Here is a 57,671-nt window from a genome sequence, read left to right as displayed (position 1 = left end):
ACCTTCCGGCCGACGGCAAGATCGTGCCGATGGTTTCCGACTTCTTCGATTTCTCGATCTACATCGATGCCGAAGAAGAACTGATCCACAACTGGTATGTCACACGCTTCATGCGTCTGCGCGAAACCGCCTTCCGCGATCCGAATTCCTATTTCCATCGCTATGCCTCGATCAGCGAGAAGGACGCGCTTTCGATCGCCGAAGGGCTTTGGGCCAACATCAACCTGAAGAATCTCCGGCAGAACATTCTGCCGACCCGCCCACGGGCTGATCTGATCCTGCGCAAGGGTGAAAACCATCTCATCGAGCAGGTCGCGCTAAGAAAACTTTAGCCGGATTCACGGATCCACACGCCTTAACGTCAGGTTGATCCGCCCGCCATTCTTGAGCAGCGTGGAAGTCGCCGGATAGATGCGGTCGACGCCGTGAAAGCGTAGGCGCCCTTCGCCCCCAAGCACCACGATATCGCCGCTGGCGAGTTTGACCGACTGCGTGCGGTCTGTGCGGGAGAGCCCGCCGATGCGGAAAAGACAACTGTTGCCGAGAGAGATCGAGACGACAGGCGCCTTAAAATCCTGCTCATCCCTGTCTTGATGCAGACCCATTCTTGCGTCGTCTGAATAGAAATTGATCAGGCAAGCCTGCGGCGGTTTTTCGTAGTCGGAAACGTCGTTCCAGATGTCGAGCAAGACGTCCGGCATCGCTGGCCATGGCCTGCCGGTGACAGGATGTGTCGATTGATAGCGGTAGCCGCGCTCCTTATCGGTGACCCAGCCCAGTGGTCCGCAATTGCTCATCCGGACCGACATCGGTTTGCCCGTGCTCGGCATTACGGGCACGAAAAGCGGAGCCTCAGCGACAATGCCGCGGATCGTTTCGACGAGCGCTTCCTGCCGGGCCCGGTCCAGATATTCCGGGAAGTGACAGACGCCCGTCGAAAGCTCCGGCATATCATTCTCCACCGGGACGGCTGCGCATCTTCTTCACTTCGGCGCGGCCGGATTTTTCCTTCAGGCGGCGTTCGATCGAGCCTTTGGTCGGTTTCGTTTTCTTGCGCGGCGGCGGTGGGGGTTTGGCAGCCTCAAGGATCAGGTCCTTGAGGCGTTCTCGCGCATCCTCGCGATTGCGATCCTGACTGCGAAAGCGGCTTGCCTCGATCATGAGGGCGCCCTCTTTCGACATGCGCCTGCCGGCAAGCTTTATGGCATTGGTCTTGACGCGATCGGGAAGCGAAGGTGAATTCGGGATATTGAAGAACAGCTGGACGGCCGTCGATACCTTGTTGACATTTTGGCCGCCGGGACCGCCAGCCAGAACGAATTGTTCCGTCAGCTCCCATCCAGCGATGGTGATCCCGTCGTTGATATAGAGCGCGTCGCTGGCCATGCGGCTTCTATCTCATATCCGTGGGAATTTTAAAACACGCAAAGAAAAACCCGGCAAATTAGGCCGGGTTTCACGTGAATCATCAATACTTTGGAACCTATTCGGCCGCAGCCTTGATGCCGGGCGCCGCATCGCGCACGCCGCCGTCGACATGTGCCTCGAACTTCGCGAAGTTCGAAATGAACATGGAGACGAGCTTTTCTGCCTGAATATCGTAGGCTGCACCGTTGGCCCACGTAGAGCGCGGATCGAGAATACCGCTTTCGACGCCAGCGACAGTAACGGGCACCGCGAAACCGAAATTCGGATCAATGCGGAAATCTGCCTTGGCCAGATCGCCGGAGAGCGCTACCGACAGCAAAGCACGCGTGGCCTTGATCGGCATGCGCTTGCCAGTACCATAAGCACCACCCGTCCAACCGGTATTGACAAGCCAGCATTCAACACCGTGGCGATGGATGAGTTCTTTCAGCAGATTGCCATATTCGGCCGGATGACGCGGCATGAACGGCGCACCGAAGCAGGTCGAGAATGTCGCTTCCGGTTCCGTCACGCCCTTTTCCGTACCGGCGACCTTTGCGGTGTAGCCGGAAAGGAAGTGATACATGGCCTGATCCGGCGTCAGACGCGCGATCGGCGGCATGACGCCGAAAGCATCCGCCGTCAGCATGATGATCGTCTTCGGATGAGCGGCAAGGCCGGACTTCGAGGCGTTGGGAATGAAATCCAGCGGATAGGCGCAGCGCGTGTTTTCCGTCAACGAGCCATCGTCGAAATCCGGTTGGCGCAGTTCGTTGAGCACGACGTTTTCCAGTACCGTGCCGAAACGCTGCGTTGTCGCGTAGATTTCCGGCTCCGCCTCCGCCGAAAGGCGGATTGTCTTGGCATAGCAGCCGCCTTCGAAGTTGAAGATGCCGTTTTCGCCCCAGCCATGCTCGTCGTCTCCGATCAGGGTGCGCGACGGATCAGCCGACAGCGTCGTCTTGCCGGTGCCGGAGAGGCCGAAGAAAACCGCAGAATCGCCATCCGGGCCGACGTTCGCCGAGCAATGCATCGGCATGACACCCTTTGCCGGCAGCAGGTAGTTGAGTACGGTGAAGACGGATTTCTTCATCTCTCCAGCATAGGACGTGCCGCCGATCAGCACGAGACCGTTCGTGAGGTCGCATGCAATGACCGTCTCGCTGCGGCAGCCGTGACGCTTCGGATCGGCCTTGAAGCTCGGTAGATCGATGATCGTCAGTTTCGGCACGAAGGATGCAAGGGCAGAAAGCTCCGGACGGATCAGAAGATTGCGGATGAAAAGCGAGTGCCAGGCAAATTCCGTCACGACACGCGTCGGCAGCGAGTAGTTCTGATCGGCGCCGCCGATCAGGTCCTGGGCGAAAAGCTCCTTGCCGGCGGCATGCGCCAACATATCCTGATGCAGCAAGGCAAAATGCTCCGGCGACATCGGCTTGTTGTTGTCCCACCAGATTTCGCCGTCCGTCTTGGCATCGCGCACGACAAATTTGTCGCGTGGCGAACGGCCGGTATGTTGTCCAGTCAATGCACGAAGGGCGCCTTGGGCCGTCAGTTCGGCTTCACCGCGGCGAATCGCTTCTTCATAAAGGGAGGCGGCGGTAAGGTTATAGTAAGCGCTCTTTGCGTGTCCCAAACCAATCGTCGCCAGCGTTATCGCCGGGTTGTGAATTCCGAACGTCTCCATGGCTTTTCCTTTCGTCCAAGGCTCCCGCCGTTAAAACCAAGAGGAAAACTAAGGTGGCCAATTTTAAAAAGCAATAGTGCAAAATGGCGAAAATATAATGATATCAAATAATTAATCGATTTAAATTTCTTTCGTGTATTTTAAATCGTTTGAATTACACGTTTTGGATTGGTTCTTGCCGCGCCATGTGCGACCACCATTCGCACATTGCAGCAATGCCTGCCCTTTATCTTTGCCACAATTTGTTCCACCTTTATCCCCCATAAGCGCATCCGGTCGTAGGGCCGGCCTGGGGACATCAAAAATTCCTGGAGATGCGCATAGATGACGGAGACGAACACCATGGCGACAATCGCGCTCGTTGACGACGACCGCAACATCCTCACTTCCGTGTCGATCGCACTGGAAGCCGAAGGATACAAGGTCGAAACCTATACGGATGGCGCCTCGGCCCTCGATGGCCTTATCGCGCGCCCGCCGCAACTCGCTATCTTCGATATCAAGATGCCGCGCATGGATGGAATGGAGCTCTTGCGACGGTTGCGGCAGAAATCCGATATGCCGGTGATTTTCCTCACCTCCAAGGACGAGGAGATCGACGAACTGTTCGGCCTGAAGATGGGCGCCGATGACTTCATCACGAAGCCATTCTCCCAGCGACTGCTCGTGGAACGGGTCCGCGCCGTGCTTCGCCGCGCTTCCAGCCGGGAAACAACGACGGTTGCCGGCGCTGGCGCCGCGCCAAAAACGGGCGCTGCCCAGCTCGCGCGCTCACTCGAACGCGGCCAGCTTGTCATGGACCAGGAACGCCATACCTGCACATGGAAGAGCGAACCGGTGACGCTGACGGTAACCGAGTTCCTCATCCTTCATTCGCTCGCACAGCGCCCGGGCGTGGTGAAAAGCCGCGACGCGCTGATGGACGCGGCCTATGACGAACAGGTCTATGTCGACGACCGTACCATCGATAGCCACATCAAGCGGCTTCGCAAGAAATTCAAGATGGTCGATACCGACTTTGATATGATTGAAACGCTTTACGGAGTGGGATACCGCTTCCGCGAAGCAGCCTGACGCCTGTCGGCGCGGCGCATGAGTATTGTCGAGGGCTGGAGGCGGGAGACCGCCACGCCCTCCGAAAGGGCCTGTCGTTGGCACAGTTGGTGCAGGAAAGGGACTTGGATGACGCGGAAGGCTTGAGCGGCCGCCGTGTCAGGGGAAGGCGCTGGTCGCATCCCTTCACCATCATTCGCCGCATCTTCGGCAATGCCGTCTTTTCGAGCCTGACGCGCCGCATCCTCTTCTTCAATCTCGCAGCACTGCTCGTCCTTGTAGGCGGCATTCTTTACCTCAACCAGTTTCGCGAGGGCCTGATCGACGCCCGCGTCGAGAGCTTGCTGACGCAAGGCGAAATCATCGCCGGTGCGGTTTCGGCATCGGCCTCCGTCGATACGAACTCGATCACCATCGATCCGCAGAAGCTTCTCGAGCTGCAGGCCGGACAGAGCATTACGCCCGTCCCGAATGATGAGGATCTTGAATTCCCGATCGATCCGGAAAAGGTAGCACCGGTTCTCAGACGGCTGATTTCGCCCACGCGCACGCGTGCCCGCATCTTTGATGCCGATGCCAACTTGCTTCTCGATTCGCGCCATCTCTATTCGCGAGGTCAGGTCTTGCGCTTCGATCTGCCGCCGGTGGAGGAAGAGAAGCAGACTTGGGCTGAATGGCTTACAACACTTTTCAACAAGGCGCTCCAGCCTGGGAATCTGCCGGTCTACAAGGAAGCGCCGGGTGGCGACGGGTCGATCTATCCGGAAGTGATGAATGCGTTGACGGGAGTGCGCGGCGCCGTTGTACGCACCACTGACAAGGGCGCACTCATCGTCTCTGTAGCTGTCCCGATCCAGCGTTTTCGTGCCGTTCTCGGCGTTCTGCTGCTTTCGACGCAGGCCGGTGACATCGACAACATCGTCCATGCCGAACGCTTGGCGATCATGCGCGTCTTCGGTGTGGCGACACTCGTCAACGTTCTGTTGTCGCTGGTTCTCTCGTCGACGATCGCCAATCCGCTTCGCCGTCTCTCGGCTGCGGCGATCCGCGTCCGGCGCGGCGCAAAGGAGCGCGAGGAAATTCCGGATTTCTCAGCCCGCCAGGACGAGATCGGCAACCTTTCGATCGCGCTCCGCGAGATGACCACCGCACTTTATGACCGTATCGATGCGATCGAAAGCTTTGCCGCCGATGTCAGCCACGAGCTCAAAAACCCACTGACCTCGCTTCGCAGCGCCGTGGAAACGCTGCCGCTGGCCAAGTCGGACGATTCCAAGAAGCGGTTGATGGATGTGATCCAGCACGACGTCCGCCGCCTCGATCGTCTCATCAGCGATATCTCCGACGCCTCGCGCCTCGATGCCGAACTTGCCCGTGTCGATGCCCGATCCGTCGATCTCGAGGTATTCCTTAGCGATCTGGTTGAGGTTTCAAGGCAGATTCGCCACAAGAACAAAGAGGTGCAGATCGAGCTCGCGATCGAACGCAAGCCCGGCGTCAAGACGCGTTTCGTCGTCAATGGTCATGATCTCCGTATCGGCCAGATCATTACCAACCTCATCGAGAATGCCCGCTCCTTCGTTCCGGATGAGGGCGGCAAGATCACCGTTCGGCTGTTCCGCACACGGTCGCGCTGCATTGTCTATATCGAAGACAATGGTCCGGGCATCCAGGCTGAAAATATCGACCGCATCTTTGAGCGCTTCTATACAGACCGACCCGAGTCCGAAGGGTTCGGGCAAAATTCCGGTCTTGGCCTGTCGATCAGCCGTCAGATCGCGGAGGCGCATGGCGGCTCGTTGCGTGCCGAAAACATCATCGATGCAGAAACGGCAGAAGTGCTTGGCGCCCGCTTCATTCTCGCCCTGCCCGCAGTCTCGGTGTCATGATGACGGGTGCAACTTTCAACATCAACGCCACGGCGATCGTCGTCAATAAGACCGGCCTGCTTTTTGTTGGCCCCTCCGGCTGGGGTAAGTCCATGCTGGCATTCACGTGCATCACTGAGGCCAAACGGATGGGGCTGCCCGCCTCACTGGTCGCCGACGATCAGGTATTTCTGTCGAAACGCGATGGACAGGTGATCGCTGAACGACCTTCCGCAATCTCTGGTTTGATCGAGCTGCGCGGTACCGGCATCGTCAAGTGCGAAAGCGTTCCGCTCGCCCCGATGCATTATGCCGTGCTGCCCGGCAGTCCGTCGGGCGAAAATCGTCTGCCGCCTGACAACGACGTCGCGCAATTCGCAGAAGGCTTTTCGCTGCCGGCTCTGCGCTTGCTGCCAAACGCTCCAGTGCCTCTCGCGATTTTGATGGCAAAGGCACCGGACATCGGCCTATAATGCCTGCTGCATAGGCGCATTCGCCGCATATGTCTGCATTTTTATCTTGCACTTCGGCTTTTGATGGCCAAGATGTGCCCCCACCGGTGGACGCGATTGCTGCGTTGCGATATTGGGGCCACCGTTTATATGCCATTGGGAGCAGTTGAATCATGATCGGACTTGTGCTTGTCACTCATGGCAAGCTGGCTGAAGAGTTTCGTCATGCTGTAGAGCATGTCGTCGGTCCTCAGAAATTTATCGAGACGGTCTGCATCGGCCCCGAAGACGATATGGATCAGAGACGGCAGGATATCCTGCAGGCGGTCTCTAGCGCGGACGATGGCAACGGCGTCGTCATCCTGACCGATATGTTCGGGGGTACTCCTTCCAATCTCGCTATTTCGGTCATGAGCAGCGGTCATACCGAAGTGATTGCCGGCATGAACTTGCCGATGCTGATCAAGCTTGCCGGCGTGCGCGGCGAAAACAACATGGAAAAGGCGCTCATCGAAGCGTCGGAGGCCGGGCGGAAATACATCAACGTCGCCAGCCGCGTTCTGAGTGGAAAATGATGAAAACAAGTCCCGCCATGACCTCGTTTTCCCGGGAACTGCTCATCGTCAACAAGCGCGGCCTTCACGCGCGCGCCTCCGCCAAATTCGTCCAAATGGTCGAGACATTCGACGCTGCCGTTACTGTCTCCAAGGACGGAATGACGGTCGGCGGCACCTCGATCATGGGGTTGATGATGCTTGCCGCGAGTCCGGGCACGACCGTTCTCGTTTGCGCGAGCGGCAACCAGGCCGCCGAAGCGCTGAACGCACTGGATCAATTGGTCCAGGACAAGTTCGGCGAAGAAATGTAAGCCTTCCGGGCTTCATATAAACATATAAAGACTTCTTTATATCCTTATTGCCATCGCCTGCGAAGCCTGCTACACGGCGAGCATGGCCGTGCGTCAATGCACGCGTTCGAGCTATCGCGCCGTCAACTGCGCGCTTGATTATGAGACGCTTTTCAGCTGGAGACCTCGATGAGCACTGAGAAAGATTATGTCGTCGCCGATATCGGTCTGGCGGATTTCGGCCGCAAGGAAATTTCGATCGCCGAAACTGAAATGCCGGGCCTCATGTCTTGTCGCGCCGAATTCGGCCCGTCAAAGCCGCTGAAGGGCGCGCGCATCACCGGCTCGCTGCACATGACGATCCAGACGGCCGTTCTGATCGAAACGCTCGCGGCGCTCGGCGCAGAAGTCCGCTGGGCTTCCTGCAACATCTTTTCGACCCAGGACCATGCCGCTGCCGCAATCGCCGCATCCGGCGTACCGGTTTTTGCCGTCAAGGGCGAGTCGCTCGAAGATTACTGGGTCTACACCGACAAGATCTTCCAATGGGCCGATGGCGGCCTCTCCAACATGATCCTCGACGATGGTGGCGATGCCACCATGTACATCCTGCTCGGCGCGCGTGCCGAGGCCGGCGAAGATGTGCTCTCCCACCCGCATTCCGAAGAAGAAGAGATCCTCTTCGCACAGATCAAGAAGCGGCTTGCCGCTTCACCAGGCTGGTTCACGAAGCAGCGCGATGCGATCAAGGGTGTCACGGAAGAAACCACCACCGGCGTCAACCGCCTCTATCAGCTCAGCCAGAAGGGGCTGCTGCCCTTCCCGGCGATCAACGTCAACGACTCGGTCACCAAGTCGAAATTCGACAACAAGTATGGCTGCAAGGAATCGCTGGTTGACGGCATCCGCCGCGCCACCGACGTCATGATGGCCGGTAAGGTTGCCGTCGTCTGCGGCTATGGCGACGTCGGCAAGGGTTCGGCGGCATCGCTTTCCGGCGCCGGCGCCCGCGTCAAGGTCACGGAAGCCGATCCGATCTGCGCGCTGCAGGCAGCGATGGACGGTTACGAAGTCGTGCTGCTGGAGGACGTCGTCTCGTCGGCTGATATCTTCGTCACCACGACCGGAAACAAGGATGTCATCCGCATCGACCATATGCGTCAGATGAAGGACATGGCGATCGTCGGCAATATCGGCCACTTCGACAATGAAATCGAAGTCGCGGCACTCCGTAACCTCAAGTGGACGAATGTAAAGCCGCAGGTCGATCTGATCGAGTTCCCGAAGGGCAATCGCATTATCCTTCTCTCGGAAGGCCGCCTGCTCAATCTCGGCAACGCAACAGGCCATCCGTCCTTCGTGATGTCGGCCTCCTTCACCAACCAGACGCTGGCGCAGATCGAGCTCTTCACCAAGCCCGGTCAGTATGAAAACCAGGTCTATATTCTGCCGAAGCATCTCGACGAAAAGGTTGCCCGCCTGCACCTCGACAAGCTTGGCGTGAAATTGACGCAGCTTTCTGAAGAACAGGCCGCCTATATCGGCGTTTCGCCGAAGGGTCCTTTCAAGTCCGACCACTACAGATATTAATCTCGGCAACAATATCCACAACATCTTGGGGATGCCGCATTGACAAATGCGGCATCCCTATTTTTTGGAACCCACCTTCCCGCCGATTCCCTTCCGAAGTATTGTTCTAGAACTCGATTCGTGGCGCGGAGTTATCCGGTTTGCCCGAAAATGGGATGTCTTGTCGTGATGCGGCACATTGAAGGACGGAGACATACCGCTGATGTCGGAAATGAATCGCAGCCTGCCGGGACAGGCGGACGAGGGCGCTTGGCCTGATATCCGTTCACACGAGGCAGGCCAAAAGCATACGGCCAGAAAAGCCGTGAAGCAAAGCTCGGGGTCACTGACGCGACTCGCAAGGATTTGCGCAGGCGGAACGGCAATCGCAGCATTGGCGCGGCCGGTGCTGGCCCAAGTCGAATCCGAAGCAGCAGCATCCGCACATCTTTTCACGTCATCGCAGGTCGTTGGCTTTTCCGTCGTGATCGGCGTCATTTCCGCGGCCCTGCTTTCGACTCTCTGGCTCGTGCGCCAGCGTGGTAATCTTGAAAACGAAAGCCGTGAAATCCGGTCCGCCCTTTCCGATGCGCATCAGCGCATTTCGCAATACCAGGCGCTGATCGCCGACAAGAATCGCCGCATCGTCGTCTGGGACGGCAATGAGCGGCCGGAACTGCTTGGCCAGCTTCCAGCCGAAACCGGTGCGCCGCAGGACAGCGAATTCCTGGCGTTCGGCCTCTGGCTGAAACCCCGTTCCGCTACAGAGCTCGAAAGGGCGATTGATCGTCTACGTGGTGTTGCACAGAGCTTCGATATGGTTGTCGAAACCAGTCGCGAAGAAATCCTCGAGGCGCAAGGCCGGGTTTCCGGTGGCCGCGCCTTCGTGCGTTTCGTGGCGCTGAACAATCTGCGCGCCGAGCTTGCCGAATTGAAGATCGAGCGCGACCGGCTGATGTCCTCGATCTCGGCCTTCCAGAACCTGCTCGATGCGATCGACCTGCCCGCCTGGCAGCGCGATACCGAAGGGCGCCTCACCTGGGTCAATCAGGCCTATGGCGATGCGGTCGAGGCGACGTCGCCCCAGCACGCGATCAATGAAGGACGGGAAATCCTGACGACGGTCGCACGCGAACACATCCGCGTTGCGGCGACGCCCGAATCGCCCTTCCACGACAAGATTTCGACGGTCGTCCGTGGCAATCGCACCTTTTTCGACGTCGTTGACGTGAAGTTGCCAAGCGGTTCCGCCGGCATCGCGATCGACGTTTCTGAAGCCGCATCCGTCCGCGCCGAGCTTGAGCGGACGCTGAAGAGCCACGCCGAGACTCTCGACCATCTTGCGACGCCTGTTGCGATCTTCGATGGCGACCGCCGTTTGCAGTTTTATAATCAGGCCTTCGTCGCTCTCTGGGAGCTCGATATCGCTTTCCTCGAAAGTAAGCCCGACAACGCCGAGTTGCTGGAGCGTTTGCGCGCCGCAAAAAAGCTTCCCGATCAGCTCAACTGGAAAAGCTGGAAGGAAACCGCACTTTCCGTCTATCGGGCACTCGATACGCAAACGGACCTCTGGCATCTGCCGAACGGTCAGACACTGCGGGTCTTTGCGACCGCACATCCACAAGGCGGCGCAACCTGGGTTTTCGAGAATTTAACCGAACAGGTCGCTCTCGAGACGAGATACAATACATTGGTCAAGGTCCAAGGCGAAACGATCGACCATCTCTCCGAAGGCGTCGCCGTTTTCGGAGCCGACGGTCGTATTCGCCTTTCGAATCCGGCCTTCCGTATGCTCTGGGGCATTACCGAAGCCGAGGCCAAGCCGGGAACGCATATTCGTGCGATTGGCGAAACGTGCTTACAGTCCTATGACCGGCCGGACGGCTGGAAGACCTTTGCGGAGCTGATTACCAGCTTCGATGATGAACGCCGTTCCAGCCAGGGAACACTGGAATTGCTCTCTGGCCTCGTGCTGGATTACGCCGTCATTCCGTTGCCCAACGCCCAGACGATGCTGACTTTCGTCAACATGACCGACAGCGTCCGCGCTGAACGTGCGCTGACTGAGAAGAACGAGGCGCTGCGCAAGGCCGACGAGCTGAAGAACGATTTCGTCCAGCATGTCTCCTATGAGCTGCGCTCTCCACTGACCAATATTATCGGTTTTGCCGATCTGCTGCGCACCCCGAGTGTCGGACCGCTGAACGAGCGTCAGGCCGAATATATCGACCACATTTCGACCTCCTCGTCCGTGCTGCTGACGCTGGTCAACGATATTCTCGATCTTGCCACCGTGGATGCCGGCATTATGAGGCTCAACTATTCGGAAATCGATCTCAACGATCTTCTCGATGACGTCTCCATGCAGATTGCCGACCGGCTGCAGGAAAGCGGCGTGACGCTGGAGATCACAGCGCCTGCCTATCTTGGCTCGATCGTCGCCGATCCCCAGCGTTTGAAACAAATCCTGTTGAAGCTGCTTTCCAATGCTGCGAATTTTTCACCGGAAGGCGCGGGAATCTCTCTCGAATGCCATCGCGAAGGCACGGATTTCGTCTTCTCCGTCAGCGACCGCGGCCCCGGTATTCCGCAGGACATGATCGCGACAGTCTTCGATCGTTTTGCCACGGGCGCAAAAAGCGGCAAGCGCGGCGGTGCAGGCCTTGGCCTTTCGATTGTTGACAGTTTCGTCAGCCTACATAACGGCAGGGTTTCGATCGATAGCCAGCCGGGCAAAGGAACGAAGGTTATTTGCCGGATTCCCTCGATCAACCTGCCGCACTCCGTCGCAGCAGCAGAATGATCACGAAGGACGGCACAATCTCCCTTTTCCTGGAAGACGAGGCGGCAACAATCCGCCTTGGAGAAGATTTGGCGCTCGCGCTGAAGGCTGGTGATTGCCTGGCATTTTCCGGAGATCTCGGCGCTGGAAAATCATCCCTTGCCCGTGCGTTTCTGCGTGCCATGGCGGATGACGAGCGGCTTGAGGTCCCGAGCCCGACATTTACGCTGGTTCAATCCTACGATTTGCGGATTCCGGTTTCGCACTTCGATCTCTACCGTCTCGCTGACGGTGCGGAGTTGGAGGAACTCGGCTTCGACGAAGCGCTTCAGAACGGTATCTGCCTTGTCGAATGGCCGGAAATGGCAGAAGACGAATTGCCCGCCGATCGTATCGTGATGAAACTTGAGCATGCAGACAGGGGCCGGCGCGCAACGATTTCTGCGCCGTCCGCACAGATGCAGAGAATCCGCCGCGTTCTCGCAATCCGCGCTTTTCTCGCGAAAGCCGGGCACCCGATCGCAAAACGCCGCTTCCTGACGGGTGATGCGTCGCTGCGCGCCTACGAAGCGATCTATCCGGATCGCCAGGGCCGCAAGATACTGATGGATTGGCCGCCGCTTCCCGAGGGACCGGCGGTACTCGACGGAAAGCCTTATCCGAAGGTTGCCCATATTGCCGAGAATGCCTATCCCTTCGTTGCAATTGCCAATGTGCTGCGCGAAAGAGGCTTTGCAACGCCAGAAATCTATGAGGTCGACTATGCTCAGGGCATTCTGCTGATCGAAGATCTCGGCAGCGATGGCGTGCTTGACGAGGGCGACAAGCCCATCGCCTCGCGTTACCGACAAAGTGTCGCCTGCCTTGCGCATTTGCACGGGATGAAGATTCCGCAGGATATCCGCGTCACCGATAGCCACATCCACCACATTCCCGATTTTGACCGCACCGCCATGAAGATGGAAGTGCGCCTTGTTCTCGACTGGTATCTTCCCTGGAAGCGCGGGACAGCTCCCAGCGATGCCGAGCGTGAGGAATATCTGGCGATCTGGGACAGGCTCATCGATGAACTCGCATCGGCAGAAAAAAACCTGTTGCTCCGGGATTTCCATTCCCCAAACATCATCTGGCGCGAAGGACAAAAGGGTATTCAGAAGATCGGCCTCATCGATTTTCAAGACTCCATGATTGGCCCGACCGCCTATGATCTTGCATCCATCGTGCAGGATGCGCGCGTCACCATCGAACCTGCCCTGTTCAGGCAGCTCATGGACGACTATTTGGCTTTTCGTCGCGCACACGGCAATTTTGACGAAGCCGGCTTCCTGAAGAGCTGGGCGATCATGTCGGCTCAGCGTAACTGCAAGCTTGCCGGTCTCTGGGTGCGGCTGTTGCAGCGCGACGGAAAGCCCGGCTATACGAAACACATGCCCCGCACGCTCTCCTATCTTAAGGTGGCGCTTGAACATGAAGCGCTTGCCCCCTTGCGCGATTGGTGCGCAAGGGCTGGAATAGGTTAGAGCGAATCATAAGTTCCGGATCAGATGACCATCAAACAAGCCATGGTGCTGGCTGCCGGCCTTGGCACCCGCATGCGCCCAATCACCGATACAATCCCGAAGCCGCTGGTGAAAATCGACGGCAAGCCGATGATCGACTATGCACTGGATTCGCTTGCGGAGGCAGGCGTTGAGAAAGCGGTCGTCAACGTCCATCATCTCGCCGATCAGATGCTAAAGCATTTGAATTCTTACAAAGCGCTCGATATCGTCATTTCCGACGAGCGCGACCGACTGATGAACAATGGCGGCGGCCTGGCAAAGGGCCTCAAGCTCCTTGGTCGCGGCACGGTTTTCGTCACCAATGCCGATCTTTTCTGGATCGGTGAACGGGCTGACCGGCCGAGCAACCTTCGACGTTTAGCCGGATTCTTCGATGCAAACCGCATGGATATGGCCATGCTCTGCGTCAAACTTGCAGATACGACCGGCCACAATGGCAAGAATGATTTCAATCTCGCCCCGGATGGCAGGCTTACCCGCTATCGTGAAAGGGGTCCGAACCCCGTCGTCTATGCCGGCGCAATCGTCATGGACACCTCGTTTTTGGACGATGCTCCCGCCGATGACCCGTTCAATATCAACATCTACTTCGACAAGGCGATAGAGCGCGGACGGCTTTTTGGCATGATGCTCGAGGGCCATTGGCTGACGGTCGGCACGCCGGAGGCGATCGGCGAAGCGGAGGAAACGATCCGGCGCTTCCGGACGTTTGTGTAACGGATGGCCGAACGGCACCAGCCTCGCGTTCTCACGATCCCGGCAGGTCTGCCTTTCCTGAAGACGCTTGCCGCGACGCTCTGCAACGGGGGACTGACGCCGCTCTTCCGGCACGATCCGAATGATCCGCTTTCGCTCTCCAAAGTTACGATCTACCTGCCAACGCGACGCGCCGCCCGCGTGCTGCGTTCGGAGTTCGTCGATCTTCTCGGCGGCCGGTCGGCGATCCTGCCGGTTATCCGGCCGCTCGGCGAGACGGATGACGACAGCGGCTATTTCGAGGAGGCGCTGCCTGCAACCCTCGATCTCGCGCAGCCGCTTTCGAATACGGCGCGCCTGCTGGAGCTTGCCCGCCTCATCCTCGCCTGGCGCAACAGGCTGCCAGAGATCGTGCGGCGTATCCACGCCGATTCGCCCTTGGCTGCGCCGGCGAGCCCGGCAGACGCGATCTGGCTCGCACGCAATCTTGCCGAACTGATCGATTCCATCGAGACTGAGGATCGCGAGTGGTCGGAACTCACGAAACTCGATGCCGAAGATCACGCTCTGTGGTGGCAGTTGACGGCCGAATTTCTGCAGATCGCCATCGCTTTCTGGCCGGAACGGCTTGCCGAACTCGGAAAATCGTCACCGGCACGCCATCGCAATGCAATCCTGCGTGCGGAAGCCCACCGGCTCGCAATGGCAAAACCTGCCGGACCGATTATTATTGCCGGGTCCACTGGCTCGATGCCGGCAACGGCCGACCTCATCGCTTCCGTCGCCAATCTGCCTGAGGGCGTGATCGTCCTTCCGGGCCTCGATCTATCCATGCCGGATGCGCATTGGCAGATGGTTGCGCCAGAGATTACCGCTTTCGAGCGGACCAACCCCGCGAGCCGAAGCCACCCGCAATATGGCCTTTCGTCCCTCCTCAAACGGCTGAACCTCACGCGCGGCGACGTCGTTGCGATCGAGGGGGCGGAACAAGATCTGCATCGCCGCGCAGAAATTCTTTCCCGTGCGCTCGCTCCGGCGGAAGCCACGAGCAATTGGGGCGAATGGAAGAAAGAACTCCCGGACGATGCATTGGCGGCTGCCTTTGCCAATGTCTCGCTGATCGAAGCCACAAACGAACGTGAAGAAGCGACGGCGATCGCCATAGCCTTGCGGCTGGCACTGGAGCAGCCGGGACGAAACGGCGACAGCCAGACAGCGCTGATCACACCGGACCGCAATCTCGCCCGGCGCGTGATGGCAGAGCTCTCCCGTTTCGGCATCCTGGCCGACGACTCGGCCGGTACGCCACTTGCCGCCATGCTGCAGGGAACACTCCTTCAACTGCTCCTCGAGGCAACCCTCCGGCCCGGCGATCCAGTCACAATCGTAGCATTGCTCAAGCATCCGCTGGCCCGCTTCGGCCTCGAACGCGGCGCGCTCACGCAAGCCGTCGAAGCACTCGAACTTCTCGCCCTGCGTGGCGGTGTTGCCGCGGTTGATATCAGCGCGTTGGAGCCTTTGCTGGAGCATCAACTTTCAGAGCAGGCAAGGGACAGACACGCGCCGAATTGGCGAAGGTCGCTGCCACCGGAAGCAGTGGAGCAAGCGCGCAATCTTGCCCGGCGGGTGTCCAATGCGACCGAACCGCTCGCATCCGCGCTCGTCCGGCACCGGCCGGATGGCCGTGGACTGACGGCCAGCTTCACTCTTTCCGATTGGGCGGAGCGGACCGGACGTGCACTCGAAGCCGTGGCAGTCGATGAACGCGGCAACCTCGCCAATCTCTGGGCTGGTGAAGCGGGCGATTCGCTTGCAAGCCTGCTTGGAGAGGTAATCGAGACGCAGGGCGAGATCGAAGCCGATGGGCCGCAATGGATCGATATCATGGCGGCGCTTTCGGCCGGCCAGGCAGTCAAACCGCGCGCACTCAGCCATCCAAGAGTTTTCATTTTCGGCACGTTGGAGGCGCGTCTGCAAAGCGTCGACACGCTGATCCTGGGTGGACTGAACGAAGGCTCCTGGCCCGGCCAAACGGCCAATAATCCCTTCATCTCGCGCACGATGAAGACGGAAATCGGCCTCGAGCCGCCGGAGCGGCGCATCGGCCAACTGGCCCATGACTTCGTAATGGCGAGCGGAACACGGCATCTGATCTATTCGCGCTCGCTGCGGCAAGGCTCGACGCCGACGGTCGCTTCGCGCTGGCTGCAGCGGCTTCTGGCGCTGGGCGGCGAGGCTTTCGAAAGGCAACTGAAAGCACGCGGCGACCGCTTCGTGCATTGGGTAGGCCTTCTGGACGAGAGCAAGAGCCAAGCACCCGCGCAACGGCCCTCGCCTACACCGCCCCTTGAATTGCAGCCGAAATCCTATTCCTTCAGCGAAGTTGGCCGCCTGCGGCGCGATCCTTATGCCGTCTATGCCCGGCGCATCTTGCGGCTGGACCCCGTGGATCCCTTCAATCGCGATCCAGGTGCTGCGGAACGCGGGACGCTCTATCACACGATCATCGACCGCTTTGTCCGTGAAGGTCATGCTGCAGGTACGCCGGAAGCCGCGCAAGCAATGGAAACCATTCTGATGGAGCGCTTCGACATGGAGCACCTGCCGTCGCACATTGATGCGGTATGGCGTCCGCGTTTCAGGGAGGTGGCGCGCGCATTCCTCGAATGGGAAGCCGAACGCCGACCGGCGATCCGCAAGACTTATACGGAAGTGCGCGGCGGCGTGGAACTCGAACCGATCAGTATCCGGTTGACAGGCGTTGCGGATCGCATCGATGTGACGGGGCCAAACACTGCCGACATCATCGACTACAAGACCGGCTACAATCCATCGCCCGCACAGGCGCGCGCGCTTCTCGACCCGCAGTTGGCGCTCGAGGCCGCGGCGCTCAGCGCCGGCGCCTTTCGCGACGTCGGAAGCCTGACACCGCAGGATCTCATCTATGTGCGCCTTCGGCCCGGCAGCCGTTTCGACACCGATGTAGTCAACAATGAAACTTCCACGCGAAGCGACAAGGCAAAATCGGCTCTCGATCTGGCAGGGGAATCGATCGATCAGTTGGTCAAATTCGTGTCTCTTCTGCAATCCGGCGAACGTGGCTTCACGTCACGGTTAATTCCGGCGCAGCAGTTCGATTTCGGAGGTGATTACGATCACCTTGCGCGCGTTTCCGAATGGTCGACGGCCGAAAACGAAGAAGGGGGCGGCGATGAGTGATCCGACCGCACTTCCGGAAGGCGACGATCCGGGCATATGGATCAGCTGGACGACGATCCAGCAGTCGATTGCCTCCGACCCGTCGCGGTCAGCCTGGGTTTCGGCCAATGCCGGTTCCGGCAAGACGCATGTGTTGACCCAGCGCGTCATCCGCCTTCTGCTTTCCGGTGCGCGGCCCTCGGCCATCCTCTGCCTCACTTATACCAAGGCTGCCGCATCCGAAATGTCGAATCGTGTCTTCGCACGTTTGGCCGAGTGGTCGGTGCTGCCGGACGAGGAACTCAAAAACCGGATAACGCAGATCGAAGGCGAAACGCCGGATCGGCTCAAGCTTGCCGAAGCGAGACGGCTTTTTGCCAAGGCGCTGGAAACGCCGGGCGGGCTGAAAATCCAGACCATCCATGCCTTTTGCGAGGCCTTGCTGCATCAGTTTCCACTGGAGGCCAATGTCGCCGGACACTTCTCGGTTCTCGACGATCGCGCCGCAGCGACGTTGCTCGCCGATGCCCGCCGCTCGCTGTTGACCGCGACGACACCCGGGCAGGATCCCGAGCTTGCCGATGCCTTCTCCTATATTCTCAATCTCGGTGACGAGACCGGGTTGGAGACATTGCTTGGCGAGATCGTCGCCAACCGCAACGCCATTCGCCGCTTCAGTTCCGCGGCTGAGCAACAAGGCGGGATTGCGGCCACGCTGCGCAGGGAGCTGCAACTTTCGGCCGACGAAACAGAGGCCCAGATCACCTCGCGATACTGGCCGCTGCCGGGTCTCTTCGGCCTGACGCTCGATCTTTACCAGACATTGACAGCCCAAAAGGGCGGCGCGAAAGCGCAGGAAGTCGCCTATGGCTTGCGGCAGGCTTCCAATGAGCGGAATGCGGCAAAGCGGGCCGAATTGCTGGAAAAGATATTCCTGACGGCAAAGGGCGAACCTAAGTCGGGCTCGCAATTTACCGTCAAAGCCATGCTCTCCGATGCACCTGAGCTTGCTGATGCGATCGCTGAAGCGCGCGCGCATATCGTCGCCTGCCGCGACCGCCTCAAGATCATGCGGATGTTCAATGCCACACATGCAGCGCTTATCCTTGCCGACCGGCTGAACCGGGATTATGAGGACCTGAAAAAGCAGCGCAGTCAGCTGGATTTCGAAGATCTCATCACGCGCACCGCGGATCTGCTGACGAAGAGCGGCGTCGGGCCCTGGATCCACTATAAGCTCGACCAGGGTATCGATCACATTCTGGTGGATGAAGCGCAGGATACGAGCCCAATCCAATGGAGCGTCATCCAGTCGCTGGCGGAAGATTTCTTTTCCGGCGAAAGTGCGCGGCCCGTCGTGCGGACGCTGTTTGCCGTCGGCGACGAGAAGCAATCGATCTATTCCTTCCAGGGCGCGCGCCCGGAACGTTTCTCCGAGGAGAGCGAACGCACAAGGAGGCGGGTTTCGGCAAGCGGTCAAATGTTCTCGTCCGTGCGTCTGCCCCTTTCCTTTCGCTCGACATCCGACGTTCTCGCTGCGGTCGACCATATCTTCACATCATCCGAAAACGCGCGAGGCCTCAGCGCCGTCGAAGAGCCGGTCGTTCACCGCTCTAGCCGCATCGGTCACCCAGGTGCCGTCGATCTCTGGGAGATGATCGCCCCCGAAGCCACCGTTAAGGACGAAGACTGGACGGCGCCCTTTGACGCGACACCCGAAAGCGCCCCAGCTGCTATTCTTGCCCGCCGTATGGCCCATACGATCGAGCGGCTTGTCGGCCACGAGACGATCGTCGAGAAGGGCAAGGAGCGTCTTATTCGGGCGGGTGATATTCTTGTGCTGGTCCGCAAGCGCGATACCTTCGTCAATGCGCTGACCCGCGCACTGAAACGGCGCGATAATATTCCGGTCGCGGGCGCAGACCGCCTCAGGCTGACCAGCCATATCGCCGTTCAGGACTTGCTGGCGCTTGGCCGCTTCCTCTTGTTGCCGCAGGATGATCTTTCACTGGCGGCGGTGCTCAAGAGCCCGCTGTTCGACCTATCAGAAGACGATATCTTCGCACTCGCTGCGCTGCGTAGCGACAATGCAAGCGTGTGGGCTCACCTGCAGCAATTTGCAGTCGACGGTAACGAGCGATATGCGACCGTGACAGAAAAGCTCACGCTACTTCTTGATCAATCGCGAAGTCTGTCCGTCCACGACTTTTACTCGCGCCTGCTTGGCGTTCACGGCGGCCGGCGCCAGTTTCTCGCGCGTCTCGGCACCGAGGTCAGCGATATTCTGGACGAGTTCCTCACATTCACGTTCGATCACGAAAGCTCGGGGCTGCCCGGCCTGCAATCCTTCATCTCAACGCTGGAACTCGAAGCGCCCGAGGTGAAGCGTGAGCAGGACAAGGGCCGCAACGAGGTTCGGATCATGACCGTGCATGCTTCCAAGGGATTGGAAGCACCGATCGTTTTTCTGGTCGACGGCGGCTCGAAAGCTTTTACGCATACCCACATGCCGAAGCTGCGCCTGATCGAAACAAGTGCAGTGACCCCTCCAATACCTGTCTGGGTTCCGGTCAGCGACCTTGCCAATTCGATGACGCAAGCCGATGCGGCACGACTTCAGAAATTGGCGGAAGAGGAATACCGGCGGCTGCTCTATGTGGCAATGACACGCGCCGCCGACCGGTTGATTGTCTGCGGGTATCGCGGTGCCAGGGCAAACAGCGATACTTGGCACATGATGATTTCATCCGCGATGGAAGACAGCCACCCGCATGTTACGCCGGCAACCTTCAATGGACCGGACGGTGAATGGCAGGGCGTGAAATGGCGCGTGCCGCAAGTCGGCCGCACGTTCGAGCGCTCCGAGAAGCTGGAAGACCGGAACGAACGGGAGGCCCTGCCCTCCAGCATTCTCAGGCCGCTCCCGCAGCAAAGGCAGTTGCCGAGACCCCTCAGCCCATCCGGCGCCGGAACCATCATCGATGAGGAGGCGGATGACCTCTTGATCAATTCGCCGCTCTTTGCGGAAAAAAACCGCTCCGACCGGTCGTTGGAAAAGGGGCGTCTGATCCATCGCATGCTGCAGACTCTACCGGACATCGCTCCAGCCGAGAGAGCGGAGGCGGCGGCGCGTTACGCAAACCGTGCTGCACGTTTCTGGCCGGAAACCGAACGGCATCAACTGATCGATTCGGTGCTGAAACTATTAGCGGAGGACAGCCTTCAGGCGATTTTTGCAGTGCACACGCAGCCGGAAGTCTCGATCATGGGGACGCTCACCTTGAAGGGGGGCCACTATGCCGTTTCCGGCCGTGTCGATCGCTTGGCCGTATTCGACGATCGCGTCGTCGTTCTCGATTATAAAACCAATCGCGTGCCGCCCGCGACCCAAAAGGATATTCCCTTTGCGCATCAGGCGCAGCTTGCGATCTACCGGGAAATCCTCGCGCCGCTCTATCCCGGCAAGCGCATCGATTGCGTGCTCGTCTATACCGAGAACGCCACGGTTTATACTTTGACCGAGCATGAGCTCGAAATGGCGCTTGCAGGACTCAAAACAAAGTGAAATACCGGACATTGAAAGTTCGGCACCGCACCATCACATGTGGATCAACAGTAAATTCCGCTAAAGGAGCAGCCTATGGCTACCGTGAAAGTCGACATCAACAACTTCCAGTCGGAAGTTCTGGAATCTGCAGAACCCGTCGTCGTTGATTTTTGGGCTGAGTGGTGCGGTCCGTGCAAGATGATCGCCCCGAGCCTTGAGGAAATTGCAACCGAACTCGCCGGCAAGGTTAAGGTCGCCAAGCTTAACATTGATGAGAACCCGGAACTGGCCGCCCAGTTCGGCGTCCGCTCGATTCCGACGCTTGCCATTTTCAAGGCTGGTGAAGTTGCCGATATCAAGGTTGGCGCTGCTCCGAAGACCGCTCTTTCGAGCTGGATTTCGAACGCCGCTTAATTTCATTGCACATTGAAGGAAAAGCCCGGCTTCGACCGGGCTTTTTCATTTCGGGGGTGTTTCGTTGTCTACAAGAACATCGCCGACGAGATAGAGCGACCCGCCGATCAGGATTCTGGGCGCAGGTGCCTGCGGATCAAGGATTTCCTTGATCGCGTCCAACGCTTCACCGACTGTGGACTTCGGCTCTGCGACAAGGCCCGCATCATAGGCAGAATTTGACAGGATCACCGGATCGATCATCGCATCGCTGCCACGGATCGGCACGCAGAAAACCTTTTCCGCAAGCCCGACGAAGGCCCTGAAATAGCCGACCGGGTCCTTGGTATTGATCATGCCGGTTATGAGGTAGAGCGGCCGCGGCTGCTTTTCCTCGAAATTTGCCATGGCCTCGGCGATAACTTCGCCAGCACCGGGATTATGGCCCCCATCGACCCAGATTTCGGCACCGGCCGGGGCGTGTGCGATAAGGCGGCCCTCGGTCAGCCGCTGAAGGCGGCCGGGCCATTCAACGGAATTCATAGCCTTTTCCATCATCGCTTCGGTGACAACGAAACCTGCTGCCTTGACGGCGCGGATTGCTGCTGCGGCGTTGGCATATTGATGGCGGCCGGGAAGGCGCGGCAACGGCAGATCGGCGAGACCGAATTCGTCCTGATAGACGAGGCGGCCATATTCCTCATGCGCCATGTAATCCTGGCCGAAGACAGCGGTCGGGCAATGCAAGCGCTCGGCAGTCGACATCAGGACATCCAGGACTGCGTCATATTCCTGATGGCCGATCACCACGGCATGGCCGGGCTTCATGATGCCGGCTTTTTCAGCCGCGATCAGTTCGACGCGGTCGCCGAGATAGGGCTGATGATCGAGCGAGATCGGCATGATGACCGAAACGGCCGGATCGGCGATCACGTTTGTCGCATCAAACCGTCCGCCGAGACCGACCTCGATGATTGCCGCATCGGCCGGGCGCTCGGAAAAGAGAAGGAAAGTCACCGCCGTCAGGATTTCGAAGACCGTGATTTTCTGGCCGGCATTCGCTTCAGCAACGCGCCGAAGCGCTTCTGCAAAAACCGCATCGTCGACAAACTGACCCCGGCCTCCCTTAAGACCGATCCGATAGCGCTCATGCCAGTTGACCAGGTGTGGCGAGGTATGGACATGGACGCCGTAGCCACCGGCTTCCAGCAATGCTCGGCAAAAGGCTGTAACCGAACCCTTGCCATTTGTTCCGGCAACATGAATGACCCGCGGCAGCCGGTTCTGCGGATTGCCGAGAACTTCGAGAAGGCGGGTGATGCGATCGAGCGAAAGATCGAAGCCCTTGGGATGCAATCCCATGAGCTTGTTGATCTCCTGCGCTGCTTCACTCACTGCAGTCTGGCCTCTGGGTATCATTCCGCACCCCGCCCAAGCAGGTTTATGTCAATCAGGCGCTCGCTGCGATTGCGATCGCGCCGCCATTCACCGTAACCGAGTTGGCGGGCTTCCGGGTCAGGATACTCAGCACACGCGCAAGCGTTTCGGGAATATCGTGCCGTTTGACGACCATGTCGACCATGCCGTGCTCGAGCAGATATTCCGAGGTCTGGAAGCCTTCCGGCAGCTTCTCGCGGATCGTCTGCTCGATGACGCGCTTGCCGGCGAAGCAGATTTCAGCGCCCGGCTCTGCCAGATGAAGATCGCCCAACATAGCGTAGGAGGCCGTTACGCCGCCCGTGGTCGGGTTCGTGAGAACAACGATATAGGGTTGGCCAGCTTCCTTCAGCATATCAACGGCAACGGTGGTGCGCGGCAGTTGCATCAGCGAAAGGATGCCTTCCTGCATGCGCGCGCCGCCGGAAGCCGGGAACATGACAAGCGGGCACTTTTCCGAAATCGCACGCTCGAAGGCTCTGACGATCGCCTCACCGGCAGCAATGCCGAGCGAGCCTCCCATGAAGTTGAACTCGTGCACGACGGCGACGAGCTTCAGGCCGCGAACCTTGCCAACGCCAGCGAGGATCGTATCTTCCTGTTCTGTCTTGAGGCGGCTGTCCTTCAGGCGATCCGTGTATTTCTTGGAATCACGGAATTTCAGCGGATCCTGCGCGACCTTCGGCTGCGGCAGCGACTCGTACTCACCGTTGTCGAAAAGGTCGGAAAGGCGTGCCTTTGCCGGCATCTTCATGTGATAGCCCGAAGCCGGAATAACCCACTTGTTGTCTTCCAAATCCTTGTGGAAGACCATCTCGCCCGTTTCCGGGCACTTGATCCAGAGGTTCTCCGGCACTTCGCGACGGCCCAGCATGGAATTGATGCGCGGGCGAACGTAGTTGGTGATCCAGTTCAAGTCGAAAACTCCTGATTGACTACAGCCAATGTGGGGACACTATTCGGCAGCAACAAGGCGCGCCGAACGCGTTCCGGATGAAAGACCGCGAACGAGGGTGGCCACGGCCGGGACGGTATCTGCTGTGGCCTTTCCGTCGCTGCTCAGGCTTGTCGCCACCTGATTGACGATGGCCGTACCAACCACGACGCCATCGGCGGAGCTGCCGATAACCTTGGCGTGATCGGCAGTCTTGACGCCGAAACCGACGCAAACGGGCAGATTGGTATGCTGCTTGATGCGCCTCACGGCCCCGGAGACCAGCGAAGGATCAGGCAGAGCCGAACCGGTGATGCCGTTCATCGAAACGTAGTAGACAAAGCCAGACGTGTTCTTCAGAACCGTCGGAAGGCGCTTGTCATCGGTCGTCGGCGTTGCCAGACGGATGAAATTGATGCCCTTCCTGATCGCTGGAATGCAAAGCTCGTCATCCATTTCCGGCGGAAGATCGACGACGATCAAGCCATCGATGCCTGATGCGAGCGCATCGTCCAGGAACTTCTCGACGCCGTAGATATAGATGGGATTGTAATAGCCCATCATCACGATCGGCGTCGTATTGTCACCCTTACGGAAATCGGCTGCCAGCTGCAGCGTCTTCTTAAGCGTCTGTCCGCCCTTTAGCGCGCGCTGGCCAGCCATCTGGATTGCCGGGCCATCGGCCATCGGATCGGAGAACGGCATGCCGAGTTCGATGACATCGGAACCGGCTTCCGGCAACGCCTTCATGATGCCGAGCGAGGTCTCGTAATCCGGGTCGCCTCCCATGAAATAGGTCACGAGCGCCGGGCGGCCTTCAGCCTTCAGATCGGCAAAGCGTTTATCCATACGTGCGGTCATGACTTACACACCCATTCCCAGAATCTTGCCGACGGTGAAGATGTCCTTGTCGCCGCGGCCGGAGAGGTTCATCAGGATGATCTCGTCCTTGCCCATTTTCGGCGCGCGCTTGATGACTTCGGCTAGCGCATGCGACGGCTCAAGCGCCGGAATAATGCCCTCGAGGCGGGTCAGCGTCTGGAAGGCATCGAGCGCCTCGTGATCCATGATCGGCACGTATTCGACGCGGCCAATATCGTTCAGATACGAATGCTCGGGGCCGATGCCGGGATAATCGAGGCCGGCCGAAATCGAGTGGCCCTCCTTGATCTGACCATCGCCGTCCTGGAGCAGATACGTGCGATTGCCGTGAAGGACGCCCGGCGAGCCGGCCGTGATCGAAGCGCAATGCTCATCGCCTTGCAGGCCCTTGCCGCCGGCTTCGACGCCGATGATCTTTACGCCTTCGTCATCCAGGAACGGATGGAAGATGCCGATTGCATTCGAACCGCCGCCAACCGCAGCGATGACAAGATCCGGCAGTCGTCCTTCGGCTTCCAGCATCTGCTCCTTGGCTTCCGTGCCGATGACCGCCTGGAAATCGCGAACCATTTCCGGATAGGGATGCGGGCCGGCTGCGGTCCCGATCAGATAATAGGTGTCATCGACATTGGTGACCCAGTCGCGCAGGGCTTCGTTCATCGCATCCTTCAGCGTGCCGTGACCTGCCGTCACCGGCTTCACCTCGGCGCCAAGCAGCTTCATGCGGAAAACGTTCGGCGCCTGGCGCTCGACATCCGTCGCGCCCATATAGACGACGCAGGGAAGGCCAAAGCGGGCGGCGACCGTTGCAGAGGCAACCCCATGCTGGCCCGCTCCGGTTTCAGCAATGATGCGCGTTTTGCCCATGCGTTTGGCAAGCAGGATCTGGCCGATGCAGTTGTTGATCTTGTGCGAACCCGTGTGGTTAAGCTCTTCGCGCTTGAAATAGATCTTCGCGCCGCCAAGCTCGGCCGTCAGGCGCTCAGCGAAATAAAGCGGACTGGGGCGGCCGATGTAGTGGCTGCCAAGATGTTTCAATTCCGCCTGGAATTCGGGATCGTCCTTCGCCTTGTTCCATTCCTCCTGCAGATCGAGGATCAGCGGCATCAGCGTTTCGGCGACGAAACGGCCGCCATAGATGCCGAAACGGCCATCCTCATCGGGACCGGAACGGAAGGAATTCGGTTTTAGCGTCTGGTTCACTCTCAACTCCCTGAGACCGTTTCAGGCTCGCAAGCCTTCTCGACCGCATCGAAAAAATCATCGATCATGGCAACGCTCTTCACGCCGGGTGCACTCTCGACGCCGGAGGATACGTCAATACCGGGCGCCTTGGTGATCGTCAGCGCTTCGGCGATGTTGTCCTTGTTTAGCCCACCGGAAAGCAGGTAATCCACGCCATCGTCAAGCCCGCCGAGCAGGCTCCAATCGAAGGAAACCCCGTTGCCGCCGGGCAGTTCCGACCCCTTCGGCGGCTTGGCGTCGAAGAGAAACAGGTCGGCTATCCCAATATAAGCCTCAACCCGCTTCAGATCATCGGCGCTGCGAACGGAGAAGACCTTCATGATCGCCAGACCGTAGACAGCCTTTATCGTCAAGACCCGTTCCGGGCTCTCGTTGCCGTGAAGCTGGATCATGTCCGGCTTCAAAAGTGCAACGATTTCATCGAGTTCGTCATTAGTCGGATCGACCGTGACGGCGACGATCTTGGCTTTGCCGCGGACAGGATCGGCAAGCTTTCCGGCAACGTCCGGCTCGATATAGCGAGGACTTTTCTCGAAGAAGATAAAACCGATATAGTTCGCGCCGCGAGTCACCGCGCGCTCGATCGCTTCAGCGCTCTTCAGGCCACAGATTTTGATATCGGGTTTCATGGCAGCGAAGTGACACGAAAAGGCAAAAGAGTCGAGCCAATTTGCGACTAAGGCTTAATTTACCGCGGCTAAACAATCAATCAAAGTCGATTGCGTGAAGCTGGCTTCCGTAGCGTTTCAGCCAGGATTTCGCATCTTCCATATGTGGGCAGAGCTTTTCGCAAAGCGCCCAGAAATGGGGGCCATGATTCATTTCTTTGAGATGCGCCACTTCGTGGGCCGCCAGATAATCGATCACCGGAGGCGGCGCCATGACGACGCGCCAGGAAAAGCTCAAATTGCCTTCCGACGAGCATGAGCCCCAACGGCTGCGCGTGTCTTTCATGGAGATCGACTTGATCGGCGCCTTGATCGAACGCGCGTGGAAGTGCGCGAGCCGCTCGAGGTCAGAGCGCGCCTCCTTCTTCAGAAAGGTTGCGATCCGGCGGCCAAGATGTTCCGGTAGGCCACTGACCTTCAGCACATGCCGGTCGCCGACCATGACTGCCTCGGTCAAGCCGCGCAGACTGCCAGTATGTTCGATCCGATGCTTGATGCCGCGCAACAGGATCTCGCCGCCATCGTGAAGGGTGTTGTCGACGGAGAACTTTGCCAGTTTCGTCAACAGCCATCCTTGATGACGGTCGAGGAAGGCGTTGACCTCGCGCTGCGCAAGGCCCTTCGGAACCGTCATTTTCAGCGCCCTGCCGCCGGGCTCGATGCGCAGCGTAATACGGGTTGCGCGATCATGCTGCTTGATCGTGAGCGGCATCAGCCTGCCTGCGACGTCCAGCGTCCGCGTTTCGGGCGGAGCAGGTTTTCGCACAGCAGTACGTCGCGGCTTGGAAAGGAGCGGAAACATAAGCGCCTTTTCTATACGATTCGCAACAAATCCGGGCAAAGAAAAACCGGCATCGCTGATGCCGGTCTGCTGATCATCTACTGACACGTTAAGGCGTCTGAAACTCGGCAACCGGGCCGTTATCATCGCGCTTTGTATTCTTTCGGTCGCGCATGAAACGGTCGAATTCTTCCTGATCCTTGGCGCGACGAAGCTCGCGCATATAGGTGTCGAATTCTTCGCGCATTTCATCGAGCTTGCGGCGCTCTTCCTCGAGGCGGTCAAGCTCGGCCTTCCGCCAATCGTCAAAAGCGACGTTGCCGGTCGAAAAATGCGGGCGGTAGCGGCCATGCGAACGGCGGCAGCCGGCAAAGAAGCCGTCCGTCGCGTTATTCGCTTCGCGCTTGAAACCGCGAAGGCGCTCGCCGAAGATGATATAGGCAAGCATGGCCAGGCCCAGAGGCCAGAAGACCACGAAGCCGAGCACCATCAACGCAACGGTAGCCGGAGTCCAATCCGGGCGAAGCAATGCTGACTGGTTCATCGTGCGGTATCCTCGCTTTCTGCGCCCGGCAGAATACCGAACGCTGAAAATCGATGTGGTTACCGCCAGCCAACCCTTCAAGACGATTGCCCGCGAAATCGGACAAGGCCTTGAACAGGCAGGATTAAATCAGCATCCTCTAACTCAGGCGGATTTGCCGCCCCTGATGACGCGCTTTACGCTGAGTTTTCCAGAACGAGAGTGCTCGCGGACGAAGTTGACGATACGCGGCGCGATCTCGCGGCGGAAGCGTGATCCGTTGAAGACGCCGTAGTGGCCGACGTCGGGCTGAAGGTAGTGCATGCGCATGTCGTCGGGGATGTTGACACAGATCGTCTGCGCTGCCTTTGTCTGGCCAACACCGGAGATATCGTCGTTCTCGCCCTCCACTGTCAAGAGCGCGACATTGCGGATTGCGGCCGGATCGACGCGCTTGCCACGATGAATCAACTCGCCCTTCGGCAGTGAGTGCTTCATGAAAACCTGATCGACCGTTTGCAGGTAGAATTCCGCGGTCAGGTCCATCACGGCAAGATACTCGTCGTAGAAATCGCGGTGCTTTTCAGGCTCACCGTCGTTCTTCACGAGATGCATGAAGAACTCCTTGTGAGCGACCACGTGCCGGTCGAGGTTCATCGACATGAAACCCGAGAGCTGCAGGAAACCCGGATAGACCGGGCGCATGAAGCCTGGTTGTGGCCATGGCACATTCATGATGACGTTTTCGGCAAACCACGTCAGCGGTCTTTCTTCTGCAAGTTTATTGACCGCTGTCGGGTTGATGCGGGTATCGATCGGTCCCCCCATCAGTGTCATCGACGATGGTGACAACGGGTCGTTTGCCTCTTCCATGACGGCGGCGGCGGCCAGCACAGGCACGGAGGGCTGACATACGGCAATGACGTGCGTGTCGGGGCCGAGAAAATGCAGCATCTCGATGACATAATCGACATAGTCATCGAAATCGAAGGTGCCGTCCGTCATCGGCACCATGCGGGCATCAACCCAGTCGGTGATGTAGATATCGGCGCTCGGAAGCAGTGCTTCGACCGTACCGCGAAGCAGCGTTGCATAGTGACCGGACATCGGTGCAACGATTAAGATTCGGGGATCTCGGTGACCGGAAGGCGTGTTGCGCGCAAAATGCAGAAGATTGCAGAAAGCACGCGACCAGACGATCTCTTCACGCACTGCGACCTTGCTGTCGCCGACGACCGTTTCCTTCAGTCCAAAATCCGGCTTGCCGTAGCGGCGCGTCGTCCGCTCGAACATCTCGAGACTTGCGGCGATCGTACGGCCAAACGGCGTCTGCGAAAAAGGATTAAGCGGATTGGCATAAACAAGCCGCATCGCATCAGCTGCAGCGCGGAACGGCGCCATCGCTGCATGGTTCAATTCATAGAGCTGATAAAACATGAGTTGCGCCACCTTTCTTTTGCCGGAAAGGACAGCGCCGTCAGGCAGGCCATCTACTTCTTTCCATCGTTTGCGGGCACTTCAATTGAGAGTAACAGGCTTATTTGTTGCATAGCAACATAGGCATCCGCGTCGCAAAAAGAAATGCCGGGAAAAGTGATTCCCGGCAAATGATACGCTCATAATTATCAAAGATCGGACAGCTTCAGCGATCCGCGACAAAGGTCTGCTTCTGCGTTCCGAGGCCTTCGATTCCAAGTTCGACGACATCGCCAGCCTTGAGGTAACGCGGCGGCTTCAAACCCATGCCCACCCCCGGTGGCGTACCGGTGGAAATGACATCGCCAGGATGCAGCGACATGAACTGGCTGAGATAAGAGACCAGATAAGCGACCCCGTAGACCATCGTCCTCGACGAGCCGTTCTGCATCGTCTGGCCGTTGACTTTCAGCCACATGCCGAGATTCTGCGGATCGGCGATCTCGTCCTTGGTAACGAGCCAGGGCCCAATTGGGCCAAAGGTGTCGCAGGATTTGCCCTTCGTCCACTGGCCGGAGCGTTCCGTCTGGAATGCGCGCTCCGAGACATCATTGGAGACGCAATAGCCGGCAACGTAGTCCAGCGCTTCGGCCTCGGTGACATATTTTGCGGTCTTTCCGATCACAACGCCGAGTTCGACCTCCCAATCAGTCTTTTCGGAACCACGCGGGATGACGACGTTATCGTTGGGACCGACGATCGCGGAGGTGGCTTTCATGAAAATGATCGGTTCCGGCGGAACTGTTGCGCCAGTTTCGGCAGCGTGATCAGAGAAATTCAGGCCAATACAGATGAATTTGCCGGTGCCTGCAACACAGGCACCAATGCGGCCCGGAGCCAATTCCGGGAGGCTTTTCGCGTCGAGCGCTGCGATTTTTGCCAAGCCGGCCGGCGAAATCGCCTCACCACCGACGTCGGAAACATGCGCCGAAAGGTCGCGAATCTTGCCATCGGAATCGAGTAGCGCCGGTTTTTCACGACCCGGTTCGCCAACGCGCATCAGCTTCATAAAATCTCCTCCTCATCGAAAACGGACTACCATCACGTATGGACCAGTCGACTAAGCGTGTCATTACGGCTTTTTGCTGAAGCGGTACGCATTGTTAAAAATTTCGCCGGAACTGATTTGGCGCGCCGGATTGATGAAGTGAGAAGCATCTGCGGCAATGGGTTTGCTTGCAAAGTCCTGCAGGCAGGCAATATCATTCGCTCCAGCCCCTCAACCACTGTCCGGAAACAAGATGACCGAAGCCAATAGCCGCACATCCGAATATCCGATCGATGCGATGTTTCTCGATCGCTGGTCGCCACGTGCTTTCACCGGCGAAACCATAGCCGAAGAGCAATTGCTGACGATCCTTGACGCAGCTCATTGGGCGCCGTCTTCCGGCAACCAGCAGCCCTGGCGCTTCATCTACGCCCTTAAGGGCACGGAACATTTCGAGAAGCATCTTGGCCTGCTCGTCGAATCGAACCAGGAATGGGCAAAGAATGCTTGCGCATTGATCTTTGTTGTCTCGCGCAGTTTCAGTGGCGCTTTCTCGGAGAACAAGCCGCGCTATACGCATTCGTTCGACGCTGGTGCCGCGTGGGGGCATCTCGCCCTGCAGGCACGCTTTTCCGGCTTCTACGCCCATGGCATGGGCGGAATCAAACATGATGAAATCAGGCTAGCCTTCGCCATTCCGGAAGGCTATCGCGTCGAGGCCGGCATAGCCGTCGGCCGCCTTGGCGACAAGAGCGTTCTGTCAGAGCGCAACCAGGCACGCGAAGTGCCAAGCCAGCGCATGCCGCTTGCAGACGTGGCTTTCAACGGAAAATTCATTGCCAATTGATTCTGTCGAAAAAAGAAGGCGCCATGAACGCGCCTTTTTGTGCGGGAAATCAATCAGATATCGAGATTTGCAACGCTGAGCGCATTATCCTGAATGAATTCACGGCGCGGCTCGACTTCGTCGCCCATCAGCCGGGCGAAAAGGCCATCGGCATCCGTCGCGTCGTTTACCTTGACCTGAAGCAGCGAACGGGCGTTCGGGTCGAGCGTCGTCTCCCAGAGCTGCTCGGCATTCATTTCGCCAAGGCCCTTGTAACGCTGCATCGTCAGTCCCTTGCGGCCACTGGCAAAAATTGCATCGAGCAGAGCGCGCGGACCGGATATCTCGGTATCTCCGTCGCGGCGCGAAAGCGCCGGTGGGCTCTGGTAGATTTCTTTGAGGCGCGACGAGAGTTGATCGATGTGACGCGCGTCCTGCGAGCCGATCAGCGCCATGTCGAGCACGACGACTTCCTTGACGCCGCGTACCATTCGCTCCAGCCGCAGCCCACCTTCGCTGGTCAGGCCGCCTTCCCAGCCGCGCTCGGTTTCCTCGGCGATGATGTCGAGGCGCTTGGCGACATCAGCCGCGAGCTGTTCGGCCCTGGCACGATCGCTGACCGCTTCGGCGTTCAGTGCCCCGGCGATTGCCGCCTGCTCAACGACAGCGCGATTGTAACGGGAATGCAGGTTTTCGAGCAACGCACGCAGGCGCAATGCATCGAGGATAACTTCGCGCAGGTCCTGACCGGTGCGGACTTCGCCGCTTGCGAGCCTCAGCGCCGCATCCTCAAGGCCCTGGCCGATCAGATAATCTTCAAGCGCCTTTTCGTCTTTCACGTACTGAACGGACTTGCCGCGCGAAACCTTGTAGAGCGGCGGCTGGGCGATGTAGAGATGCCCGCGCTCGATCAGCTCCGGCATCTGACGGAAGAAGAATGTCAGCAGAAGCGTGCGGATGTGGGCACCGTCGACATCGGCATCCGTCATGATGATGATCTTGTGGTAGCGAAGCTTGTCGGCGCTGAACTCGTCCTTGCCGATGCCCGTGCCGAGCGCGGTAATCAACGTGCCGATTTCCTGGCTGGAGAGCATCTTGTCGAAGCGGGCACGCTCGACATTGAGAATCTTGCCTCGTAGAGGCAGGATCGCCTGATTTTCACGGGAACGTCCCTGTTTTGCAGAGCCGCCCGCCGAGTCACCCTCGACGAGGAAGACTTCGGACTTCGCAGGGTCGCGCTCGGAGCAATCGGCGAGTTTGCCGGGCAGCGAGGCGATATCGAGCGCACCTTTGCGGCGCGTCAGTTCGCGGGCCTTACGAGCTGCTTCGCGGGCCGCGGCCGCCTCTACAACCTTGCCGACGAGCACCTTGGCCTCACTCGGATGCTCTTCAAACCATGTGCTGAGCGCTTCATTGACGAGGCTTTCGACGACCGGACGAACTTCCGAGGAAACCAGCTTGTCCTTCGTCTGCGACGAGAACTTCGGATCCGGCACCTTCACCGAAAGGACAGCCGTCAGGCCCTCGCGGCAATCTTCGCCCTGGAGTGTGACTTTCTCCTTCTTGGTAATGCCGGAGCTATCGGCATAGGATACGACTTGGCGCGTCAGCGCGGCGCGGAAGCCGGCCATATGCGTGCCGCCGTCGCGTTGTGGAATGTTGTTGGTAAAGCAGAGCACGTTTTCGTGATAGCTGTCGTTCCACCACATTGCGACTTCGACGGTAATTCCATCCTTTTCGCCTCGGATCGAGACAGGTTTATCGACCAGAGGTTTCTTGGCACGATCGAGATAGGAAACGAAGGCCTCAAGGCCACCGTCATAACGCATTTCTTCCTGCTTGATGTCCGAATGGCGCTTGTCTGTCAGCAGAATGCGGACACCGGAATTCAAGAAGGCAAGCTCGCGAAGGCGGTGCTCCAGCGTGCCGTAATCGAAGTCCGTCATCGTGAAGGTACCGGTGCTCGGCATGAAGCTGACTTCCGTGCCTGTGTCGCTGCCCGCGTCACCTGTCACCTTGAGTGGCGCATCGGCAACGCCATGCGTGAAGCTCATTTCATGAATCTTACCCTGCCGGCGGATCTTCAGTTTCAGCCAGACCGAAAGCGCGTTGACGACCGAAACGCCGACGCCATGCAGGCCGCCGGAAACTTTGTAGGAATTCTGGTCGAACTTACCGCCGGCATGAAGCTGCGTCATGATGACTTCGGCTGCGGACACCCCTTCGCCGGTGTGTATATCCGTTGGAATACCGCGGCCGTTGTCGGTCACCGTCACCGAGCCGTCGGGGTTGAGCGTAACGGTGACGATGTCGGCATGGCCGGCCAGCGCCTCGTCAATTGCGTTGTCGACGACTTCATAAACCATGTGATGCAGGCCGGAACCGTCGTCGGTGTCACCGATATACATGCCGGGGCGCTTACGCACGGCATCAAGGCCCTTGAGGACCTTGATGGAATCCGCGCCATATTCGGTGTTAACGCCGTTTTCCGTCGCTGGTATATCGGTCATGCTGTCTTTGAATTTCCCTGTTGTAGGAGCCCGGAGAGCCTTGCGAATCACCGGCCTTTTTCATTTCGGAATATAGGGTTTTTGGACGCCATTCCCAATGGCAGAGCCTGGGAATCCGGCATAAAGCAGGGGATTATGACGCTTTTCCGTCAGCTTTGCCGAGATTTTCAAGCGTAGCCGCGAGCTCGGCCAAAGCTGCACTGTCAAGGTTGCGAATCCGGCCCGCCAAACGATTGGCAAAAGCCGTATATTCGGGGGGTAGACCCGCGGTATCAATCACTACGCGCGGGTCCGATGCGCGGGCGAGGAGGAAGAGTTCCTCAGCTTCATCCCAGATGATGTTGAAATAGCCGGCAATCCGCTGAAGCAGGTCGAAGGTCGGCAAGCCGCGTTTTCCATGTTCCAGTGCGGAGAGATAGGCAGGCGAGACGTTGAGCGCCGCTGCCATCTGCTTCTGCGACACGCCTTTGCGCGCCCGAAGCTTTCGAACAGCTTCGCCGAACGGTGTCATGACCTGTCCCCCTGCCGCCGGGAGAGCCGGATATAAAGCGCGCCCTCGCCGCCGTGGTGGTGCGCAGCCGCTTCGTAAGACGAGATCAGATAGCGGAACTCCGGCTTCGAAAACCAGAGCGGTACAGCCCGTTTCAACGCACCTTCGCTCCCCATCGAACTGCCCTTGCCGGTGATGACCAGCACATGCCGCATGCCGCGCTCATGCGCGCGGATGAGGAAATCGAGAAGCATGACATGGGCTTGGCTTTGCACGAGGCCGTGGAGATCGATACGCGCCTCTAGTGCCAGCCTGCCTTTGGCGATCTTGCGTTTGACGGGCCGCTCCAGTGGATGGTGGGTGCCGGAAGGCTGCTTCGCTGCCCCCGGCAGCGCTGCAGCTTGTATTTCCGTTTCAGCAGACGATTTCTGGAAGGCATTCCCGCCCCCGGCTTCGGTTTCCACAAGAAAGGCATCGAGTTCAGTAAACTCGCCCTTCTTGCCGGCCAGCGGCCGCGTACTGCGCGCAACCTTGCCCCATAGAATTCTCTCGTCCGTGCTGAGCTTGCGGTCTCTCGTCATCAGCCGAACCTTCCAGTCGCAGCGTTCGGAATGAGGATGGCAAAGTCCGCGTCGTTACGCACCGTACCCGCCAATTCGCCCGCCTCATCGCCGGAACCCGTAAAAATATCGCCACGCGCAGGACCGACGATCGCGGAGCCAGTGTCCAAGGCAAGCATCAAACGCTGGAACGGCCTACCCTTATCAAGATGGGTCAGGCTTTCGGAACGGATGAAGAAGGGAAAACCGAAGGTATGTATCAGGCGGTCGACGGCAAGCGACCGTCCGGCGACTAACGGCACTTTCGCTGCAGCAACTGGTCCAGCTTTAGAAGCGGCAACCGGCGCCTCGCGGAAGAAAATATAGGATCGATTGTGCCAGAGAACATCATCGACCTGCTCTGGATGCGCTGCGAGCCAGGCGCGAATCGACTGCATGGAAATGTTTGCACGGTCGATTTCACCGCGGTCGACCAACAGCTTGCCGATAGCGGAGAAAGGATGCCCGGCCTTTGCCGTATATGTGATACGCGCCGTCCGTCCATCCGGGTAGCGCAGTCGCGCCGCGCCCTGCACATGCACGAAGAAGACATCGACCTTGGATTTCGCCCAGGCGATTTCAAGGCCCCGACCGTCGAGAATGCCTTGGTCGATCGCCTGCCGGTCGAAATAGGCGCTTATCTCTCCATCCCGGAGGCGACCAAAGGCATAGGATGAATCGAGGCCTACGGGGCGGTTGCTATTGTCGAGGTCGATCAGATCATCGGGTCGCCGATAGAACGGGAAGCGATAAGTAGCATCGAGCTTGTCGGAAACGGCGATTTCCGGTTCGTAGAAAGCGGTAACGAAACCCCGGCTACCGTCCAGTTTTCTGATAAAAAACGGCCGACAGTTCTGCTCGAAGAAGGATCGGGCTTCAGAAGCAGATGCGGGTTTCGCATTTCGGGCTGCGTCGAGCAGAGGCAAAAGATCGTCGGTGCTCAGGCCGAGCGATCCGGTGCGGTAGGGTTTCGTGCCGGTAATTTGCCGGCGACACGCTTCCATGACCTCAAAAAGGCTGGAGGGATCATCATCCTTCCAGCCCTTGAGTTCATCGAAACCGACAGCTTGCAGAACGAAGCCCGCTTTTTCGTCACTCATGTTTCCGATTCGGTTGCCACGAGTTTCCAATTGGGATCGCGCGATCGCGTATCGCGGGCAAAGGTCCAGATGTCGTTGACTTCGGCAACGTTCTCGACATCGCCTTCTATCAGCTTGTCAGCTTTGTCGTAAGTCGCGGAGATCAGCTGGCTGGCGATACGGATCGTAATCTGTGCCTCGCTGCCTTTGACTTCCACCTGTGTGATGTCCGCCTTATCGATGCCGACAAAGGTGGATTTTACCTTCTCGCCCTTGGCCTCGCGATCTGCGATGGCCGCGTCAAAACCTTCATAGACCTCGCGGGACAAAAGATTCTTCAACGTCTTTCTGTCACCGTCGGCATAAGCCATGACGATCATTTCGTAAGCCATCTTCGCGCCGTTCAAAAATTCCTTAGGTGCGAAGGATGGATCGGCTTTACTGAGCGCACGGAGAGGCTCATTGAGCGGCGTACCGGGGGGCGCAAAAGCGTCGACCACTGCAAAGCGGCCTTCTTCTTCTGCAGGTGTATCGCGGCGCGGAAGCGTCACGACCTTGCCGGCATCGGAATGCTCAGGACCGGCGGCATCGCGCGGCGTAAAGAGATCGCGCGGCGGCTTCTCATTTCCCGTGCGGCGTCCCAGAACACTGCGGAGCTGGAAAAAAATCAGCACCGCCGCCACAAGGAAAAACAAAGTGATGAAGTCGTTTGAACTCATATCGTGCCGCAGCCACCGTTAACATCTATGATTTGTACTCCCATATAGTCCGCATAGACAGATGATTCAAATAGCCGCAATCTTGCGATTGCCATGAGGCCCGGCGAGCGCCGGTTGGAGAGACGATGCGACTTGCAATGCTTCCAGGTTTTGTGCTGCTGCTGCCGCTGGCGGAGATAGCGGGCTTCGTAATCGTCGGGCGCGCAGTCGGCCTACTGGCGACCCTTGGTCTCGTCGTCCTGAGTGTTGTGATCGGCATGGCTCTGCTTCGTCGCCAGGGTATAGGCATCCTGCAGCGTATGTCGACCGAGGCGCGAAACGGCGTATTACCTGGCCGGGAGCTTCTGCGGCCAGCCATGCTCGTCATCGCGTCGCTGCTTCTCATCGTTCCGGGATTTATTTCAGACATCATCGCCATCGCGCTTTTCATCCCGGCCGTTCGTGATCTTGCCTGGAACTACATCCGCAAGCGATTCGTTATCGTTCAGACGACAAGAGGCTCTACCGCGTCGCAATCGTCCGGATTCAGCAACCAATCCAAGCCGGGTTCAAAAGTTGTCGATCTTGATGAGGACGATTATCGCCGCGAGCCTAACAACAAGTCTCCCTGGTCAGGCAAGCGGCTCGGCGAGTAGAGACCGATTCGCCCAGGGTTGTAAGCCTTTTCCCGAAATGTTAGATGGCGGCAACATCCAATGCCCCTCGAGGAAAATCCAATGGCTGATGAAAACAACGGCAGCGGCACGACAAGCCCGAGCCTCACCATTCTCGCTCAGTACACGAAGGACCTTTCCTTCGAAAATCCGGGTGCCCCGCGTTCGCTTCAAGCGCGCGACAAGGCGCCGGCGATCAATATCAATGTCAACGTCAATGCCAATCCGCTTTCGGATACGGATTTCGACGTCGTGCTGTCGCTCAACGCCGAGGCCAAGGATGGCGACAAGACGGTCTTTCATGCCGAACTCGTTTACGGCGGCGTCTTCCGCGTTGCCGGCTTCCCGCAAGAACACATGCTGCCGGTTCTCTTCATCGAATGCCCGCGCATGCTCTTCCCGTTTGCCCGCCAGATCATTGCCGATGTAACGCGCAATGGCGGCTTCCCGCCGCTGATGATCGACCCGATCGACTTCGCACAGATGTTTGCGCAACGCGTCGCCGAAGAGCAGACGCGCGCAAAGGTGCAGACAAATTGATTCGAAGCACGTGATTTGACTGCGGTGCCCGGGTCAAAGCCCGGGCACTTTTAATTTGGGCGATCGTATCTGGCCCAGATGCCTTTACTGCCGAGCGCGGCAATCAGCGCATCATGAGCCTGAGCTTCCGCTTCGCTAAGGCGCGGTGCGAGTGGCCGGGGCCGCTCCAAACCGATGTCAACGGCCTCCTCCAGAACGGCCTCGGCGTCGCCTGCCCCGCTTGTTACCGCAACGTTCAAACCGAGAGCGGTCTGACGCCCGCCGATCATCTCTATATAGACCTCGGCAAGCAGTTCCGAGTCGAGAAGTGCACCGTGTTTTGTGCGGTGTGAGTTGTCTATACCGTAGCGGCGGCAGAGGGCATCGAGCGAATTCGGTCCCATCGGATGTTTGCGCCGAGCGAGAGAAAGCGTATCGACGACCCTCTCCGGCAGGATCGGCGGTATGCCAAGGCGAGCGAGTTCGGCATTGACAAAACCCATATCGAAGGTCGCGTTGTGCGCGATCCACCTTGCGTCACCGAAGAACTCGATGATCTCTTCAACCACTGCGGAGAAAGGCTTCTTGTCCTTCAAAAACTCGTCGGTAATGCCGTGAACGGCGAGCGCATCGGGATGGACTTTCTGATCTCCCGGATTGATATAGATATGGATCGTGCGGCCGGTCGGGAAATGGTTCAAGAGCTCGACGCCGCCGATTTCGATGATGCGATCCATGCGACTGTCGAGACCGGTGGTTTCCGTATCGAAAATGATCTCACGCATTCCGGAAATCTCCCTTCGCGATCCGCGCTTTCAAGACCGCGATGATTTCACTCACCCTCGCCCGCGTGATTTCGATGGCGTGCCCCGTGTCGATGACATAATCGGCACGCTCCCGCTTTTCGGCGTCCGGGGTCTGCCGCGAGCGAATCATATTGAATTTTTCCTCGGTCATGCCCGGTCGCGCAAGCACCCGATCGCGCTGAATCTGTGGATCGCAGCTCACGACCACAATTATGTCGACTCGGGTCTCGGCACCAGTTTCGAAAAGTAGCGGGATATCGAGCAGGACTATCTCCGATCCTCGCGCTTGTTCGCGTGCCACGAATTCCGTTTCGCGCTGGCGAACCAGCGGATGAACGATTGCTTCGAGCGTTTTGAAACCATCGGGTCGGCGCGAAAGCTGACGGCCAAGTTCCTGACGGTCGACGACGCCGTTCCGAACCGTGCCCGGGAACTCAGCTTCGATCAACTGCGCTGCCTCGCCGGCATAAAGCTCATGGACCACAGCATCGGAATCATTGACGGGAATACCGGCATCGGCAAAGAGCTTTGCCGCAGTTGATTTCCCCATCCCTATGGAACCCGTGAGACCGATCCGGATCATCTGTGTTTTTCCATATCTGCGATGACGAGTGCACGAAGCTCGTCATCGACGACCGGCGGCTTGCTGAACCATTTCTCGAAGCCCGGCACAGCCTGATGAAGCAGCATACCAAGTCCATCCACGATCGCGAAACCCTGTTCCTCGGCCTGTTTCAGCAAGGGTGTCTTCAGCGGCACATAGACGACATCTGTGACGACCGCGTTACCGTCGAGCGGCGAAAAATCGATTTCCGGTGCTGATTCGCCGTCCATACCGAGCGATGTCGTATTGACGAAAACACCCGCACCTTTCATGACTTCCGCGAGCGCTCCCATCGGATGCGCATAGACTTTTTCTCCAAAACGATCGGCAAGTTCCTGCGCGCGAGCAGCGGTTCGGTTGACGACATGAATCTCCCGGAAACCGCGGTCGCGCACGGCCTGTATGACCGCCCGGCTGGCGCCGCCTGCACCGAGTATTATTGCGGTCTCGTGCTTATCCCAGCCAGGGTGGCGCTCGTTCAGGTTTGCGGTAAATCCGTGACCGTCGGTATTGGTCGAATGGAGTTCTCCTTCCTCCAGCCATAACGTGTTGGATGCGCCGAGTTCCTGGGAGAGTTCATCCGGCCTGTCCGCGAGCTGACAGGCCATCTCCTTGTGCGGGATGGTGACATTGCCGCCGATAAAGCCCGAGCTTTGATCCTTGAGAGATCCAATGAATGCTGCAAAATCGGCGGGAGCAACCTCGTATGCGCGGTAGCTTCCGCGAAGCCCAAGCTTTTTCAGCCAGTATCCGTGGATCAAAGGCGAACGTGAGTGCCGCACCGGGAAGCCGGTGACAAAGGCATTCGGGCCGAATGTTTCACGTGAATCATCCATCAATCGCATCCAATTCCCTTAGTTTCGCGAGCAGCGGCAACATCGGCAGGCCAAGGATCGTGAAGTAGTCGCCGTCGATCTGGCTGAAAAGTTGAATACCCTCGCCCTCCAGCTGATAGGCGCCAACGCTGCCAAGCGCCGTGTTGCCAACGCGTGCAAGATGGCGCGATATGAAATCCGCCGACAGAACGCGCATCGTCAGCGACGCGTGTGACACATGCTCCCATAAAAGTGCACCATTGCGGATGATGGCGATCGCACTGTTCAGACGATGTGTTTGTCCCGAGAGTAATCTCAGATGATTGGCGGCGTCAGCCATGTCGTGCGGCTTGTGAAACACACGATCGCGAAGCGACATAGTCTGGTCAGAGCCGATGATGAGCGCGTCCGGAAACCGGCCGCTCACCTCCTCCGCTTTAGCCCGTGCAAGCACCAAAGCTACGGTATCTGGAGATGCGCCCTCTCGTTCGAGCGGTGCTTCAATTGCGCGCTCGTCTATCTTTGCCGCATGCGCTTCAAACTCCAGGCCGGCATTTTTAAGCAGCATCCGTCGGAATGGACTGGACGAGGCAAGAATCAGTTTCGATGTCATGCGTCTCATAGCTCGTGGTTCATAATGCGCTTAGCGTAGCTTGGGGCGCAGGGCAACGATCGCTGCCGCCGTCTCTTCGATGGAGCGACGGGTCACATCGATCAACGGCCAATTGTGCCTCGCACAGAGCGAGCGGGCATATTTCAGTTCTTCGGAGATCGCGGCTCGATCCGTATATAGGCCACGATCGAAGCCGGGCGTCGCACCGAGCACCCGGTTCTCACGCACTTGCGATATCCGATCCGTCGTTGCTATGAGGCAGACGATCAACGGCCTCGTCGCAGTGAAAAGCGCTTCCGGCAAAGGCACATCATAGACGATCGGAATATTCGCTGTCTTGATGCCGCGATTGGCGAGATAGATGCTCGTCGGTGTTTTGGACGTACGGCTGATACCGATGATGACGACGTCGGCGTCGTTGTAGTCCTCCGGCATTTGCCCGTCGTCGTGATCCATGGTGAAGTTGAGCGCCTCGATGCGCGCAAAATAGCCGGCATTCATGACATGTTGAGCGCCGACACGACGCCGCAGCGGAGCCCCGAGGTAAAGCTGGAAAGCGGCCATCACAGGCTCAAGCACATTCACTGAGGCAACGCCCATCTCGACGCACCTCTCATCAATCAGCGCAGCGAGTTCCCGATCGACGACCGTGTAAAGAACAATGCCTGGCTCGTTGTCGATCGCATCGAGAACCGCAAGCAGCTGCTTGCGGTTGCGGATCAACGGATAGACGTGTTCGACCGCTTGGGCAGATTTGAACTGGGCGGAAGCAGCGCGGCCGGCTGAGATCAGAGTCTCACCGGTCGAGTCAGAAATCAGATGCAGATGGAAGAAGTTCGTGCGGTTCTCCACGCTATTTTCTGCTGCCTGTTGAAAAGACTGGATGGGAAAGAGCTAAGGGACCGGCATGGCCTGAGGCAAGGGAAAACATGACCCCTTATCCACATTTCGGATTTTCTGGAGGGTACTGCAGTGCGGCCTGTGGATTTGTGGTCCGCGCTGGAGAGCTCATGTAGAATACACAAGATATCCACAGAAAGAAACGCCTCAGCCTTCGAGACAAGTTTTTGGAATCACTTTTAGATTCGAGCTTCTCCATAAAACTGCGATGGAGGGTTATCGATGTTGTCCCGATATCCTAGATGCGCGTGACATTTGGCATCACCAGTGGATGGATTTTAATCCTTGATAGACACCGACTCTAAGAAATAGAAACCTTTTAAAATATCTTTAGATTTTTATAGGGACGAAGCGCTTGAGCGAAACACGCCGGAAAATCATGAGAGTTCTCGACGGCGAAACTCTCTCCCCTCCGCCGGTCTGGCTTATGAGACAGGCAGGTCGCTATCTCCCGGAATACAGGCAAACGCGTGCAAAGGCAGGGAGCTTCCTCGATCTTTGTTATTCACCGGAACACGCTGTCGAAGTGACGCTGCAACCCATCCGCCGCTACGGCTTCGATGCGGCGATCCTATTCTCTGACATTCTCGTCATTCCCGATGCCATGAAGCGCAATGTGCGTTTTACGGAAGGCCATGGTCCAGAGATGGACCCGATCGACGAGGCTGGAATTTCACGTCTGGATGCGGGGGGAGTTATCGACTATCTGAAGCCGGTGTTTGAGACAGTGCGGCGGTTGCGCGCAGAGCTCCCGGAAGAAACGACGCTTCTCGGCTTTTGTGGTGCGCCCTGGACGGTGGCAACCTACATGATTGCGGGCCACGGCACACCTGACCAAGCGCCTGCGAGGCTTTTCGCCTACCAGTATCCCAAAGCGTTTGAACGGCTGTTGACGCTGCTTGCGGACATCTCCGCCGAATATCTGGTGACGCAAATAGATGCCGGCGCTGATGCCGTGCAGATTTTCGATTCTTGGGCCGGTGTTCTTGGGGAAAAGGAATTCGAGGCTTTTGCCGTCAAGCCAGTTGCTCGGATGATTGCCGCTATCAAGGCACGGCGTCCGAATGCGCGGGTCATCTCGTTTGCCAAGGGTGCGGGCTATCTTTTAAAGACCTACAGGCACAAGACCGGTGCTGACGCGATTGGCCTTGATTGGTCGGTGCCGCTTGAATTTGCTGCTGAACTTCAAAAGGAGGGAGCGGTTCAAGGTAATCTTGATCCGATGAGGGTTGTTGCCGGCTCGCCGGCGCTTGAGGAGGGTATCGACGAAATCTTGGCGCATCTCGGTGGCGGGCCGCTGATCTTCAACCTCGGTCATGGAATCACGCCGCAGGCCGATCCGGAAAATGTTCGCCTGCTTGTCGAGCGTGTTCGCCGCGGCGGGAATTGAATGATGGAAAGGCAGACAGATCAGCGACCCGGTAGCTACGCGCGGCGACGAGCGCATTTTGCCCTCGCCCTCTTTCTGCTGCTTGCTGTCGGGCTGTTCGTATGGAACCCGGACGACCTCTACCTTTGGATCAAGGCGCTGCACATCATCGCGGTGATCTCCTGGATGGCCGGGCTGTTCTACATGCCGCGACTCTTCATCTACCATACGGATGCGGAGCCAGGTTCCTTGCAGTCGGAGACCTTCAAGATTATGGAGAGACGTCTGCTGAAGGTCATCATGAACCCGGCGATGATGCTGACGTGGGTCTTCGGCGTGTATCTGGCTTGGTCTGTCTACGGTTTTCAGGGCGGCTGGCTGCATGCCAAGCTTGCCCTCGTCGTGCTCCTGACGGCCGTTCACATGTTTTTCAGCCGAGCGGTGACGGCTTTTGCCCGTGACGAAAACCGACGCTCGGCGCGGTATTGGAGATTCATGAACGAAGCGCCGACGCTGCTGATGATCCTGATTGTCGTCCTTGTCGTCGTTAAGCCGTTTTGAAGTGAATAGGCGCCGCTTAAATTTACTTCATTTTTAGAAGCCCCCTTGCGGGGTCTTATCTTAGTCGCTATTTTCCGCGCATCTCATCTTCGTGGCATGTGTTTTGAGTTCAGTCGTCTGCGAGCCCTTTCGCAACACCGAAACGACGCAACATAGCCTTCCCCCCTTCGAAATATAGAGTAATGGTCACTTCATGGCTGAAATGAAGCTTCAGGAACTTAAGAGCAAATCCCCGACCGATCTTCTGGCGTTCGCCGAATCGCTCGAGGTCGAAAATGCAAGCACCATGCGCAAACAAGAACTGATGTTTGCGATCCTGAAGGTTCTCGCGAGCCAGGATGTCGAGATCATCGGCGAAGGCGTCGTGGAAGTCCTGCAGGATGGTTTCGGCTTCCTGCGTTCGCCAAACGCCAACTATCTGCCGGGTCCGGACGATATCTATATTTCCCCTTCGCAGATCCGCCGCTTCTCGCTGAAAACCGGCGATACGGTCGAGGGACCGATCCGCGGTCCGAAGGAAGGCGAGCGCTATTTTGCTCTTCTCAAGGTGAACACGATCAATTTCGACGATCCGGAAAAGATCCGTCATAAGGTTCACTTCGACAATCTGACGCCGCTTTATCCGAATGAACGATTCAAGATGGAACTCGACGTTCCGACATCGAAGGATCTGTCTTCGCGCGTCATCGATCTCGTGGCGCCGCTTGGTAAGGGCCAGCGTGGTCTCATCGTCGCGCCGCCCAGAACCGGTAAGACCGTTCTTCTGCAGAATATTGCGCACTCGATCACTGCAAATCATCCGGAATGCTACCTGATCGTTCTGCTGATCGATGAACGTCCTGAGGAAGTGACGGACATGCAGCGTTCGGTACGCGGCGAAGTGATATCTTCCACATTCGACGAGCCAGCTGTGCGTCACGTGCAGGTCGCCGAGATGGTGATCGAAAAGGCAAAGCGGCTTGTCGAACACGGCCGCGATGTCGTCATCCTGCTTGATTCGATCACGCGCCTCGGACGCGCCTACAACACCGTGGTGCCGTCCTCCGGTAAGGTTCTGACTGGTGGTGTCGATGCAAACGCTCTGCAACGGCCGAAGCGCTTCTTCGGCGCTGCCCGTAACATCGAAGAAGGCGGCTCCCTGACGATTATCGCGACGGCGCTCATTGATACCGGCAGCCGTATGGATGAAGTCATTTTCGAAGAATTCAAGGGCACCGGTAACTCGGAAATCGTTCTCGATCGCAAGGTAGCGGACAAGCGCATCTTCCCGGCGATGGATATTCTGAAGTCCGGCACGCGCAAGGAGGACCTGCTTGTCCCCCGTCAAGACCTGCAGAAGATCTTCGTGCTTCGACGTATTCTTGCCCCCATGGGAACGACCGACGCGATCGAGTTTCTCATCGACAAGCTGAAGCAGACGAAGAGCAATCCGGATTTCTTCGAGTCGATGAACACGTAATAGATAGCCGGATGTCTGATAATGAAGCCGGTCATTCTCCGTGGCCGGCTTTCGGTTTTTGAGGAATCCGCGCGGCCAGAGTAACCGAGGATGTCGAACGAAACCATCTATGCACTGTCGAGCGGAGCAGTCCCCTCCGGCGTTGCGGTTATACGCCTCAGTGGTGTAAAGACGCGCGATGCTCTGCAGTTGTTGACCTGCGACGTTCCACCGCCGCGCAAGGCGTCGCTGCGAACGATTCGTTTGCGTAACGGTTCAATCATCGATAGCGGTTTAGTGCTCTTCTTTCCATCTCCGGCGTCTTTTACAGGCGAAGACTGCGCCGAGCTCCAGCTGCATGGCAGCCGAGCCGTCATTAATGCGCTATTCGAGGAACTGGAGTCGATCGACGGCGTGCGCATGGCCACCGAAGGTGAATTCTCGCGTCGGGCTTTTGAAAACGGCAAACTCGACCTCGTCGAGATTGAGGGCCTGGCTGATCTCATAGCCGCTGAAACGGAGATGCAGCGACGTCTGGCGGTCGAGCATAGCCAGGGAAAACTCTCGCAGCTATACGATTCGTGGGCGGAACGATTGACGCGGGCTCGCGCCCTCATCGAAGCCGAACTCGACTTTGCCGATGAGGATGACGTACCCGGTTCGGTATCGGATCTGGTCTGGGATGATGTTGGCCGACTACAGGCAGAGATAGCAAGCCATCTCGCTCACGCGAAGGCCGGCGAGATTATTCGCGATGGCTTCAAGGTCGTTATCGCGGGCGCTCCGAATGCCGGAAAATCGACGCTTATGAATGCGCTTGCACGGCGAGAGGTTGCGATCGTCACGGACATCGCGGGAACGACGCGAGATGTTCTTCACGTCGATCTCGATATCAATGGTTTCCTCGTAAAGCTTTATGACACGGCAGGTTTGCGGGACGCAAATGAACTCGTGGAGCGGGAGGGTATACGGCGCGCGGAGCAGGTCATCTCTGAAGCAAGCCTTGTACTCTTTCTCGAGGATATGGCCGACGGTACGCATGCGCTTCCGCCAATCGCCAACACGGAGGTCTTGCGGGTCGGGACAAAGGCCGATATATCCGCGGGAAATGGTCCGGACGCCTACGATCTGACGATATCTGCCGTCACGGATGCGGGATTGTTCGCGCTTCGCGCCGCCATCGCCGAGCGGCTTGAGCGGCAGGTCAGCAGCCATAGCCTGGCGATCCCGAGCCGCAGGCGGCAAAAGGATTCGCTTGCGGAATGCTTGAAGGCGATCGAGGCAGCTTTGGCGCATCCGCCGGCGGAGCTCGATATTAGGGCCGAGAACCTTCGTATCGCCGGCAATGCCCTCGGCAGGATTACAGGGCGCGTTGATGTTGAGAACCTGCTCGACGTGATCTTTTCAGAGTTTTGCATCGGAAAATGATTCACGTGAAACACCTGGAAGCGTGCGGGAAAGCGAAATGAGTGTCTGTCAATACGATGTCGTTGTAATCGGAGGTGGTCACGCTGGTTGCGAAGCGGCCAGCGCAGCGGCCCGCCTCGGCGCTCGCACAGCCCTTGTGACGCATCGGCGCGACACGATCGGGGTCATGTCCTGCAACCCTGCGATTGGCGGCCTTGGGAAAGGCCACCTGGTGCGGGAGGTGGATGCGCTTGACGGCCTTATGGGTCGTATCGCCGATGCAGCCGGTATCCAGTTCCGGATGCTGAATCGCAAGAAAGGCCCGGCAGTCCGCGGTCCGCGCACCCAAGCCGATCGGAAGCTCTACCGGGCCGCAATGCAAGCAGCAATCGAAGCTATTGATAATATTGACGTTATCGAAGGTGACGCCCTTGATATTGATATATCAGACGGCCGCATCGCGGGTGTCGTCATGAAAGATAGCCGGATTCTAATCTGCGGCGCTGTCGTACTTACGACGGGAACCTTCTTGCGCGGGCTTATTCATATCGGGGACAAGAAGATTCCAGCGGGCCGTGTCGGCGAAGATCCGTCGCTCGGTTTGTCCTCAACATTATCCCGAATGGGGCTCCGGCTCGGTCGCCTCAAGACAGGCACGCCAGCGCGTCTTGACGGCAAGACAATTGATTGGGGATCTGTCGGCCGACAGGGCGCAGATGAGGAAGTGACGCCATTCTCATTCATGACGGGTGCAATTACGAATCCGCAGATTGAATGTGGGGTAACGCGTACGACGGCTGCCACGCATAAACTCATTCAGGACAACCTGCATCGTTCGGCGATGTATTCCGGTCAGATTGAGGGCGTTGGACCGCGCTATTGTCCCTCGATCGAAGACAAGATCGTGAAGTTCGGCGAGCGGGACGGGCATCAAATTTTCCTCGAACCTGAAGGCTTAGAAGACGATACCGTCTATCCGAATGGCATTTCGACATCGCTGCCGGCGGAGGTGCAGGATGCATTCATCCGCACCATACCGGGCCTCGAAAAGGTTTCGATCGTCCAACCGGGTTATGCGATAGAATATGATCACGTCGATCCGCGGGAACTGACGCCTGCTCTTGAAGTGAAGCGAATGCCGGGGCTTTACCTCGCAGGACAGATCAACGGAACGACTGGCTACGAGGAGGCAGCGGCCCAAGGCCTGGTGGCGGGTCTCAATGCCGCGCGCCGGGCGGGGAACCAAACACAGGTCTATCTGAGCCGGACAAACTCCTACATCGGCGTCATGATCGACGATCTGACGTCGAGGGGGGTTGCAGAGCCCTATCGCATGTTCACCTCACGTGCGGAATACCGCCTTTCTCTGCGTGCGGATAACGCAGATATGCGGCTCACTCCGCTTGCGGACGAGATCGGATGTCTGGGACAGGACCGCCGTGCCAAATTCTACGAATACAAGTGTGCTCTTGACGGTGCGCGAGAACAACTGAAGGCATTGCATATTACGCCGAATGAGGCCCGACAGTATGGCTTGAAGATCAACTTGGATGGGCAGAGGCGTTCGGCCTACGAGCTACTCGCCTACCCCGATTTCGACATGGGGCTGCTGTCAAATGTATGGCCCGAACTTCAAGCGTTGAGCAATTCGATCGCGCAGGCCGTGGAGATCGAAGCATCATATGCCGTCTATATGCGCCGGCAGTCTTCGGATATTGTTGATATTCAGCGCGACGAGAGTCGCTTAATTCCAGACGATTTTGATTATTCCACTCTGGCTGGCCTTTCGAATGAGCTCAAGCAGAAGCTTGGCAGGCAGCGACCGTTCAATGTCGCTCAGGCCGCAAAGATAGATGGCATGACGCCCGCGGCTATCTCTCTTCTGCTCGTTCATTTGCGAAAGGCAGAGGCTACCCACCGGTCAGTCGCCTAACACACGTTTTGAGAGTCTCCCATGGAGTTGAACGGTCAAAGTGTTTCACGTGAAACACAAGACAGACTGGAGCATTTTGTTGCTCTCTTTAGCAAGTGGTCGAAATCCATCAACCTCGCCGCTCCGTCGACGTTGAATGATACATGGCAAAGACACGTCGCTGACAGCGCTCAAATCTTTCAATTGAGTCCCGGCCCGAAACGCTGGGTGGATTTGGGCAGCGGCGGCGGATTTCCCGGCGTGATCACCGCCATCTTTCTGGCTGAGCTTTGTGATGGATGGGCCCATCTTATTGAGAGCAACAACAAGAAAGCGTCTTTCCTCAGGTTGGCCCTTCGCGAGACAGGCGCACGCGGTTCTGTGCATTCCATCCGTATCGAGGATGGACCGGATGTTGTCCCTTCCTGCGAGGCAATCTCCGCACGGGCCCTCGCCGATCTCGATAAACTGTGCGACTTTGCGGAGCCCTGGATGCTGCGCAATAGAAATACCCGTGCATTTTTTCATAAAGGCCGGGATTACGCTGCCGAAATTGCCAAGGCACGTGGTCGATGGGGTTTTGATCTGCTAGAACACCAAAGCGTTGTCGAGCGAGATTCGGTCATACTCGAGATCTTCAATCTCCAGCGCTTGGTTTAACAGTTCGGATGATGCGGCCATGGCCTTTGAACGAAACCGGATTATTACAATAGCAAATCAAAAAGGTGGGGTGGGAAAGACGACCACCGCCATTAATCTGGCGACCGCGTTGGCCGCCATCGGCGAACGAGTACTGATCGTCGACCTGGACCCTCAGGGTAACGCAAGCACTGGTCTCGGGATCGATCGGAAAGATCGCAAACTCTCTTCTTATGATTTGCTGATTGGCGAGGCCGGGGTGACGGAGGCGTCTCTGCCCACCGCTGTCCCAAATCTTTCGATCGTGCCGTCGACAATGGATTTGCTCGGTATAGAAATGGAAATCGCTCAGCAGAGCGATCGGGTATTCAAGTTGCGGAAGGCGCTAACAACCCCTCAAGCATTTGAATTTACTTATATTTTGTTGGATTGCCCGCCTTCTTTCAACCTGTTGACGATGAACGCAATGGCTGCGGCACATTCCGTTTTGGTGCCGTTACAATGCGAATTCTTCGCATTGGAGGGGTTGAGTCAGCTCTTAGAGACGGTTGATCAGGTCCGGCGAACGGTAAACCCGCGGTTGGATATCCAAGGTATCGTGCTGACAATGTTCGATGCGCGAAACAATCTTGCCCAGCAGGTGGTGAGTGATGTTCGCACGCATCTCGGCGAGAAAGTTTATCACACGCTTATCCCGCGCAACGTCCGGGTTTCCGAAGCGCCCTCATATGGTAAGCCTGCGATCCTTTATGATTTGAAATGCGCCGGCAGCCAGGCATATCTACAGCTGGCCTCGGAGGTCATCCAGCGTGAACGTCAGCGTCTCGCCGCTTAAGCTTCAAGTGAGTATTTCCAATGAATGACGATGTATCGAAGAGACGTTTAGGCCGCGGACTTGCTGCGCTGATCGGCGAAATGGACCAGCCGGTGCCTGTCGATGGCGAAAAGAGCGGTGTCAGTGCAGACCGTCTCATCCCGATTGAATTTGTCAGCCGGAACCCGCGCAATCCGCGGCGCTTTTTTGATGACAGCGAGTTGCACGATCTTGCCAGCTCTATTCGCCAGCATGGCATTGTCCAGCCAATCGTTGTGCGTACGCTTGCGACGAACCAGTATGAAATAATAGCCGGCGAAAGAAGATGGCGCGCTGCCCAGCTCGCAGGGCTTGTCGAAATTCCAGTGATCATCCGCGATGTCGACGACAAGACGGCGCTCGAGATTGCGATCGTCGAGAACGTTCAGCGATCGGATCTCAACCCTCTCGAAGAGGCGCTGGGTTACGAACAGCTTATCGCCGAATACGGCTATACCCAGAACGACCTGGGCGAGATTATCGGCAAAAGCCGAAGCCATGTCGCAAATTCTCTGCGTCTGCTCAAGCTTCCAGAGCCCGTTCGAGAGTTTCTTGCGGCCGGCAGCCTGTCGGCGGGGCATGCACGTGCACTGGTTCCGACATCTGATCCGACGGCCCTTGCTCGCACGATCGTCTCGAAGGGAATGTCCGTCCGCGATGCCGAAAAGCTCGCGCAGAACGATATCAAAGCGCAATCGGAGCCCCAGCGTGCGGCTGCTCCACGTGATCAGAAGGATTCTGATACACTGGCGCTCGAGCGCACGCTTTCCGATACACTTGGCCTTGATGTCACCATCAACCACAAGTCCAGCGGCGGCCAGATCCGCATTGCCTATAAGTCGCTGGAGCAACTTGAAGAAGTCTGCCGGCTCCTTGAGCGGCGATAAGCCTTAGCCTTTTCGCCCGCTTTGGAGCGTTGTGAACAGCAATGTTTGTAGCGCGATGCTGTCCTCCAGGCTCTGACGCCTTCTTGTCTGCAAGATCGCCGACTGCAGCCTGCTTGTTTCACGGCCGATGGCGTCGGCATTCCAGGTGCGGAGCGCCTGTTCGATAATTGGTTTGCGCCGGAAATGCAGATGGCGACCATGGGTCTGCATAACCTGAGCTGTCTGAAGCCGCTTTTCATCCATTTCTGCGCGCATTGCGTCCAGAAGCTGAAACTGTTTCAGGCAAGCTTGGATGACGAGGAAGACAGCCGTCTTGGATGTCGTGATCTTCTGCATGGCATGCAGGAAATTACCGGTGTTTCCGCTTAAAATGGCGTCCACGGCGTCGTCGACCGAAATGGCGCTGGCGTCGCCGATAATCTCGGTCACATGATGCTCCTCGATCGTCTCCATGCCGCGGCAGTAGAGGGCGAGCTTTCTGACCTCATTGCGTGAAGCGAGGCGATCACCGCCGATCAGTCCGATCAAAACCTGCCGTGCGGCAGGCGTGATGCGCAGGCCTTCCGATGCCAATTCATTGTCGATCAAACCGTTCAAGGCACGCGCATCATCCGAATAACAAGGGATCGCAACGATACTGCCCGTGCCTTCGGCAAGCTTGCGAAGAAGGGTGCCCTTCTTCAGATCCCCGGCTTCGACGATGATGGAGGTTGCGTCGAGCGGCTTTTGGGAAAGGTGGTCGAGGGCGTCGACCAGATATTTTTCATTCGCCGCGCCCCGTACCCAAAGGAGTTTTTCTCCTCCGAAGAGTCCGATAGCACCCGCCTCATCCAGCAGGCGCCCGGGATCCTTCTGTAGGTCGCCAATGTCGAGTTTGACAAGCGAGAAAGGGTCATCCAGGGCAACGCGGCTCTTACCGGCGATTTGCCCTGCCCGTTCGGAAACCAGGCCACGATCCGGCCCGTAGATGACGAAGATGCGGTAGGCGGAAACCGAACGTTGAAGAAAGCCTTCAAATTCGTGAGATTTAATTTCCGCCACGGCCTTTTCCTCAGCGACCGAGCGCGCCGGCAATATCCAAGCCGACAAGCTCGGCAGCCTCGCGTGCCGCGCGGTTTTCGGCATCGCGGATTGCGCGCTGCTTGGCAAACTGTTGGGTCGGGAAATCGACAAGCGCTGTTGCGTAGCGGTTACCCGACTTGATGACATGGCCGTCCACCGTCGCCTGCAGCGTGTAATCCACGCTGACGGTCACTCGACCGGCGCGCGACGTGTCGGACGATTCGACAAGAAGTGCGTCGACGACGTCAGACCGCACCTGCAGCTCTACCTCGTAGGCCGGTTTGACGGGCTCGCCCGCGCCGCGCGTAGCAAGGAAGATCAGGCGGTTGCGAACTTCCTGTTCGACACGAGTCGTCGCGTCCGAGAAGCCGACGGAAGCGAGTTTCCCGGCAACTCCTGACGTTTCCGAGTAAAGTGGACGAACCTGGCAGGCGGAAAGCAAGGCTGCAAACGCAAGGACGGCGGTGATTGCGCCGCCGCGTGCGAGCCTGGGAGCGATATCAAACGACAATGTTCACAATCCTTTGCGGAACCACAATAATTTTCTTCGGCGCCTGACCGTTCATCGCATTGATGACGGCGTCGAGTTTCAAGACTGCCTGTGTCACGGCATTCTGATCTGCGTCTTTAGAAATTGTCAATTCGGTGCGCTTCTTGCCATTAATCTGGACCGGCAGCACCACGTCATTCTCCAAGACCAGAGCTTCGTCATAGACAGGCCAAGTGGTGCGGGCGAGCATCTCGCTGTTGCCAAGTGCTGCCCAGCATTCTTCGGCCAGATGCGGCGTCATGGGCGCAACGAGCTGAACCAGAATTTCCGCCGCGTTACGAACAGCGGCGCAATAGGCGACGTCGCCCTCGCCTGCCGCCACTTTCGCCAGCGGGCCCGACAAAGTATTCACGAGTTCATAGATGCGGGCGACGGCCTTGTTGAACCAAAGCTTGTCGTAGTCGTTCTGGACAGCCTTCAAGGTTTTATGGGCTGCCTGGGAGATCGAAAGCGCCTCTCCATCCTTAGCCGGATTCGGCGTTATGGAAGCCAGGGTTTCGGATGCTTCGGAGATCAAGCGCCAGAGGCGCTGCGTGAAGCGATGTGCCCCTTCGACACCTGCTTCCGACCAGATCACATCACGCTCGGGCGGTGAATCCGAGAGAACGAAGAACCGCGCCGTGTCCGCGCCGTAGGAAGCTATGATGTCATCAGGATCAACGACGTTCTTCTTGGACTTCGACATTTTCTCGATCGATCCAATTGAGACCTCCTCGCCCCCTTCCAGCAGGAAAGCGCGGCGTTTGCCCTCGATCTCTTCGATACGGATATCTGCAGGTGCCACCCAGTCGCGGATCATGCCCGAACCTCGGCTGTACGTCTCATGGACGACCATGCCCTGGGTGAAGAGGCCCTTGAATGGCTCCTTGACGTCAACATGGCCGGTCTCGCGCATCGCACGCGTGAAGAAACGCGAATAGAGCAGATGCAGAATGGCATGTTCGATGCCGCCGATATACTGATCGACGGGAAGCCAACGGGTTGCGGCGGCCGGATCGGTGGGGACACCTTCCCAAGGCGCCGTAAAGCGCGTGAAGTACCAACTCGAATCGACGAAGGTGTCCATCGTGTCCGTTTCGCGCCGGGCGTCCTTGCCGCAAGTTGGGCAGGCGACATGCCGCCAGGTCGGGTGGCGGTCGAGCGGATTGCCCGGCTGATCGAAGGTTACGTCTGCCGGCAGCTTCACGGGCAGGTCCTTCTTCGGCACCGGCACGACACCGCAGGCATCGCAATGGATGACCGGGATCGGGCAGCCCCAATAGCGCTGGCGCGAAATGCCCCAGTCGCGCAGGCGGAAGTTCACCTTGCGTTCGCCCTGTGGCACATTGCCGAGCATCGTGCCCGACAGACGGTCGGCAACGAGGCTGAAGGCTTCGTCCGTCGTATTGCCGTCAAGGAAGCGGGAGTTGATCATCACGCCGTCGCCGTCGTAGGCGGTGTCACCGATCGTGAAGGTTGCGGCATCGCCGTCCTTCGGCATGACCACCGGAACAACGGGCAAACCATATTTGCGCGCGAAATCGAGGTCTCGCTGGTCGCCGGACGGGCAGCCGAAAATAGCGCCCGTGCCATAGTCCATCAGCACGAAATTCGCGATATAGACCGGAAGTTCCCACGATGAATCAAGAGGATGCTTGACCCGGATACCGGTATCCATGCCCTTCTTCTCGGCCGTCTCAAGGGCTGCCAGCGAGGTGCCGGCCCGGCGGCATTCTTCGCAGAAGGCTTCGAGAGCTGGATTTGTCGCGGCAGCGTCCTTTGCCAAGGGGTGGTCAGCTGCGATCGCAAGGAAGGAAGCGCCAAAAAGCGTGTCGGGACGTGTGGTATAAACCGTCACCTCGGTTTCGCCGGCAGGCGCCGTCTGCGGCGCGATTTCAAAGCGGATCGTCAGACCCTCGGAGCGGCCGATCCAGTTCTTCTGCATCAGACGAACTTTCTCCGGCCACTGCTCGAGCGTATCCAGAGCGTCAAGCAGATCCTGGCTGAAATCAGTTATCTTGAAGAACCACTGCGTGAGTTCCCGCTGCTCGACCAGAGCACCCGAACGCCAGCCGCGGCCGTCGATAACCTGTTCATTCGCAAGAACGGTATTGTCGACTGGGTCCCAATTGACTTTCGACTGCTTCCGGTAGACGAGACCTTTCTCCAGGAAATCCAGGAAAAGATGCTGCTGATGCTGGTAGTATTCCACGTCGCAGGTGGCAAATTCCCGGCTCCAATCGAGCGAAAGCCCCATGGCCTTCAACTGCGATTTCATCGAGTCGATATTCTGGTAGGTCCATGATGCCGGATGTACGCCGCGCTCCATGGCAGCGTTTTCCGCCGGCATCCCGAAGGCATCCCAGCCCATCGGGTGCAGGACGTTGAAGCCCCGGGCCCGCTTGTAACGGGCCACGACGTCACCCATCGCGTAGTTGCGCACATGGCCCATGTGAATTCGGCCCGACGGATAGGGAAACATTTCAAGTACATAGTATTTTTCGCGCGGATCGGCGTTGTCGGTCTCAAAGACCTTCGCCTCGTTCCATTTTTGCTGCCAGCGGGGCTCGGCATCGCGCGGATTATAACGTTCGGTAGCCATGGTATTCGAATTTCCGGAAAATCAGGGGAGGTTGGTGGTGACCTTCACCATGAAACCGTTGTAGCGTCAAGTTTCGTGGGTACTGCAAGCGTCCGATCCCTCGCAGCAAACTGCTTTTTGGCAGACAGGGCCTTGGCAAGAATGTCAGGCGCGGTTAGTGCATGCCATCCTCCTTATGCGGACATGTCGGGATCAGATAATGGAACTTCAAGAGCGGTTGAACGATGTTCGCGCGCGCATTTCGGCCGCAGAGCGTCAGTCCCAGCGTCCTGCCGGATCGGTTCAACTCGTTGCCGTTTCGAAGACCTTCGATGCGGAGGTCATCCGCCCCGCGATTGCGGCTGGTCAGCGCATTTTCGGCGAGAACCGCGTTCAGGAAAGCCAAGGCAAATGGCCGGAACTCAAGACCGAGACGCCCGGCATCGAGCTGCACCTTATCGGGCCGCTGCAATCGAATAAGGCAGCGGATGCCGTTGCGCTCTTTGATGTCATAGAAACTGTCGATCGTGAAAAGATCGCCCGCGCGATCGCCGGGGAAATGAAACGGCAAGGCAAGACCGTTCGGCTCTATGTCCAGGTTAATAGCGGTCTAGAACCGCAAAAGGCCGGTATTGCGCCCGCCGATACACCCGCATTCGTCTATTTCTGCCGGAATGAGCTCGGCCTTTCGATCGAAGGCCTGATGTGCATTCCCCCAGCCGAGGAGAATCCCGGTCCACATTTTGCTCTGCTGGCTAAGATCGCAAGACAATGCCGAGTGGAAAAACTCTCCATGGGCATGTCCGGGGACTACGAAACGGCCGTGGCCTTCGGTGCGACGAGCGTGCGCGTCGGATCCGCTATTTTCGGCGCACGTTAGTCCTTCTGCTTTCGTCGGGCTTCCGGTCCAGCCTCCCCTCGCCTAAACTTGCCACACGGCTTGCATATCCTGGGGAGGAGCAAATGCAGAGCAGCTATCATCAGGTCTATGCGAGCTGGAAGAGCGATCCGGAAGCATTCTGGCGCGACGCTTCAAGAGCGATCGTCTGGTTCAAGGAGCCGCAGCAGATCTTCTCGCCATCACAGGGCGCTTACGGCCGCTGGTTCGCAGACGGTGAGACCAATACCTGTTACAATTGCCTGGACCGTCATGTGTTGGCAGGCCGCGGCACCGAAACTGCCATCATCTTCGACAGCGCCATGAGTGGCGCCAAGGCACGTTTTAGTTACGAGGAAGCGCTTGCCGAAGTGCAGGCGATCGCGGCGACCTTTCAAGCGTTCGGCATCGGCAAAGGCGATCGTGTCATCATCTACATGCCGATGGTGCCCGAAGCCATTTTCTCCATGCTTGCCTGCGCTCGCATCGGCGCCATCCACTCCGTGGTTTTTGGGGGGTTTGCTGCCAATGAACTTGCGGCCCGCATCGATGATTCAGGCGCAAAGCTCGTGGTCACTGCCAGCTGCGGATTGGAACCAGGCCGTGTCGTGGCTTACAAGCCGCTTGTCGATCAGGCCATCGCTGCGGCGAAATCAAAGCCCGCACATTGCCTCGTTCTGCAAAGGCCGCAACTGACGGCCGAACTTGTGCCTGGGCGCGATCATGCTTTCCAAGAGGCCGTAGCGCTTCACCATGGCAGGAGCATTCCTTGCGTGGCCGTCAAAGCGATCGATCCGCTCTATATCCTTTACACATCCGGCACCACCGGTCAGCCGAAGGGCGTCGTCCGTGACAATGGCGGGCATATGGTCGCGCTGCACTGGTCGATGGCGAACATCTACGCAATGAAACCCGGCGAAGTTTTCTGGGCGGCTTCCGATATCGGCTGGGTGGTTGGTCATTCCTATATCGTCTATGCGCCGTTGCTTGCGGGTGTGGCGACTGTAATCTTTGAGGGCAAACCCGTCGGCACACCCGACGCCGGCGCGTTCTGGCGCGTGATTTGCGAATACGATGTGCGTGTTCTCTTTACCGCCCCGACAGCCTTCCGCGCGATTCGCCGGGAAGATGCCGACGGCGAATTCGTGCGCCACTATTCGAAACCGCATTTCCGGGCTCTTTTTCTTGCGGGTGAGCGAGCCGATCCCGAAACCCTCAAATGGGCGGAAAAGATGCTTAAGGTTCCCGTGATCGATCATTGGTGGCAGACGGAAACCGGCTGGCCGATCGCTGCAAATCCACTCGGTCTCGGTGAGCTTCCAGTAAAGCACGGATCAGCGTCCGTGCCGGTGCCTGGCTACGAGATCCAGGTTCTCGACGACGCAGGGCATCAGGTGCCACCCGGCACCCTCGGCAACATCGTCGCCAAGCTGCCCTTGCCGCCGGGCTGTCTGCCGACACTCTGGGAGGCAGACGAGCGTTTTCGCTCGGCTTATCTCGAGGAATTTCCGGGATACTACAAGACCGCGGACGCCGGTTATGTGGATGATGACGGCTATCTCTTCATCATGTCGCGCACGGACGACATCATTAACTGTGCAGGCCACAGGCTTTCGACGGGAGCAATGGAGGAGGTCTGCGCAAAGCATCCGGATGTTGCGGAGTGCGCCGTCGTCGGTATTGCCGATCCGCTCAAGGGTCAGGTGCCGTGTGGCTTCCTTGTGCTCAAGAAGAACGTCACAAGGGCGAAGGCAACGATCGAAGCTGAGGTCGTCAAACTGATTCGCGACCAGATCGGTCCGGTGGCCGCATTCAAGACGGCGGTTGTCGTCGAACGTCTGCCGAAGACCCGTTCGGGTAAGATTCTGCGTGGCACAATGCAGAAGATCGCGGACGGCGAACCATGGAAAATGCCGGCGACCATCGACGATCCGGCTATTCTGCATGAAATCACGGATGCCTTGCGCAGCAAGGGTTTTGGCTCGCTCCCAATGTAGAAAATTACCTATTCGGTAAGATTCGTTGACGAGACGTAACCAGCGTTGACGAGTTGTTAACCATGTTTTCGCTAGGTTCGGCGCACGGACACCTGTTGCAGGTGAGCATGAAGCACCGCCGCTCTCGGCCTCGGCCGGAATGCCCTTTCACCCAAGCGAATTGGACAAAAAGCGATGTCAAGCATTCTAACGAACACTGCCGCAATGGCGGCACTGCAGACCCTTCGCGGTGTAAACCAGAGCCTCAAGGAAACCCAGGACCACGTTTCGTCCGGCTTGCGTGTCGGCAAGGCCGCTGACAATGCCGCTTACTGGTCGATCGCAACGACCATGCGTTCCGACAACAAGGCGCTTTCGGCTGTTTCCGACGCTCTCGGCCTCGGTGCCGCCAAGGTCGACACTGCCTATGCTGCGATGGACAGCGCCATCGA

At 58.0% G+C, this 57,671-nt stretch carries 52 protein-coding genes (1 of these 52 running past the window's edge); 27 read left to right on the top strand and 25 right to left on the bottom strand.

All coding sequences use genetic code 11. From position 1 onward, the window contains the following. Window positions 1–332 carry the end of a type I pantothenate kinase gene (gene coaA / locus A3C3_RS0130960; RefSeq protein WP_022718441.1) on the top strand. Its footprint begins 664 nt before the window's first position, so the window shows 332 of its 996 coding nt (coding positions 665–996); its start codon lies off the left edge, out of view; it ends in the stop codon at window positions 330–332. A gap of 6 nt (window positions 333–338) precedes the next feature. On the opposite strand, the gene A3C3_RS0130955 is transcribed toward coaA, so the two are convergent. The 3 genes from A3C3_RS0130955 to A3C3_RS0130945 form a co-directional block, all read right to left on the bottom strand. Beyond that, window positions 339–950, bottom strand: a complete 612-nt coding sequence (locus A3C3_RS0130955) for an alpha-ketoglutarate-dependent dioxygenase AlkB family protein (RefSeq protein ID WP_022718440.1) — start codon at window positions 948–950, stop codon at window positions 339–341. A 1-nt stretch (window position 951) separates the two neighbouring features. Continuing rightward, a complete protein-coding gene (gene arfB / locus A3C3_RS0130950) occupies window positions 952–1,386 on the bottom strand; it encodes an alternative ribosome rescue aminoacyl-tRNA hydrolase ArfB (RefSeq protein WP_022718439.1) in 435 nt (144 codons plus the stop codon). Between the two features lie 97 nt (window positions 1,387–1,483). Further along, window positions 1,484–3,094, bottom strand: a complete 1,611-nt coding sequence (locus A3C3_RS0130945) for a phosphoenolpyruvate carboxykinase (RefSeq protein ID WP_022718438.1) — start codon at window positions 3,092–3,094, stop codon at window positions 1,484–1,486. A gap of 342 nt (window positions 3,095–3,436) precedes the next feature. Between A3C3_RS0130945 and A3C3_RS0130940 the strand changes: the two genes are divergently transcribed. From A3C3_RS0130940 to trxA, 12 genes are all read left to right on the top strand, one after another. After that, window positions 3,437–4,168: a response regulator transcription factor gene (locus tag A3C3_RS0130940; protein WP_194730257.1), complete on the top strand. Its 732-nt coding sequence runs from the start codon at window positions 3,437–3,439 to the stop codon at window positions 4,166–4,168. Window positions 4,169–4,245: 77 nt separating this feature from the next. Then, window positions 4,246–6,036 carry a sensor histidine kinase gene (locus A3C3_RS0130935; protein ID WP_022718436.1) on the top strand — a complete coding sequence of 597 codons (1,791 nt, stop codon included), beginning with the start codon at window positions 4,246–4,248 and terminating at the stop codon, window positions 6,034–6,036. After that, a complete protein-coding gene (locus A3C3_RS0130930; protein ID WP_028740152.1) occupies window positions 6,036–6,488 on the top strand; it encodes an HPr kinase/phosphorylase in 453 nt (150 codons plus the stop codon). Before A3C3_RS0130935 ends, A3C3_RS0130930 begins: the two co-directional genes overlap by 1 nt. Before the next feature lie 152 nt (window positions 6,489–6,640). Continuing rightward, window positions 6,641–7,042 (top strand): PTS sugar transporter subunit IIA, encoded by a 402-nt coding sequence (locus A3C3_RS0130925; RefSeq protein ID WP_022718434.1) that lies wholly within the window; start codon window positions 6,641–6,643, stop codon window positions 7,040–7,042. A 17-nt stretch (window positions 7,043–7,059) separates the two neighbouring features. Beyond that, window positions 7,060–7,335: an HPr family phosphocarrier protein gene (locus A3C3_RS0130920; RefSeq protein ID WP_028740151.1), complete on the top strand. Its 276-nt coding sequence runs from the start codon at window positions 7,060–7,062 to the stop codon at window positions 7,333–7,335. 168 nt (window positions 7,336–7,503) lie between these two features. Next, a complete protein-coding gene (gene ahcY, locus A3C3_RS0130915; protein ID WP_022718432.1) occupies window positions 7,504–8,904 on the top strand; it encodes an adenosylhomocysteinase in 1,401 nt (466 codons plus the stop codon). Window positions 8,905–9,106: 202 nt separating this feature from the next. Then, on the top strand, window positions 9,107–11,686 hold the full coding sequence (locus A3C3_RS0130910) for a PAS domain-containing sensor histidine kinase (RefSeq protein WP_022718431.1): 2,580 nt from the start codon (window positions 9,107–9,109) through the stop codon (window positions 11,684–11,686). Then, the gene (gene tsaE, locus A3C3_RS0130905; RefSeq protein ID WP_183906889.1) at window positions 11,683–13,185 is read left to right on the top strand and encodes a tRNA (adenosine(37)-N6)-threonylcarbamoyltransferase complex ATPase subunit type 1 TsaE; all 1,503 of its coding nucleotides are present in this window, start codon (window positions 11,683–11,685) and stop codon (window positions 13,183–13,185) included. The genes A3C3_RS0130910 and tsaE overlap by 4 nt, the downstream gene beginning before the upstream one ends. 24 nt (window positions 13,186–13,209) lie before the next feature. After that, window positions 13,210–13,944, top strand: a complete 735-nt coding sequence (locus tag A3C3_RS0130900) for a nucleotidyltransferase family protein (RefSeq protein WP_022718430.1) — start codon at window positions 13,210–13,212, stop codon at window positions 13,942–13,944. 3 nt (window positions 13,945–13,947) lie between these two features. Further along, the gene (addB, locus tag A3C3_RS0130895) at window positions 13,948–17,142 is read left to right on the top strand and encodes a double-strand break repair protein AddB (RefSeq protein ID WP_022718429.1); all 3,195 of its coding nucleotides are present in this window, start codon (window positions 13,948–13,950) and stop codon (window positions 17,140–17,142) included. Next, a complete protein-coding gene (gene addA, locus A3C3_RS0130890) occupies window positions 17,135–20,686 on the top strand; it encodes a double-strand break repair helicase AddA (protein ID WP_022718428.1) in 3,552 nt (1,183 codons plus the stop codon). The genes addB and addA overlap by 8 nt, the downstream gene beginning before the upstream one ends. Window positions 20,687–20,761: 75 nt before the next feature. Then, a complete protein-coding gene (trxA, locus tag A3C3_RS0130885; protein WP_022718427.1) occupies window positions 20,762–21,082 on the top strand; it encodes a thioredoxin in 321 nt (106 codons plus the stop codon). Between the two features lie 45 nt (window positions 21,083–21,127). Here the strand turns inward: trxA and A3C3_RS0130880 are convergent, their stop codons facing one another. The 9 genes from A3C3_RS0130880 to A3C3_RS0130840 all read right to left on the bottom strand — a co-directional run bounded on the left by A3C3_RS0130880 (window position 21,128) and on the right by A3C3_RS0130840 (window position 30,016). Then, window positions 21,128–22,480, bottom strand: a complete 1,353-nt coding sequence (locus A3C3_RS0130880) for a bifunctional folylpolyglutamate synthase/dihydrofolate synthase (protein ID WP_028740149.1) — start codon at window positions 22,478–22,480, stop codon at window positions 21,128–21,130. Window positions 22,481–22,511: 31 nt separating this feature from the next. Continuing rightward, window positions 22,512–23,414, bottom strand: coding sequence for an acetyl-CoA carboxylase, carboxyltransferase subunit beta (gene accD / locus A3C3_RS0130875; RefSeq protein WP_022718425.1), 903 nt, complete (start codon window positions 23,412–23,414; stop codon window positions 22,512–22,514). Between the two features lie 39 nt (window positions 23,415–23,453). Then, window positions 23,454–24,293, bottom strand: a complete 840-nt coding sequence (gene trpA, locus A3C3_RS0130870; RefSeq protein WP_022718424.1) for a tryptophan synthase subunit alpha — start codon at window positions 24,291–24,293, stop codon at window positions 23,454–23,456. 3 nt (window positions 24,294–24,296) lie between these two features. Next, window positions 24,297–25,517 (bottom strand): tryptophan synthase subunit beta, encoded by a 1,221-nt coding sequence (trpB, locus tag A3C3_RS0130865; RefSeq protein ID WP_022718423.1) that lies wholly within the window; start codon window positions 25,515–25,517, stop codon window positions 24,297–24,299. Window positions 25,518–25,519: 2 nt separating this feature from the next. Continuing rightward, on the bottom strand, window positions 25,520–26,188 hold the full coding sequence (locus tag A3C3_RS0130860; RefSeq protein ID WP_022718422.1) for a phosphoribosylanthranilate isomerase: 669 nt from the start codon (window positions 26,186–26,188) through the stop codon (window positions 25,520–25,522). Window positions 26,189–26,264: 76 nt separating this feature from the next. After that, entirely contained in the window at window positions 26,265–27,029 is a 765-nt protein-coding gene (locus A3C3_RS0130855) for a M48 family metallopeptidase (RefSeq protein ID WP_028740148.1), read from the bottom strand. Window positions 27,030–27,117: 88 nt separating this feature from the next. Then, window positions 27,118–27,552, bottom strand: coding sequence for a DUF2852 domain-containing protein (locus A3C3_RS0130850; RefSeq protein WP_022718420.1), 435 nt, complete (start codon window positions 27,550–27,552; stop codon window positions 27,118–27,120). A gap of 144 nt (window positions 27,553–27,696) precedes the next feature. Next, on the bottom strand, window positions 27,697–28,968 hold the full coding sequence (locus A3C3_RS0130845) for a polyhydroxyalkanoate depolymerase (protein WP_022718419.1): 1,272 nt from the start codon (window positions 28,966–28,968) through the stop codon (window positions 27,697–27,699). 205 nt (window positions 28,969–29,173) lie between these two features. Then, on the bottom strand, window positions 29,174–30,016 hold the full coding sequence (locus A3C3_RS0130840; protein ID WP_022718418.1) for a fumarylacetoacetate hydrolase family protein: 843 nt from the start codon (window positions 30,014–30,016) through the stop codon (window positions 29,174–29,176). A gap of 232 nt (window positions 30,017–30,248) precedes the next feature. Here A3C3_RS0130840 and A3C3_RS0130835 point away from each other — a divergent pair, with 232 nt between their 5' ends. Then, window positions 30,249–30,842, top strand: a complete 594-nt coding sequence (locus A3C3_RS0130835; RefSeq protein ID WP_022718417.1) for a nitroreductase family protein — start codon at window positions 30,249–30,251, stop codon at window positions 30,840–30,842. A 53-nt stretch (window positions 30,843–30,895) separates the two neighbouring features. Here the strand turns inward: A3C3_RS0130835 and gyrB are convergent, their stop codons facing one another. The 5 genes from gyrB to A3C3_RS0130810 all read right to left on the bottom strand — a co-directional run bounded on the left by gyrB (window position 30,896) and on the right by A3C3_RS0130810 (window position 36,218). Then, entirely contained in the window at window positions 30,896–33,331 is a 2,436-nt protein-coding gene (gyrB, locus tag A3C3_RS0130830; protein ID WP_022718416.1) for a DNA topoisomerase (ATP-hydrolyzing) subunit B, read from the bottom strand. A 133-nt stretch (window positions 33,332–33,464) separates the two neighbouring features. Continuing rightward, a complete protein-coding gene (locus A3C3_RS0130825; RefSeq protein WP_022718415.1) occupies window positions 33,465–33,842 on the bottom strand; it encodes a helix-turn-helix domain-containing protein in 378 nt (125 codons plus the stop codon). Beyond that, entirely contained in the window at window positions 33,839–34,402 is a 564-nt protein-coding gene (locus tag A3C3_RS0130820; protein WP_022718414.1) for a Smr/MutS family protein, read from the bottom strand. The genes A3C3_RS0130825 and A3C3_RS0130820 overlap by 4 nt, the downstream gene beginning before the upstream one ends. After that, on the bottom strand, window positions 34,402–35,520 hold the full coding sequence (gene mltA / locus A3C3_RS0130815; protein ID WP_028740147.1) for a murein transglycosylase A: 1,119 nt from the start codon (window positions 35,518–35,520) through the stop codon (window positions 34,402–34,404). Before mltA ends, A3C3_RS0130820 begins: the two co-directional genes overlap by 1 nt. Continuing rightward, window positions 35,517–36,218 carry a Tim44/TimA family putative adaptor protein gene (locus A3C3_RS0130810; RefSeq protein ID WP_028740146.1) on the bottom strand — a complete coding sequence of 234 codons (702 nt, stop codon included), beginning with the start codon at window positions 36,216–36,218 and terminating at the stop codon, window positions 35,517–35,519. Before A3C3_RS0130810 ends, mltA begins: the two co-directional genes overlap by 4 nt. 125 nt (window positions 36,219–36,343) lie before the next feature. Here A3C3_RS0130810 and A3C3_RS0130805 point away from each other — a divergent pair, with 125 nt between their 5' ends. Next, window positions 36,344–36,853 carry an FxsA family protein gene (locus tag A3C3_RS0130805; protein WP_022718413.1) on the top strand — a complete coding sequence of 170 codons (510 nt, stop codon included), beginning with the start codon at window positions 36,344–36,346 and terminating at the stop codon, window positions 36,851–36,853. Window positions 36,854–36,934: 81 nt separating this feature from the next. Continuing rightward, the gene (secB, locus tag A3C3_RS0130800) at window positions 36,935–37,411 is read left to right on the top strand and encodes a protein-export chaperone SecB (protein WP_022718412.1); all 477 of its coding nucleotides are present in this window, start codon (window positions 36,935–36,937) and stop codon (window positions 37,409–37,411) included. 50 nt (window positions 37,412–37,461) lie between these two features. On the opposite strand, the gene dnaQ is transcribed toward secB, so the two are convergent. The 5 genes from dnaQ to A3C3_RS0130775 are packed head-to-tail and all read right to left on the bottom strand — an operon-like array spanning window position 37,462 to window position 41,080. Next, complete coding sequence (gene dnaQ, locus A3C3_RS0130795; protein ID WP_022718411.1) at window positions 37,462–38,175, bottom strand: DNA polymerase III subunit epsilon; 714 nt, start codon at window positions 38,173–38,175, stop codon at window positions 37,462–37,464. Next, entirely contained in the window at window positions 38,168–38,779 is a 612-nt protein-coding gene (gene coaE, locus A3C3_RS0130790) for a dephospho-CoA kinase (protein ID WP_022718410.1), read from the bottom strand. The genes dnaQ and coaE overlap by 8 nt, the downstream gene beginning before the upstream one ends. Then, the gene (locus tag A3C3_RS0130785; protein ID WP_022718409.1) at window positions 38,776–39,636 is read right to left on the bottom strand and encodes a shikimate dehydrogenase; all 861 of its coding nucleotides are present in this window, start codon (window positions 39,634–39,636) and stop codon (window positions 38,776–38,778) included. The genes coaE and A3C3_RS0130785 overlap by 4 nt, the downstream gene beginning before the upstream one ends. After that, on the bottom strand, window positions 39,629–40,228 hold the full coding sequence (locus A3C3_RS0130780) for a Maf-like protein (protein ID WP_022718408.1): 600 nt from the start codon (window positions 40,226–40,228) through the stop codon (window positions 39,629–39,631). The genes A3C3_RS0130785 and A3C3_RS0130780 overlap by 8 nt, the downstream gene beginning before the upstream one ends. Window positions 40,229–40,258: 30 nt before the next feature. Next, on the bottom strand, window positions 40,259–41,080 hold the full coding sequence (locus tag A3C3_RS0130775; RefSeq protein WP_022718407.1) for a pyruvate, water dikinase regulatory protein: 822 nt from the start codon (window positions 41,078–41,080) through the stop codon (window positions 40,259–40,261). A 403-nt stretch (window positions 41,081–41,483) separates the two neighbouring features. Between A3C3_RS0130775 and hemE the strand changes: the two genes are divergently transcribed. The 8 genes from hemE to A3C3_RS0130735 all read left to right on the top strand — a co-directional run bounded on the left by hemE (window position 41,484) and on the right by A3C3_RS0130735 (window position 50,194). Beyond that, window positions 41,484–42,518: a uroporphyrinogen decarboxylase gene (gene hemE, locus A3C3_RS0130770; protein ID WP_028740145.1), complete on the top strand. Its 1,035-nt coding sequence runs from the start codon at window positions 41,484–41,486 to the stop codon at window positions 42,516–42,518. Window positions 42,519–42,521: 3 nt separating this feature from the next. Further along, window positions 42,522–43,058 (top strand): protoporphyrinogen oxidase HemJ, encoded by a 537-nt coding sequence (gene hemJ, locus A3C3_RS0130765; protein ID WP_028740144.1) that lies wholly within the window; start codon window positions 42,522–42,524, stop codon window positions 43,056–43,058. Between the two features lie 193 nt (window positions 43,059–43,251). Beyond that, entirely contained in the window at window positions 43,252–44,517 is a 1,266-nt protein-coding gene (gene rho / locus A3C3_RS0130760; protein WP_022718404.1) for a transcription termination factor Rho, read from the top strand. A 90-nt stretch (window positions 44,518–44,607) separates the two neighbouring features. Continuing rightward, window positions 44,608–45,924: a tRNA uridine-5-carboxymethylaminomethyl(34) synthesis GTPase MnmE gene (gene mnmE / locus A3C3_RS0130755; RefSeq protein ID WP_022718403.1), complete on the top strand. Its 1,317-nt coding sequence runs from the start codon at window positions 44,608–44,610 to the stop codon at window positions 45,922–45,924. Between the two features lie 37 nt (window positions 45,925–45,961). After that, complete coding sequence (gene mnmG, locus A3C3_RS0130750; protein WP_022718402.1) at window positions 45,962–47,836, top strand: tRNA uridine-5-carboxymethylaminomethyl(34) synthesis enzyme MnmG; 1,875 nt, start codon at window positions 45,962–45,964, stop codon at window positions 47,834–47,836. Window positions 47,837–47,857: 21 nt separating this feature from the next. After that, window positions 47,858–48,475 carry a 16S rRNA (guanine(527)-N(7))-methyltransferase RsmG gene (gene rsmG, locus A3C3_RS0130745; RefSeq protein WP_022718401.1) on the top strand — a complete coding sequence of 206 codons (618 nt, stop codon included), beginning with the start codon at window positions 47,858–47,860 and terminating at the stop codon, window positions 48,473–48,475. Window positions 48,476–48,494: 19 nt separating this feature from the next. After that, complete coding sequence (locus A3C3_RS0130740; protein ID WP_022718400.1) at window positions 48,495–49,289, top strand: ParA family protein; 795 nt, start codon at window positions 48,495–48,497, stop codon at window positions 49,287–49,289. 20 nt (window positions 49,290–49,309) lie between these two features. Continuing rightward, complete coding sequence (locus tag A3C3_RS0130735) at window positions 49,310–50,194, top strand: ParB/RepB/Spo0J family partition protein (protein ID WP_022718399.1); 885 nt, start codon at window positions 49,310–49,312, stop codon at window positions 50,192–50,194. Between the two features lie 3 nt (window positions 50,195–50,197). Here the strand turns inward: A3C3_RS0130735 and holA are convergent, their stop codons facing one another. Genes holA through leuS form a run of 3 tightly spaced genes read right to left on the bottom strand, consistent with a single transcriptional unit; the run spans window position 50,198 to window position 54,387 of the window. Beyond that, entirely contained in the window at window positions 50,198–51,235 is a 1,038-nt protein-coding gene (gene holA / locus A3C3_RS0130730) for a DNA polymerase III subunit delta (RefSeq protein ID WP_022718398.1), read from the bottom strand. Window positions 51,236–51,245: 10 nt separating this feature from the next. Then, window positions 51,246–51,767 (bottom strand): LPS assembly lipoprotein LptE, encoded by a 522-nt coding sequence (gene lptE, locus A3C3_RS0130725; protein WP_022718397.1) that lies wholly within the window; start codon window positions 51,765–51,767, stop codon window positions 51,246–51,248. Further along, entirely contained in the window at window positions 51,757–54,387 is a 2,631-nt protein-coding gene (gene leuS / locus A3C3_RS0130720; RefSeq protein ID WP_022718396.1) for a leucine--tRNA ligase, read from the bottom strand. The genes lptE and leuS overlap by 11 nt, the downstream gene beginning before the upstream one ends. Before the next feature lie 199 nt (window positions 54,388–54,586). Here leuS and A3C3_RS0130715 point away from each other — a divergent pair, with 199 nt between their 5' ends. From A3C3_RS0130715 to A3C3_RS39655, 3 genes are all read left to right on the top strand, one after another. After that, window positions 54,587–55,246 carry a YggS family pyridoxal phosphate-dependent enzyme gene (locus tag A3C3_RS0130715; RefSeq protein ID WP_022718395.1) on the top strand — a complete coding sequence of 220 codons (660 nt, stop codon included), beginning with the start codon at window positions 54,587–54,589 and terminating at the stop codon, window positions 55,244–55,246. 83 nt (window positions 55,247–55,329) lie between these two features. Beyond that, window positions 55,330–57,240 carry a propionyl-CoA synthetase gene (locus A3C3_RS0130710; protein ID WP_022718394.1) on the top strand — a complete coding sequence of 637 codons (1,911 nt, stop codon included), beginning with the start codon at window positions 55,330–55,332 and terminating at the stop codon, window positions 57,238–57,240. A gap of 174 nt (window positions 57,241–57,414) precedes the next feature. Continuing rightward, on the top strand, window positions 57,415–57,671 hold a 257-nt coding region (locus tag A3C3_RS39655; RefSeq protein WP_483414374.1), incomplete at its 3' end, for a flagellin N-terminal helical domain-containing protein.

The sequence above is a fragment of the Rhizobium mongolense USDA 1844 genome (assembly GCF_000419765.1).
In the GTDB taxonomy this organism is placed as follows: Bacteria; Pseudomonadota; Alphaproteobacteria; order Rhizobiales; family Rhizobiaceae; genus Rhizobium; species Rhizobium mongolense.
Note: the sequence above shows the minus strand (reverse complement) of the source record. Positions and strands in the feature narration are given on the sequence as shown.

Excerpts from the sequence above, each read along its gene's own strand:
- A3C3_RS0130955 (WP_022718440.1), bottom strand. The coding sequence starts at position 950 with ATGCCGGAGCTTTCGACGGGCGTCTGTCACTTCCCGGAATATCTGGAC.
- arfB (WP_022718439.1), bottom strand. The coding sequence starts at position 1,386 with ATGGCCAGCGACGCGCTCTATATCAACGACGGGATCACCATCGCTGGA.
- A3C3_RS0130945 (WP_022718438.1), bottom strand. The coding sequence starts at position 3,094 with ATGGAGACGTTCGGAATTCACAACCCGGCGATAACGCTGGCGACGATT.
- A3C3_RS0130940 (WP_194730257.1), top strand. The coding sequence starts at position 3,437 with ATGGCGACAATCGCGCTCGTTGACGACGACCGCAACATCCTCACTTCC.
- A3C3_RS0130930 (WP_028740152.1), top strand. The coding sequence starts at position 6,036 with ATGACGGGTGCAACTTTCAACATCAACGCCACGGCGATCGTCGTCAAT.
- A3C3_RS0130925 (WP_022718434.1), top strand. The coding sequence starts at position 6,641 with ATGATCGGACTTGTGCTTGTCACTCATGGCAAGCTGGCTGAAGAGTTT.
- A3C3_RS0130920 (WP_028740151.1), top strand. The coding sequence starts at position 7,060 with ATGACCTCGTTTTCCCGGGAACTGCTCATCGTCAACAAGCGCGGCCTT.
- ahcY (WP_022718432.1), top strand. The coding sequence starts at position 7,504 with ATGAGCACTGAGAAAGATTATGTCGTCGCCGATATCGGTCTGGCGGAT.
- A3C3_RS0130910 (WP_022718431.1), top strand. The coding sequence starts at position 9,107 with ATGTCGGAAATGAATCGCAGCCTGCCGGGACAGGCGGACGAGGGCGCT.
- tsaE (WP_183906889.1), top strand. The coding sequence starts at position 11,683 with ATGATCACGAAGGACGGCACAATCTCCCTTTTCCTGGAAGACGAGGCG.
- A3C3_RS0130900 (WP_022718430.1), top strand. The coding sequence starts at position 13,210 with ATGACCATCAAACAAGCCATGGTGCTGGCTGCCGGCCTTGGCACCCGC.
- addB (WP_022718429.1), top strand. The coding sequence starts at position 13,948 with ATGGCCGAACGGCACCAGCCTCGCGTTCTCACGATCCCGGCAGGTCTG.
- addA (WP_022718428.1), top strand. The coding sequence starts at position 17,135 with ATGAGTGATCCGACCGCACTTCCGGAAGGCGACGATCCGGGCATATGG.
- trxA (WP_022718427.1), top strand. The coding sequence starts at position 20,762 with ATGGCTACCGTGAAAGTCGACATCAACAACTTCCAGTCGGAAGTTCTG.
- A3C3_RS0130880 (WP_028740149.1), bottom strand. The coding sequence starts at position 22,480 with ATGATACCCAGAGGCCAGACTGCAGTGAGTGAAGCAGCGCAGGAGATC.
- trpA (WP_022718424.1), bottom strand. The coding sequence starts at position 24,293 with ATGACCGCACGTATGGATAAACGCTTTGCCGATCTGAAGGCTGAAGGC.
- A3C3_RS0130860 (WP_022718422.1), bottom strand. The coding sequence starts at position 26,188 with ATGAAACCCGATATCAAAATCTGTGGCCTGAAGAGCGCTGAAGCGATC.
- A3C3_RS0130855 (WP_028740148.1), bottom strand. The coding sequence starts at position 27,029 with ATGTTTCCGCTCCTTTCCAAGCCGCGACGTACTGCTGTGCGAAAACCT.
- A3C3_RS0130850 (WP_022718420.1), bottom strand. The coding sequence starts at position 27,552 with ATGAACCAGTCAGCATTGCTTCGCCCGGATTGGACTCCGGCTACCGTT.
- A3C3_RS0130845 (WP_022718419.1), bottom strand. The coding sequence starts at position 28,968 with ATGTTTTATCAGCTCTATGAATTGAACCATGCAGCGATGGCGCCGTTC.
- A3C3_RS0130840 (WP_022718418.1), bottom strand. The coding sequence starts at position 30,016 with ATGAAGCTGATGCGCGTTGGCGAACCGGGTCGTGAAAAACCGGCGCTA.
- A3C3_RS0130835 (WP_022718417.1), top strand. The coding sequence starts at position 30,249 with ATGACCGAAGCCAATAGCCGCACATCCGAATATCCGATCGATGCGATG.
- gyrB (WP_022718416.1), bottom strand. The coding sequence starts at position 33,331 with ATGACCGATATACCAGCGACGGAAAACGGCGTTAACACCGAATATGGC.
- A3C3_RS0130825 (WP_022718415.1), bottom strand. The coding sequence starts at position 33,842 with ATGACACCGTTCGGCGAAGCTGTTCGAAAGCTTCGGGCGCGCAAAGGC.
- A3C3_RS0130820 (WP_022718414.1), bottom strand. The coding sequence starts at position 34,402 with ATGACGAGAGACCGCAAGCTCAGCACGGACGAGAGAATTCTATGGGGC.
- mltA (WP_028740147.1), bottom strand. The coding sequence starts at position 35,520 with ATGAGTGACGAAAAAGCGGGCTTCGTTCTGCAAGCTGTCGGTTTCGAT.
- A3C3_RS0130810 (WP_028740146.1), bottom strand. The coding sequence starts at position 36,218 with ATGAGTTCAAACGACTTCATCACTTTGTTTTTCCTTGTGGCGGCGGTG.
- A3C3_RS0130805 (WP_022718413.1), top strand. The coding sequence starts at position 36,344 with ATGCGACTTGCAATGCTTCCAGGTTTTGTGCTGCTGCTGCCGCTGGCG.
- secB (WP_022718412.1), top strand. The coding sequence starts at position 36,935 with ATGGCTGATGAAAACAACGGCAGCGGCACGACAAGCCCGAGCCTCACC.
- dnaQ (WP_022718411.1), bottom strand. The coding sequence starts at position 38,175 with ATGCGTGAGATCATTTTCGATACGGAAACCACCGGTCTCGACAGTCGC.
- coaE (WP_022718410.1), bottom strand. The coding sequence starts at position 38,779 with ATGATCCGGATCGGTCTCACGGGTTCCATAGGGATGGGGAAATCAACT.
- A3C3_RS0130785 (WP_022718409.1), bottom strand. The coding sequence starts at position 39,636 with ATGGATGATTCACGTGAAACATTCGGCCCGAATGCCTTTGTCACCGGC.
- A3C3_RS0130780 (WP_022718408.1), bottom strand. The coding sequence starts at position 40,228 with ATGACATCGAAACTGATTCTTGCCTCGTCCAGTCCATTCCGACGGATG.
- hemJ (WP_028740144.1), top strand. The coding sequence starts at position 42,522 with ATGGAAAGGCAGACAGATCAGCGACCCGGTAGCTACGCGCGGCGACGA.
- rho (WP_022718404.1), top strand. The coding sequence starts at position 43,252 with ATGGCTGAAATGAAGCTTCAGGAACTTAAGAGCAAATCCCCGACCGAT.
- mnmE (WP_022718403.1), top strand. The coding sequence starts at position 44,608 with ATGTCGAACGAAACCATCTATGCACTGTCGAGCGGAGCAGTCCCCTCC.
- mnmG (WP_022718402.1), top strand. The coding sequence starts at position 45,962 with ATGAGTGTCTGTCAATACGATGTCGTTGTAATCGGAGGTGGTCACGCT.
- rsmG (WP_022718401.1), top strand. The coding sequence starts at position 47,858 with ATGGAGTTGAACGGTCAAAGTGTTTCACGTGAAACACAAGACAGACTG.
- A3C3_RS0130740 (WP_022718400.1), top strand. The coding sequence starts at position 48,495 with ATGGCCTTTGAACGAAACCGGATTATTACAATAGCAAATCAAAAAGGT.
- A3C3_RS0130735 (WP_022718399.1), top strand. The coding sequence starts at position 49,310 with ATGAATGACGATGTATCGAAGAGACGTTTAGGCCGCGGACTTGCTGCG.
- leuS (WP_022718396.1), bottom strand. The coding sequence starts at position 54,387 with ATGGCTACCGAACGTTATAATCCGCGCGATGCCGAGCCCCGCTGGCAG.
- A3C3_RS0130715 (WP_022718395.1), top strand. The coding sequence starts at position 54,587 with ATGGAACTTCAAGAGCGGTTGAACGATGTTCGCGCGCGCATTTCGGCC.
- A3C3_RS0130710 (WP_022718394.1), top strand. The coding sequence starts at position 55,330 with ATGCAGAGCAGCTATCATCAGGTCTATGCGAGCTGGAAGAGCGATCCG.